Annotated in this window: 59 protein-coding genes, 1 tRNA gene and 2 pseudogenes; 34 read left to right on the top strand and 28 right to left on the bottom strand. The window is 60.1% G+C overall.

Annotated features, from left to right (window positions below):
• Positions 1-89: 89 nt before the first annotated feature.
• The 4 genes from ASD32_RS14015 (at position 90) to ASD32_RS14000 (ending at position 4546) form a co-directional block, all read left to right on the top strand.
• Positions 90-1424: an ABC transporter substrate-binding protein gene (locus tag ASD32_RS14015; protein WP_060638626.1), complete on the top strand. Its 1335-nt coding sequence runs from the start codon at positions 90-92 to the stop codon at positions 1422-1424.
• Positions 1425-1552: 128 nt separating this feature from the next.
• The gene (locus tag ASD32_RS14010) at positions 1553-2335 is read left to right on the top strand and encodes an ABC transporter ATP-binding protein (RefSeq protein ID WP_060638625.1); all 783 of its coding nucleotides are present in this window, start codon (positions 1553-1555) and stop codon (positions 2333-2335) included.
• 24 nt (positions 2336-2359) lie between these two features.
• Positions 2360-3607, top strand: coding sequence for an SfnB family sulfur acquisition oxidoreductase (locus tag ASD32_RS14005; RefSeq protein ID WP_060638624.1), 1248 nt, complete (start codon positions 2360-2362; stop codon positions 3605-3607).
• 192 nt (positions 3608-3799) lie between these two features.
• On the top strand, positions 3800-4546 hold the full coding sequence (locus ASD32_RS14000; RefSeq protein WP_060638623.1) for an SDR family NAD(P)-dependent oxidoreductase: 747 nt from the start codon (positions 3800-3802) through the stop codon (positions 4544-4546).
• A 28-nt stretch (positions 4547-4574) separates the two neighbouring features.
• Here ASD32_RS14000 and ASD32_RS13995 read toward each other — a convergent pair whose 3' ends face one another.
• Positions 4575-5399 (bottom strand): IclR family transcriptional regulator, encoded by an 825-nt coding sequence (locus ASD32_RS13995; RefSeq protein ID WP_082546771.1) that lies wholly within the window; start codon positions 5397-5399, stop codon positions 4575-4577.
• 253 nt (positions 5400-5652) lie between these two features.
• Between ASD32_RS13995 and ASD32_RS13990 the strand changes: the two genes are divergently transcribed.
• From ASD32_RS13990 to ASD32_RS13950, 9 genes are all read left to right on the top strand, one after another.
• On the top strand, positions 5653-6480 hold the full coding sequence (locus ASD32_RS13990) for a fumarylacetoacetate hydrolase family protein (RefSeq protein ID WP_060638621.1): 828 nt from the start codon (positions 5653-5655) through the stop codon (positions 6478-6480).
• On the top strand, positions 6477-7238 hold the full coding sequence (locus ASD32_RS13985) for a fumarylacetoacetate hydrolase family protein (RefSeq protein WP_060638620.1): 762 nt from the start codon (positions 6477-6479) through the stop codon (positions 7236-7238). Before ASD32_RS13990 ends, ASD32_RS13985 begins: the two co-directional genes overlap by 4 nt.
• A 4-nt stretch (positions 7239-7242) precedes the next feature.
• Positions 7243-7551, top strand: coding sequence for a YciI family protein (locus tag ASD32_RS13980; protein ID WP_060638619.1), 309 nt, complete (start codon positions 7243-7245; stop codon positions 7549-7551).
• Between the two features lie 37 nt (positions 7552-7588).
• Positions 7589-8263, top strand: coding sequence for a hypothetical protein (locus ASD32_RS30030; RefSeq protein WP_060638618.1), 675 nt, complete (start codon positions 7589-7591; stop codon positions 8261-8263).
• 64 nt (positions 8264-8327) lie between these two features.
• The gene (locus ASD32_RS13970) at positions 8328-9377 is read left to right on the top strand and encodes an ABC transporter substrate-binding protein (RefSeq protein ID WP_162252668.1); all 1050 of its coding nucleotides are present in this window, start codon (positions 8328-8330) and stop codon (positions 9375-9377) included.
• On the top strand, positions 9374-10189 hold the full coding sequence (locus ASD32_RS13965) for an ABC transporter ATP-binding protein (protein ID WP_244490166.1): 816 nt from the start codon (positions 9374-9376) through the stop codon (positions 10187-10189). The genes ASD32_RS13970 and ASD32_RS13965 overlap by 4 nt, the downstream gene beginning before the upstream one ends.
• A complete protein-coding gene (locus ASD32_RS13960) occupies positions 10186-11028 on the top strand; it encodes an ABC transporter permease (RefSeq protein ID WP_060638615.1) in 843 nt (280 codons plus the stop codon). Before ASD32_RS13965 ends, ASD32_RS13960 begins: the two co-directional genes overlap by 4 nt.
• Positions 11029-11051: 23 nt before the next feature.
• Complete coding sequence (locus ASD32_RS13955; protein WP_060638614.1) at positions 11052-11897, top strand: fumarylacetoacetate hydrolase family protein; 846 nt, start codon at positions 11052-11054, stop codon at positions 11895-11897.
• The gene (locus ASD32_RS13950; RefSeq protein ID WP_060638613.1) at positions 11894-13054 is read left to right on the top strand and encodes an iron-containing alcohol dehydrogenase; all 1161 of its coding nucleotides are present in this window, start codon (positions 11894-11896) and stop codon (positions 13052-13054) included. The genes ASD32_RS13955 and ASD32_RS13950 overlap by 4 nt, the downstream gene beginning before the upstream one ends.
• 219 nt (positions 13055-13273) lie before the next feature.
• Here the strand turns inward: ASD32_RS13950 and ASD32_RS13945 are convergent, their stop codons facing one another.
• The 4 genes from ASD32_RS13945 to ASD32_RS13930 form a co-directional block, all read right to left on the bottom strand.
• Complete coding sequence (locus tag ASD32_RS13945) at positions 13274-13714, bottom strand: DoxX family protein (protein WP_244490170.1); 441 nt, start codon at positions 13712-13714, stop codon at positions 13274-13276.
• Between the two features lie 153 nt (positions 13715-13867).
• Positions 13868-14254 (bottom strand): RidA family protein, encoded by a 387-nt coding sequence (locus tag ASD32_RS13940; protein ID WP_060638611.1) that lies wholly within the window; start codon positions 14252-14254, stop codon positions 13868-13870.
• Positions 14255-14260: 6 nt separating this feature from the next.
• Positions 14261-14866: a 3-isopropylmalate dehydratase small subunit gene (gene leuD, locus ASD32_RS13935; RefSeq protein WP_060638610.1), complete on the bottom strand. Its 606-nt coding sequence runs from the start codon at positions 14864-14866 to the stop codon at positions 14261-14263.
• A 117-nt stretch (positions 14867-14983) separates the two neighbouring features.
• A complete protein-coding gene (locus ASD32_RS13930; RefSeq protein WP_060638609.1) occupies positions 14984-15223 on the bottom strand; it encodes a hypothetical protein in 240 nt (79 codons plus the stop codon).
• A gap of 114 nt (positions 15224-15337) precedes the next feature.
• On the opposite strand from ASD32_RS13930, the gene ASD32_RS13925 reads away from it, so the two are divergent.
• A complete protein-coding gene (locus tag ASD32_RS13925; RefSeq protein ID WP_156383176.1) occupies positions 15338-16246 on the top strand; it encodes a CoA ester lyase in 909 nt (302 codons plus the stop codon).
• Positions 16243-16449 carry a DUF1737 domain-containing protein gene (locus ASD32_RS13920; protein WP_037163221.1) on the top strand — a complete coding sequence of 69 codons (207 nt, stop codon included), beginning with the start codon at positions 16243-16245 and terminating at the stop codon, positions 16447-16449. Before ASD32_RS13925 ends, ASD32_RS13920 begins: the two co-directional genes overlap by 4 nt.
• 31 nt (positions 16450-16480) lie before the next feature.
• Here ASD32_RS13920 and ASD32_RS13915 read toward each other — a convergent pair whose 3' ends face one another.
• Entirely contained in the window at positions 16481-16915 is a 435-nt protein-coding gene (locus ASD32_RS13915) for a metallopeptidase family protein (protein ID WP_060638607.1), read from the bottom strand.
• Between the two features lie 170 nt (positions 16916-17085).
• On the opposite strand from ASD32_RS13915, the gene ASD32_RS30270 reads away from it, so the two are divergent.
• The 5 genes from ASD32_RS30270 (at position 17086) to bfr (ending at position 23902) form a co-directional block, all read left to right on the top strand.
• Complete coding sequence (locus tag ASD32_RS30270; RefSeq protein ID WP_060638606.1) at positions 17086-18033, top strand: hypothetical protein; 948 nt, start codon at positions 17086-17088, stop codon at positions 18031-18033.
• Between the two features lie 40 nt (positions 18034-18073).
• The gene (locus ASD32_RS13905; RefSeq protein WP_060638605.1) at positions 18074-19501 is read left to right on the top strand and encodes a DNA polymerase Y family protein; all 1428 of its coding nucleotides are present in this window, start codon (positions 18074-18076) and stop codon (positions 19499-19501) included.
• Positions 19498-22854 (top strand): error-prone DNA polymerase, encoded by a 3357-nt coding sequence (locus ASD32_RS13900; protein ID WP_060638604.1) that lies wholly within the window; start codon positions 19498-19500, stop codon positions 22852-22854. Before ASD32_RS13905 ends, ASD32_RS13900 begins: the two co-directional genes overlap by 4 nt.
• Positions 22855-23139: 285 nt before the next feature.
• Positions 23140-23451 carry a (2Fe-2S)-binding protein gene (locus ASD32_RS29005; protein WP_082546767.1) on the top strand — a complete coding sequence of 104 codons (312 nt, stop codon included), beginning with the start codon at positions 23140-23142 and terminating at the stop codon, positions 23449-23451.
• Positions 23417-23902: a bacterioferritin gene (bfr, locus tag ASD32_RS13890; protein WP_060638670.1), complete on the top strand. Its 486-nt coding sequence runs from the start codon at positions 23417-23419 to the stop codon at positions 23900-23902. The genes ASD32_RS29005 and bfr overlap by 35 nt, the downstream gene beginning before the upstream one ends.
• A 113-nt stretch (positions 23903-24015) precedes the next feature.
• Here bfr and ASD32_RS13885 read toward each other — a convergent pair whose 3' ends face one another.
• The 4 genes from ASD32_RS13885 to ASD32_RS13870 form a co-directional block, all read right to left on the bottom strand.
• Complete coding sequence (locus tag ASD32_RS13885; RefSeq protein ID WP_060638602.1) at positions 24016-24561, bottom strand: RNA pyrophosphohydrolase; 546 nt, start codon at positions 24559-24561, stop codon at positions 24016-24018.
• Positions 24562-24621: 60 nt separating this feature from the next.
• Positions 24622-25827 (bottom strand): divergent polysaccharide deacetylase family protein, encoded by a 1206-nt coding sequence (locus tag ASD32_RS13880; protein WP_060638601.1) that lies wholly within the window; start codon positions 25825-25827, stop codon positions 24622-24624.
• A 128-nt stretch (positions 25828-25955) separates the two neighbouring features.
• Complete coding sequence (locus ASD32_RS13875; RefSeq protein ID WP_060638600.1) at positions 25956-27278, bottom strand: S41 family peptidase; 1323 nt, start codon at positions 27276-27278, stop codon at positions 25956-25958.
• Positions 27268-28629 (bottom strand): murein hydrolase activator EnvC, encoded by a 1362-nt coding sequence (locus tag ASD32_RS13870; protein ID WP_060638669.1) that lies wholly within the window; start codon positions 28627-28629, stop codon positions 27268-27270. The genes ASD32_RS13875 and ASD32_RS13870 overlap by 11 nt, the downstream gene beginning before the upstream one ends.
• On the opposite strand from ASD32_RS13870, the gene ASD32_RS30950 reads away from it, so the two are divergent.
• On the top strand, positions 28628-28756 hold the full coding sequence (locus ASD32_RS30950; RefSeq protein WP_280139441.1) for a hypothetical protein: 129 nt from the start codon (positions 28628-28630) through the stop codon (positions 28754-28756). The genes ASD32_RS13870 and ASD32_RS30950 overlap by 2 nt on opposite strands.
• A gap of 69 nt (positions 28757-28825) precedes the next feature.
• Here the strand turns inward: ASD32_RS30950 and rlmH are convergent, their stop codons facing one another.
• The 6 genes from rlmH to obgE all read right to left on the bottom strand — a co-directional run bounded on the left by rlmH (position 28826) and on the right by obgE (position 34158).
• Positions 28826-29308: a 23S rRNA (pseudouridine(1915)-N(3))-methyltransferase RlmH gene (gene rlmH / locus ASD32_RS13865; protein ID WP_060638599.1), complete on the bottom strand. Its 483-nt coding sequence runs from the start codon at positions 29306-29308 to the stop codon at positions 28826-28828.
• Between the two features lie 223 nt (positions 29309-29531).
• Complete coding sequence (gene rsfS, locus ASD32_RS13860; protein ID WP_060502841.1) at positions 29532-29978, bottom strand: ribosome silencing factor; 447 nt, start codon at positions 29976-29978, stop codon at positions 29532-29534.
• 106 nt (positions 29979-30084) lie between these two features.
• Positions 30085-30666, bottom strand: coding sequence for a nicotinate-nucleotide adenylyltransferase (locus ASD32_RS13855; RefSeq protein WP_060638668.1), 582 nt, complete (start codon positions 30664-30666; stop codon positions 30085-30087).
• 37 nt (positions 30667-30703) lie between these two features.
• Entirely contained in the window at positions 30704-31984 is a 1281-nt protein-coding gene (locus ASD32_RS13850; protein ID WP_060638598.1) for a glutamate-5-semialdehyde dehydrogenase, read from the bottom strand.
• Positions 31977-33146, bottom strand: coding sequence for a glutamate 5-kinase (gene proB / locus ASD32_RS13845; protein WP_060638597.1), 1170 nt, complete (start codon positions 33144-33146; stop codon positions 31977-31979). The genes ASD32_RS13850 and proB overlap by 8 nt, the downstream gene beginning before the upstream one ends.
• A gap of 1 nt (position 33147) precedes the next feature.
• On the bottom strand, positions 33148-34158 hold the full coding sequence (obgE, locus tag ASD32_RS13840) for a GTPase ObgE (protein ID WP_060638596.1): 1011 nt from the start codon (positions 34156-34158) through the stop codon (positions 33148-33150).
• Between the two features lie 82 nt (positions 34159-34240).
• On the opposite strand from obgE, the gene ASD32_RS13835 reads away from it, so the two are divergent.
• Positions 34241-35101, top strand: coding sequence for an endonuclease/exonuclease/phosphatase family protein (locus tag ASD32_RS13835; protein WP_060638595.1), 861 nt, complete (start codon positions 34241-34243; stop codon positions 35099-35101).
• 45 nt (positions 35102-35146) lie between these two features.
• Here ASD32_RS13835 and ASD32_RS13830 read toward each other — a convergent pair whose 3' ends face one another.
• The 4 genes and pseudogenes from ASD32_RS13830 to rplU form a co-directional block, all read right to left on the bottom strand.
• Positions 35147-35728 (bottom strand): GNAT family N-acetyltransferase, encoded by a 582-nt coding sequence (locus tag ASD32_RS13830; protein WP_060638594.1) that lies wholly within the window; start codon positions 35726-35728, stop codon positions 35147-35149.
• Positions 35725-36381: a GNAT family protein gene (locus ASD32_RS13825; protein WP_060638593.1), complete on the bottom strand. Its 657-nt coding sequence runs from the start codon at positions 36379-36381 to the stop codon at positions 35725-35727. Before ASD32_RS13825 ends, ASD32_RS13830 begins: the two co-directional genes overlap by 4 nt.
• Before the next feature lie 127 nt (positions 36382-36508).
• Complete coding sequence (gene rpmA / locus ASD32_RS13820; protein ID WP_037096930.1) at positions 36509-36778, bottom strand: 50S ribosomal protein L27; 270 nt, start codon at positions 36776-36778, stop codon at positions 36509-36511.
• 98 nt (positions 36779-36876) lie between these two features.
• Positions 36877-37188: pseudogene (gene rplU / locus ASD32_RS13815) on the bottom strand (50S ribosomal protein L21); the annotation flags it as partial.
• Positions 37189-37476: 288 nt separating this feature from the next.
• Here rplU and ASD32_RS13810 point away from each other — a divergent pair.
• A tRNA-Ser gene (locus ASD32_RS13810) sits at positions 37477-37566 on the top strand.
• A 53-nt stretch (positions 37567-37619) separates the two neighbouring features.
• Here ASD32_RS13810 and ASD32_RS13805 read toward each other — a convergent pair.
• Complete coding sequence (locus ASD32_RS13805; RefSeq protein ID WP_244490165.1) at positions 37620-38891, bottom strand: PAN domain-containing protein; 1272 nt, start codon at positions 38889-38891, stop codon at positions 37620-37622.
• 190 nt (positions 38892-39081) lie between these two features.
• Here ASD32_RS13805 and ASD32_RS13800 point away from each other — a divergent pair, with 190 nt between their 5' ends.
• The 5 genes from ASD32_RS13800 (at position 39082) to ASD32_RS13780 (ending at position 43891) form a co-directional block, all read left to right on the top strand.
• Positions 39082-39750 carry a hypothetical protein gene (locus ASD32_RS13800; RefSeq protein WP_082546766.1) on the top strand — a complete coding sequence of 223 codons (669 nt, stop codon included), beginning with the start codon at positions 39082-39084 and terminating at the stop codon, positions 39748-39750.
• A gap of 309 nt (positions 39751-40059) precedes the next feature.
• Entirely contained in the window at positions 40060-40965 is a 906-nt protein-coding gene (locus ASD32_RS13795; RefSeq protein ID WP_244490169.1) for an ABC transporter substrate-binding protein, read from the top strand.
• Between the two features lie 75 nt (positions 40966-41040).
• Positions 41041-42207: an ABC transporter permease gene (locus ASD32_RS13790; RefSeq protein WP_060638590.1), complete on the top strand. Its 1167-nt coding sequence runs from the start codon at positions 41041-41043 to the stop codon at positions 42205-42207.
• Positions 42204-43142 carry an ABC transporter ATP-binding protein gene (locus tag ASD32_RS13785; protein ID WP_060638589.1) on the top strand — a complete coding sequence of 313 codons (939 nt, stop codon included), beginning with the start codon at positions 42204-42206 and terminating at the stop codon, positions 43140-43142. The genes ASD32_RS13790 and ASD32_RS13785 overlap by 4 nt, the downstream gene beginning before the upstream one ends.
• A complete protein-coding gene (locus ASD32_RS13780) occupies positions 43139-43891 on the top strand; it encodes an ABC transporter permease (RefSeq protein WP_060638588.1) in 753 nt (250 codons plus the stop codon). The genes ASD32_RS13785 and ASD32_RS13780 overlap by 4 nt, the downstream gene beginning before the upstream one ends.
• A 19-nt stretch (positions 43892-43910) precedes the next feature.
• On the opposite strand, the gene uxuA is transcribed toward ASD32_RS13780, so the two are convergent.
• Positions 43911-45086 (bottom strand): mannonate dehydratase, encoded by a 1176-nt coding sequence (uxuA, locus tag ASD32_RS13775; protein WP_060638665.1) that lies wholly within the window; start codon positions 45084-45086, stop codon positions 43911-43913.
• Positions 45087-45211: 125 nt separating this feature from the next.
• Here uxuA and ASD32_RS13770 point away from each other — a divergent pair, with 125 nt between their 5' ends.
• The 3 genes from ASD32_RS13770 to ASD32_RS13760 are packed head-to-tail and all read left to right on the top strand — an operon-like array spanning position 45212 to position 47445.
• Positions 45212-45958, top strand: a complete 747-nt coding sequence (locus ASD32_RS13770) for an FCD domain-containing protein (protein ID WP_060638587.1) — start codon at positions 45212-45214, stop codon at positions 45956-45958.
• Positions 45951-46736 (top strand): SDR family oxidoreductase, encoded by a 786-nt coding sequence (locus ASD32_RS13765; protein WP_060638586.1) that lies wholly within the window; start codon positions 45951-45953, stop codon positions 46734-46736. Before ASD32_RS13770 ends, ASD32_RS13765 begins: the two co-directional genes overlap by 8 nt.
• Before the next feature lie 22 nt (positions 46737-46758).
• Positions 46759-47445, top strand: coding sequence for a D-lyxose/D-mannose family sugar isomerase (locus ASD32_RS13760; RefSeq protein WP_060638664.1), 687 nt, complete (start codon positions 46759-46761; stop codon positions 47443-47445).
• A gap of 222 nt (positions 47446-47667) precedes the next feature.
• Here ASD32_RS13760 and ASD32_RS13755 read toward each other — a convergent pair whose 3' ends face one another.
• The 3 genes from ASD32_RS13755 to ASD32_RS30265 all read right to left on the bottom strand — a co-directional run bounded on the left by ASD32_RS13755 (position 47668) and on the right by ASD32_RS30265 (position 48867).
• A complete protein-coding gene (locus ASD32_RS13755) occupies positions 47668-47949 on the bottom strand; it encodes a type II toxin-antitoxin system RelE/ParE family toxin (protein WP_060638585.1) in 282 nt (93 codons plus the stop codon).
• A gap of 4 nt (positions 47950-47953) precedes the next feature.
• A complete protein-coding gene (locus ASD32_RS13750) occupies positions 47954-48421 on the bottom strand; it encodes a hypothetical protein (RefSeq protein WP_060638584.1) in 468 nt (155 codons plus the stop codon).
• Between the two features lie 269 nt (positions 48422-48690).
• Complete coding sequence (locus tag ASD32_RS30265; RefSeq protein WP_200953599.1) at positions 48691-48867, bottom strand: hypothetical protein; 177 nt, start codon at positions 48865-48867, stop codon at positions 48691-48693.
• Between the two features lie 298 nt (positions 48868-49165).
• On the opposite strand from ASD32_RS30265, the gene ASD32_RS13745 reads away from it, so the two are divergent.
• Positions 49166-49714 (top strand): flavin reductase family protein, encoded by a 549-nt coding sequence (locus ASD32_RS13745; protein ID WP_060638583.1) that lies wholly within the window; start codon positions 49166-49168, stop codon positions 49712-49714.
• Positions 49715-49783: 69 nt separating this feature from the next.
• Here the strand turns inward: ASD32_RS13745 and ASD32_RS13740 are convergent, their stop codons facing one another.
• Positions 49784-50287 carry a pyridoxamine 5'-phosphate oxidase family protein gene (locus tag ASD32_RS13740; RefSeq protein ID WP_060638582.1) on the bottom strand — a complete coding sequence of 168 codons (504 nt, stop codon included), beginning with the start codon at positions 50285-50287 and terminating at the stop codon, positions 49784-49786.
• A 30-nt stretch (positions 50288-50317) separates the two neighbouring features.
• Positions 50318-50878 (bottom strand): type 1 glutamine amidotransferase domain-containing protein, encoded by a 561-nt coding sequence (locus ASD32_RS13735; protein ID WP_060638581.1) that lies wholly within the window; start codon positions 50876-50878, stop codon positions 50318-50320.
• A gap of 127 nt (positions 50879-51005) precedes the next feature.
• On the opposite strand from ASD32_RS13735, the gene ASD32_RS13730 reads away from it, so the two are divergent.
• Both ASD32_RS13730 and ASD32_RS13725 read left to right on the top strand, forming a co-directional pair.
• On the top strand, positions 51006-52238 hold the full coding sequence (locus ASD32_RS13730; RefSeq protein WP_060638580.1) for a putative DNA modification/repair radical SAM protein: 1233 nt from the start codon (positions 51006-51008) through the stop codon (positions 52236-52238).
• Positions 52238-53758 carry a UdgX family uracil-DNA binding protein gene (locus ASD32_RS13725; protein ID WP_060638579.1) on the top strand — a complete coding sequence of 507 codons (1521 nt, stop codon included), beginning with the start codon at positions 52238-52240 and terminating at the stop codon, positions 53756-53758. Before ASD32_RS13730 ends, ASD32_RS13725 begins: the two co-directional genes overlap by 1 nt.
• Here ASD32_RS13725 and ASD32_RS30685 read toward each other — a convergent pair.
• Positions 53748-54295: pseudogene (locus ASD32_RS30685) on the bottom strand (FAD-binding oxidoreductase); the annotation flags it as partial. The gene ASD32_RS13725 and the pseudogene ASD32_RS30685 sit on opposite strands and share 11 nt — an antisense overlap.

The raw sequence follows: 54295 nt of genomic DNA, 5'->3' as shown, positions 1-54295 counted from the left end.
GCCCGCAAGGCTCCAAAACGCAGTCAGCCTTATCAGATCAACCCGGACCGGCGCCTTTGCCCCGGTCGATACCCGGAGTGTGTCCAGACATGACGATCCTCAGCAAATTCAAGATCGCGGCGCTTGCCGCCGGCATCGCCTTCACGGTGGCATTGCCGATGGCGCATGCCGACGAACAATATTTCCCGCTCCAGAGCTACCGCGTCGGTCCCTATGCGGCCGGCGGCACCGGCTTCTTCGGCGGTTTCATTGATTATCTCAACCTGATCAATACCCGCGATGGCGGCGTCAACGGCGTCAAGCTGACATGGTTGGAGGCCGAGACCCAATATGAAGTCGAGCGCGGCGTCGAAGCCTATGAGCGGCTCAAGAGCAATCCGAACGTGGCTGCGTGGAACCCGCTTTCCGTCGGCATCGCCTATGCGATGATCGACCGGATTACCCAGGACAAGGTACCGCTGATCACCATCAACCACGGCCGCACCGATTCCACCGATGGCCGCGTCTTCCCTTACGTCTTTCCGCTGCTGCTCAATCCCTATAGCGAAACTTCCGGCATCGTGAACTATATCGCCTCCAAGGAAGGCGGGCTTGAAAGCCTGAAGGGCAAGAAGATCGCCGTGCTTTACCATGGCTCGCCCTATGGCAAGGAAACCATCCCGATCTACGAACTCTTGGCTGAGAAATACGGCTTCGAACTGCAGCAGATCGAAGTGCCGCATCCTGGCAACGAACAGCAGTCCCAATGGCTGGCAATCCGCCGCGCCAAGCCCGATTACGTCGTCCTGCGCGGCTGGGGCGTGATGAACCCGGTTGCGCTGAAGACTGCCGCCAAGACTGGCTTCCCGGTCGATCATATCATCGGCAATGTCTGGTCGAATTCGGAAGAGGATGCCATCCCCGCCGGCGACGCGGCCAAGGGTTATACGGCAATCACCACCCAGGCATCCGGGGCTGAATATCCGGTCGTTCAGGAGATCGTCAAGACGATCTACGATGCCGGCAAGGGCAATCTTGAAGACAAGAAGCGTATCGGCTCAGTGTACCACAATCTCGGCATCGTCAACGGCATTCTCAATGTCGAGGCGATCCGCATCGCGCAGGAGAAATTCGGCAAGCGGACGCTGACCGGAGACGAAGTCCGCTGGGGCTTTGAACATCTGCAACTCGATCCCGCCCGCGTCGAGGCGCTGGGCGCCAAGGGCCTGTTCCACTCGATCAACGTCACCTGGGATAATCACGAAGGCAATGGCTACGTGACCTTCCAGCAGTGGGATGGCGCGAAGTGGAATGTCGTCTCCGATTGGATCGCGCCGGACTGGGCGCTGCTGCGCCCGATCATCGAAAAGTCGTCGGAAGCCTATGCCGCTGAAAAGGGCATCAAGCTTCGCACGGCCGAAGATGCGGGAACGGCGACCAACTGACCCTTCGATGCTTGCGCCCGGCGGCGGGCGCAGCATCGAGGAACAGGCGCGGGGGCGGTTGTTTTCCCTCTCAACCCGCCCCGCGCCTCTTCGCAACCCCCGCCCTTCAAGGCAACAGGAACAGGATTATGGCTCTGGAAAATGCGCTGCTTGCCGTCGATGATCTCAAAGCGACGTACAATCACGCCATCACCGCGATCGACAACGTCAGCTTCAATCTGGCGCGCGGTGAAATCCTGGCGCTGCTTGGCGCCAATGGTGCGGGCAAAACGACGGTGCTGAAGGCACTGTCCAATCTGCTTGCGGCCGAACGTGGACAGATCGTGTCCGGCAGCATCCGGTTCGACGGGCTGGATGTGGTAAAAACAAGCCCCGCCGCTCTGGTGCGCGCCGGCCTCGTGCAGGTGCTTGAGGGCCGCCATTGCTTCCGCAGCCTGACGGTCGAGGAAAACCTCGTCTCGGGTGGCCTTGGCCGCAGCAGCACGCGTGCTGAGATCGCTGCAGATATCGAACGGGTCTATACGCATTTTCCAAGACTGAAGGAAAAGCGCCGTGCGCTCAGTGGCCTCACCTCCGGCGGCGAGCAGCAGATGACGGCGATCGGCCGGGCGCTGATGTCGCGGCCGCGCCTTCTGGTGCTCGACGAGCCATCCATGGGTTTGGCCCCGATCATCGTCCAGGACATTTTCCGGACGCTGCGTCAGCTCAATCGCGACGAGGGTCTTTCCATCCTGGTAGCGGAGCAGAATTCCGCTGTCGCACTAACCTATGCCCATCGCGCCATCATCCTGGAAAACGGCGTCAGCGTGCTTTCCGGCGATGCGCAGGCGCTGCGCGCGCGTGACGATATCAAGACTTTCTATCTCGGCCTGAGGGCCACGGCGCCATCCATCCCGGCCAATGCCGTTTAACCCAATCGAAAAGGAGACAGACCCATGACCCTTTCCCCCGTCAATACGGACAATGCAGCAGCGGCGGTGCCGCCGGTTCCGCGCCCGGCAGAACCAGCCCATATCATCAGGACCGATGCCGAGGCGATTGCCATTGCCAAGACGCTTGCGGCCGAATTTGTCCGGGAATCGGCATTGCGCGACCGCGACCGCATCTGGCCGGTCAAGGAGCTGGATGCCTTTTCGCAGAGCGGGCTCTGGTCGATCAATGTGCCGAAGGCATTCGGCGGCCCCGAAGTCTCCTATGCAACGCTGGCCAAGGTGATCGAGATCATCTCGGCGGCCGATTCCTCCATCGGGCAGATCGCGCAGAACCATCTGGGTGTCGTTGCCGCCATCCGCACTGTATCGGACGCAGAGCAACAGACGCTGCTCTTTGCCGAAGTTCTGAAAGGCACACGTTTCGGCAACGCCTTCTCCGAATTCGGCTCCAAGCGTGCGGTCGATTTCGAGACCGGGTTCGTCGATGCCGGCGATCATGTGGTGGTCAACGGCCAGAAGTTCTATTCGTCGGGTGCGCTGCTTGCGCATCTCGTGCCGATCGTTGCGCTCGATGGCGAGGGCCGGGCCTGGTATGCGATTGCGCAGCGTGATGCACCCGGCTTGACCGTCATCGATGACTGGTCCTCCTTCGGCCAGCGCACGACATTGTCGGGAACCGTGCTGCTCAACAATGTGAAAGTGCCAAAGACGCATCTGGTCCCGGGCTACAAGGGATACGAGGTGCCGACGGCGGATGGGGCGATCTTCCAGATCATCCAGGTTGCCGTCGATACCGGTATCGCACAGGCTGCGATCGACGAAACCGTCGATTTCGTGCGCACCAAGAGCCGCGCCTGGGTGGATTCCGGCGTTGATAACGCCTGGGACGATCCCTATACGATCCAGGCCATCGGCGACCTGACACTCCGGCTGCATGCGGCACAGGCGCTTCTGGAAAAGGCCGGCTACGCCATCGACCGGGCTATTCTCGACCCCAACGCCGAAACCGTCGCCGAAGCGCAGATCGTCACGGCGGAGGCAAAGATCCTCTCCACCGAGATCGCGATTGCCGCAACCAACAAGCTCTTCGAACTGGCGGGCACGCGCTCGACCCTTGCCGAACACGGGCTTGACCGTCATTGGCGCAACGCTCGCACCCATACCTTGCACGATCCGGTCCGCTGGAAATATTCAATCCTTGGAAAGTATTTCCTGAACGGCGAGAAACCGCCGCTGCACGCCTGGAGCTGACGATGCCAGCTTGCGGAGCGGCATAGCCGCCGCTTCGCAAGCCAGCCCATGCTGCCGTCACGCCGATCCGCCTCGCATTCCTGCCACGCGACCCCTCGCTGATATCCACCATGTGGTCAGAACATCCCGTTTCGTGTTGCCGTTCGCACCGTTCCGGGAGACCTCCAGGTGAGTTTTATCTGGGAGGACAACATGAACGCAATCGATCTTCACAATCGTGTCGCCGTGGTGACGGGGGGTGCAAAGGGGCTGGGGCAGGCGGTGGTCCAGCGTGTACTGGGCAGCGGTGCAAAGGTTGCGGTGTGGGACGTCGATCCGGCCAGTCTTGAAACCGCTATCGCTGCCTTCGGTTCCGAGGCGGCCGGCTTTGTCTGCGATGTTTCCGATCTGGGTTCGGTCAGCACTGCGGCGGCGCAGACGCTGGAGCGCTTCGGCAAGATCGATATCCTCGTCAACAATGCCGGTATTTCCGGGCCGAATGTTAATGGCTGGGAATACCCGGTGGAGGCGTGGCGCCAGGTGATCGAAGTCGATCTGTTCGGCGTCTATTATTGCTGCCGGACGGTGATCCCGCACATGATCCGCGCAGGTTATGGCCGGATCGTCAATGTCGCGTCAATTTCCGGCAAGGAAGGCAACCCGACGGCCACCCCTTACGCGTCGGCCAAGGCAGGCGTCATGGCGATGACGAAGGCTTTGGGCAAGGAGCTGGTGAAAACGGGCGTCATCGTCAATGCCGTGGCACCGGCCGCCTTCGAGACCGATATTTTCAAGCAGAATAGCCAGGAATTCATCGATTACATGCTCTCGAAAATCCCCATGGGCCGGTTCGGCAAGCCGGAGGAATTCGGCGCGTTGGTTGCCTGGCTTGCCAGTGAGGAATGCTCGTTTTCCACCGGCGCCGTCTACGATATTTCCGGCGGGCGGGCGACTTACTAGGTGTTTTTGCTCATGGGAATGGAGCTGGCTACGGCGTCATCAGGCCGTCCGCGGTCAGCTTCTGCCGCAGCTTGGTTGCCATTGCCTCGCATTCGCTGGACACGGCACCGATAATCTCGTTGACGCGGCTTTCGGTCATGCGCTTGGCCATGCCCGAAACCGTAACGGCCCCCATGACGGGATCGCCAGGCCTGCCGACGGTTACGGCAATTGCCTTGGTGCCGGGGATCACGCCCTTCTGGCGATAGGCAAAGCCGCGCGCACGAGTCTCGCGGACGAAATTCAGTACATCCGGCACCGTATATTGAAATTTCGCCAGCCGGGCCTCGTCATTGGCTACGATGCCCGCCGCCTCCGCGTCGGAAAGCCGGCTGAGCATGGCAACCCCCGCCGTGATCGCGCCCAGCGGCCGGCGGTCGCCAACATCGATCGACAGGACCTGGATCGGAAAATTGCCGATCATCCGCGCGATGGTCACCACGTCGCGGCCACTGCGGATGGAAAAGAACACGGTGTCGTCGACGATGCGGCTGATCTCCTGAAGATGGGTTTCCGCAAGCTGGAGAATGGGAAGCTTGCGTTCCCTCGACAAAGCCAGAAGGCTGATCTGTTCGCCGATCATGTAGCGCCCCGATTTCTCGACGCGCTGGGCAAAGCCGCGCTCGATCAGCGTGGTCAAAATCCGGTGCGTCGTCGGGCGCGTGATGCCGAGAAACTTCGATATGTCGCCGATCTTCAGGCCGCGATTGGGATTGGAGCCCATGGCCAGCAGGTCGAGCACATCCAGCGCTCTGGAAATGGCTTGGGTGCCACTCTTCCGGTTGTCGGCGCCGTTGTGAGCAATGTCTAACATCCGCTACCCGCGAAAAGCCCACATGGTGGACATATTTGACCGATTTGCCTGTTTCTTTTTGTTGGAGAGCCTAAACATATCGTCAACGGGAGGCAAGAAGATACTGGAATGAACAATCGCCAATCAGTGATTTGAATGACGTAATTATAATATACTACTTTAGAATTGCGTAATTTCTCTTAGAATTCCGGCTTCATGGCGAATTTTACATTTCATATTTTCTTCTCGACGTGGGATTTGGGAGCGTTGAGGCATGAAAAACCAGGATCTGGCCACAGTTGCCAGTAGCCGCCATGGTATTGAACAGGCGGCGCGCGATATATACGATGCTTATACTACAAAGCAGACCTGTGCATCGGTCCGCCGGCATTTGGCGCCGCGCGATCTGGCTGGAGCCTATAGTGTCCAGGAAGCCAATACGGTGCGCTGGCTGGCAGAAGGGCGGCGGCTGTCGGGCCGCAAGATCGGTCTGACGGCGAAAATCGTCCAGAAAAACGCCAATATCGACCAGCCGGATTATGGCATGCTGTTCTCCGATATGGAGATCGCCGATGGCGATACGATACCGGCAGGCACGCTCTTCCAGCCAAAGGCCGAAGGCGAGATCGCTTTCGTGCTGGAGCGCGATCTGACGCAGGAAAACCCGTCTCTGGCCGAAGTGGTGCGCGCCACGGCCTATGCCCTGCCGGCGCTGGAAATCATCGATACCCGCATTACCGACTGGGACCTCGATATCGTCGATACGATCGCCGACAATGCGTCGTCGGGGCTTTATGTGCTGGGTGCGAGCCCCCGCAAGATCGATCAGATCGATTTGCTTCTGTGCGGCATGGTCATCGAGAGGAATGGCGACCCCGTGTCGTTCGGGGCGGGCATTGCCTGCCTTGGTCATCCGCTTAACGCGCTGCGCTGGCTGGCGCGCACCATGGTGCGGCTTGGCCGCCCTTTGCATGCGGGCGATGTGGTGATGTCCGGTGCGCTCGGGCCGATGGTCCGCTCCCATGATGGCGAATATCTGGAGGCCCGTATCAACGGCCTTGGTTCCGTCGGGGTTCAGTTCGGGCCGAGGAAAGCGCAATGACTGATTTCAATGCCATTGCCGCAAGGCTTCATAATGCCGCCATGTCGGCCGAAGCGGTGGCCCAGCTCGATGTCGAACTCTCCACGGGTGAGGCCTACGAGGTGCAGCGGCTCTCCATAGAGCGCCGGATCGCAGGCGGCGACCGCCGGATCGGCATCAAGATGGGGCTGACCAGCAAGGCCAAGATTGCGCAAGTCGGCGTCGACCAGATGAGCTGGGGCCGCCTCACCGATGGCATGCTGATCGACGATGCCGGAACGTTGGCGCGCAGCCGTTACATTCATCCGCGCGCCGAGCCGGAGATCGCGTTCCGGCTGAAGCGGCCGCTTGAAGGCAGGGTCACGGCGCTTGAAGCCTATGCGGCGATTGAAAGTGTCGCCGGCGCCATCGAGATCATCGACAGCCGCTACAAGGATTTCAAATTCCGGTTTTCGGATTCCGTTGCCGACAATGCGTCGTCCGCAGCCTTGGTGATCGGCGCCTGGCACAGTGCGTCGGTCGATTTCGGCAATCTCGGCATCAGCCTGGAGGTGGATGGAGACCCGGTGGAAATCGGTTCCAGCGCGGCGATCATGGGTCATCCCATCCGCTCGCTGGTGGCGGCGGCCCGGCTGATGGCGGAGCGTGGCGACAGTCTAGAGGCCGGAGATATCGTTCTGTCGGGCAGCGCCACTGCCGCAAGGCCGCTTGTGGCAGGGACCTATGTCCGGGCGCGCTTCGAGGCGCTCGGTCAAGCAACATTCATGGTGGGGGAATAGGACAATGCCGCAATATATCGTCATCTGCCGCATGCAGGATCCGCTGGATCCGGAGCTGCAGCGCAAGCGTGCGGAACTCCGCCCGGCGCATATCGAGGGTGCCAGCAAGCTGCAGGCCGAGGGCAAGCTGCTTCTCGGCGGCATGGTTCAGGACGAGGCGGGCAATCCCGCCGGTTCGGGCTGCATCTGCAATTTCGACAACGAGGCCGCTCTTTGGGAATGGCTGGACAATGATCCCTGGATGCTCGGCGGCGTCTGGCATTCCGTCGAGGTCATCCCGTTCAAGGTCGCAGAACACTATCTGAAACACTAGGTCCCGGGGCGCTCGACGCTCAGGTTACGAGGTTTGCATGCGCTACATTTTTCGGCTTCTCGAAGACATTGTCCCGGTCAATGCCGACATCTCCTTTCTGCCCAATGCCGTCCGGGTCCTCTATGTCCGCAACGGCGGGCTGACCGTGGAGACCGCGTCATCCAACCAGTTTCATTCGGCAGGCTCCGCCTGGGTTGGCCAGGATGAGGTGAGCTATGTCGTGGGGCCGGAGGGCGCGGAGGTGCTGCGCTGGGAACTTGTACCGGAAACCGAGACGCATGACGGCCGGCTGCGCTCGTCGCCAAAATCGGAGTCGCGGGTTTTGAACAGCTTCGACATCGCGCTTGATCCGGCCAACAGCTGGCTGCTGCGGTGCGACCAGGTCACGTTTCCACCGGGTACGGTCGCACCATTGCATATGCATCAGGGGCCGGGAATTCGCTGGGTGGCGCGCGGCGAGATCGATGCCATTGGCCCGGGCGGCGTGCCCAAGCTGCATCTGCCGGGCGACAGCTTCATCGAAAACGGCATCGACGAGCCGGTCTCGGCGCGCATGCACAAGGAAGAAGACACGGCATTTTTGCGCGGGCTCATCCTGCCCCGCGCCGTCAAGAGCCGCTCATCGACGCGGTTCGTCAACAGGGAAGATTGGGATCGTCCCAAACGGCAGGTCTATCACGTCCATGCCGAACGCTTTTTTGATCTGCCGTAGGAAGGAGGCTGCCTTGCGGGCAGCCTGCGGCATATCGTTTTCATCGAGGTCCAGGGAGGAAATCATGTTTAGACTGGTGGGAATGCTGGCAGGCCTGTCGCTGATGGCGGCGGCCCTATCGCCGGCTCAGGCGCAGGAAAGTTTTGTCGTGCAGGGCGGCTCTCCGGTGCCGAACCCGGCCTATCTCAACACCTATGTGGCGCAAAAGGCCGGCTTCTTTGCCGAAGAAGGCCTGGAGGTCGAAATCCGCTATACCCAGGGTGCAGCGCTGGCTACGCAGCTTGCGGCCAGCAACAGCGCCGATATCGCCGACGTCACGTTCGAGCCTTATCTGCTCGGGTATTCCAAAGGCCTTCGCGGCAAATTCATCTATTCGCGTTACGACCAGCTGATCTATTGGCTTGCTGTTCCCGTGGATAGCGATATCAAGTCCGCAGGGGATCTGGCGGGCAAGAAGATCGGCGTCGCGAGCATGGCGTCATCGTCAATGACGGTTGCCAAGTCGCTGCTTCGCTCGGCCGGTATTGATCCCACCAACGATATGTTCCTGCCCGTCGGTACCGGTGACCAGGCGATGGCGGCGCTTGCCGGCGGCCAGGTGCAGGCGCTCTCGCTGTGGGATGCTGTTTATGGCAGCCTGGAGCGGGCCGGGCACAAATTCCGCTACATCTATCACCCTGAGGTCGGCGATGTCAGCAATGGCGGGTTTTTCGCCTCCGACCAGGAGCTGAGCGAGAAAGCCGACGCACTGCAGCGGTTTTTGCGCGCGCAGGTCAAGGCACGCATCTTCATCAAGGAAAACCCCGAGGCCGCGCTTCAAATTTACTGGGAGGTCAATCCCGCCGCCAAACCACAGGGTACGCAGGAGCAGGCCGTCGCCACGGGCCTGGCTGAAATCGCCTTCAAGTCCGCTCTGTTCAACGACGATCCGGTTGAGAAATTCGGTCAATACGATCTGTCCAAGGTGCAGTCCTACATGGATGTCCTCAAAGCCGAGGGCGTTTTCACGGAGGATCTGAAATCGAGCGATCTCGTCACCAATGATCTGATTGCGGCCGCAAGCCGGGTCGATCCGGTTCCGATCCGCGAAAAGGCAAGGAACTGGGGCAAATGAAGCCTGAACGAGTTCCGCAAATTCAAACCATGCTGGCAAGCGAACGGCTGATACAGTTGCAACAGGTGGCCAAGGTCTATAGCGCCGCCGACGGCCGTCCTGTCCGGGCCGTGGATTCGGTCACGGCCGATATTGCCCGCGGCGAATTCATCGCCATTCTCGGACCATCGGGCTGCGGCAAGAGCACGCTGATGATGATGCTGGCTGGCCTGCTGCGCCCCAGCGAAGGTACCATCCGTTTCAAGGACGTGGTCGTTACCGGCCCGCAGGAGGATTTCGGCATCGTCTTTCAGGATGCCGTCCTTTTTCCCTGGCGTACGGTGATCGAGAATGTCGAACTGCCTGGCGAGATTAATGGCCTTGCCAGATCCGAACGCCGCCGCCGTGCCCAGGATATGATCGACCTGGTGGGGCTGTCGGGGTTTGAAAACAAATATCCCAATGAACTGTCGGGCGGCATGCAGCAGCGTGTCGCCATCGCCCGGGCGTTGTCGCTCGATCCGTCGCTGCTCTTGATGGATGAACCTTTTGGCGCGCTCGATGCGATGACCCGCGAGCAGATGAACCTCGAACTGCAGCGCATCAGTCTCCAATCGGGCGCAACGGTCGTCTTTGTCACGCATTCGATCGCCGAAGCCGCATTCCTGGCCGATCGCGTCTTCGTCATGAGCGGCCGGCCCTCGACGGTGCGCGAAATCATCCCGATCGAAATCCCGCGTCCGCGTTCGATCGATTTGATGGCATCCGACCATTTCGGAACCTATGTGGCGCGCCTGCGCCATCTGCTGGACGTGCGGGGAGACGCATCATGAGCAACCAGGACCTCAGCATCGCCTCCACCGCGTCAGCTCCCACCTCCCCAAGGGCTGCAAAACCCTCCGGCGAAATGCCGCAATGGCTCGTCGTTTCGCTGACAACGGCGGTGCTGCTTTTCCTGTGGGAGGCAAGCGTGCGGCTTCTCGATGTGCCGCAATTCATCGTGCCGACTCCCAGTGATGTCATCCGGCGCATCTGGGACGATCTGGCGACAGGGGTCATTCTGCCGCATCTCTGGATCACCTTTGTCGAGGTCATCGTCGGTTTTGCCGCTGCGGCCGTGCTCGGGATTGCGCTTGGAACCGGCATCGCGCTGGTCCGGTTTCTCGACCGGACGGTCTATCCCTTCGCACTGGCGCTCCAGACCATTCCCAAGGTCGCGGTCGCGCCACTGCTGATCATCTGGTTCGGATATGGGATACAGTCGAAGATCGTCACGGCCGCGCTGCTCGCCTTTTTCCCGATCCTCGTCAATGTGGTGGCAGGCTTGAGGACCGGCGATCCCCGGCGGCTTCTGTTGATGCGCGCCCTTCGGGCAGGGCCGGTGAAGACCTATGTGAAGGTCCGCCTTCCGGCAATGCTGCCCTATCTGTTTGCAGGGCTCGAAGTCGGCGCGGTGCTTGCGGTCATCGGCGCTGTCGTCGGCGAGTTCATCGGCGCATCCCAGGGGCTCGGCAGCGTCATCATCCAACGTCAGGCGTCGGTCGATGTCACCGGCGTGTTTTCGGTGCTGTTCTATCTCTCGGCCATGGGCATCCTGATGAGCGTTGCACTGCGTATCGTCGCCCGCCGCTATGCCTTCTGGTCGGATACGTCGTCGCAGGCCGCCAACTAAGCTTCAACTCCAGGGACAAGATCATGAAATTGCTTCGTTTTGGGGACGCCGGTCATGAGCGTCCCGGCCTGCTGGACGCGACGGGAGTCATCCGCGATCTCTCCGGCGTGGTTGCGGATATTACCGGGCTGACGATCAACGATGCGAGCCTTGCCCGCGTCGCCTCGATCGATCCGCAAAGCCTGCCAACTGTCGATGCCGCCGTCCGCATCGGCCCTTGTGTCGGTGCGGTGTCCAAGTTCATCTGCGTCGGGCTGAACTATGCCGATCATGCCGCCGAGAGCAACTTGCCGATTCCGCAAGAGCCGATCCTGTTTCAAAAGGCCGTCTCGGCAATCTGCGGCCCGAATGACGACGTCATCCGGCCAAAGACCGCAACTAAGATGGACTGGGAGGTCGAGCTCGGCATCGTGATCGGCAAGCGTGCGCGCAATATCACGGAAGACCAGGCAGAGGCCCATATTGCCGGATATTGCGTCGTCAACGATGTCAGCGAGCGCGCCTATCAGGCCGAACGCGGCGGCCAATGGACCAAGGGCAAGAGCGCGGATACGTTCGGCCCGATAGGCCCGTGGCTGGTTACGAGAGACGAGATCGCCGATATCCAGTCGCTGGCGCTGTTCCTTGACGTCGATGGCATCCGGCGCCAGACGGGCAATACCGCGACGATGATCTTCTCCGTCTATCATCTCGTCGCCTATATCAGCGAATTCATGACGCTGGAGCCCGGCGATATCATCGCCACCGGCACGCCCCCCGGCGTTGGCATGGGCATGAAGCCGCCGGTCTATCTGGAGGCCGGCCAGACAATGCATCTGGGCATTGCCGGGCTTGGCGAACAGCGCCAGACTGTCGTGGCCTATCGATGACGGCGCCGTTCCTCTTCCATTTCCCCGGCCGCCTGATCGTCGCCGATGGAGCGTCTGCACGTCTTGGCGAAACGCTGCCGGCAGCGGTTGAAAACATTTTGTTCATCACCGATGCCGGGCTGACGCGACTTGGCCTTTACGATACGGCCCTGCTGTCGCTGCGGCAGGCAGGCAAGCGCGTCATCATCTTCGACGCCGTCGAGCCGGATCCGTCCTTGACGACGCTTGAGGCCGCCATCGATCTGGCGCGGCTTGAGAAGATCGATGCGGTCATCGGTTTTGGCGGTGGTTCCTCGCTGGATGTCGCCAAGCTCACGGCGCTGGTTGCCGGGTCCGGCGAGCTCCTGTCCGGCTGCTGGGGGGTCAATCAGGCAAAGGGGCGGCGCCTGCCGCTGATCCTGGTGCCGACCACGGCTGGCACCGGTTCGGAGGTCACGCCTGTCGCCATCATCACCGTGTCGGACGATGAAAAACGTGGCGTATCCTCGCCGCTCATCTTACCCGATAGCGCCGTCCTCGATGCGCAATTGACGCTCGGCCTGCCCGCGTCCATTACCGCGGCCACCGGCATCGACGCCATGGTGCATGCGATCGAAGCCTATGCCTCGGTCAATCCCAACAACAATCCCGTGTCGCGCCTTTTGGCGCGTGAAGCCTTGCGGCTGCTTGGCGCAAACATTGCCATCGCCGTCAAAACACCCGGCGACATCGCGGCAAGGCGCGCCATGCTCTATGGCTCGATGCTGGCCGGCATGGCCTTTGCCAATTCGCCGGTCGCCGCCGTCCATGCGCTCGCCTACCCCATCGGCAGCCTGTTCCACGTGCCGCACGGGCTTTCCAACGCGCTGGTCCTTGCGCATGTGCTCACCTTCAACAGCGCCTCCGCAGCCCATGTCTATTCCGAGATCGCCGCCGATGCGTTTCCTGAACTCGGCGCGATACCCGATCCAGACGAGCGCTGCGCACATTTCATCACACAGCTGGTGGCGCTGATGGTCACGCTCGGCATGCCGGTCCATTTGCGCGATGTCGGCGTGACAGAGGCCAATCTCCCCGCCATGGCCACCGCCGCCATGAAACAGACCCGCCTCCTGATCAACAATCCCCGCTCTGTCAGCGAAGAGGACGCGCTGGCGATTTATCGGGCCGCGTGGTGATTGCGTGGCGTAACGGCTAACGCTGCACGCTTCTCATCCGCCCTGTCGGGACCTTCTGCCTGTAAATGGGGAGAAGGACCGAGCGGCAAACTCTATCATTCCCTCTCCCCGCAAGCGGGGAGAGGGTTAGGGTGAGGGGCCTGGTTAAGGGTTGAGTGGTGAAGTAACTCCCTTTGCTCATCCCTACCCTTTCGAAGAAAGTCAGCGTATGGAGTTGGGTCAGCTCCAGTCATTCTCGCCCCGGCGCCATTTGTGCAGATCGTACCAGGCGACCAGAAGAAAAGCGCCCGCGAGCCCGAGATGCTCGAAGAAGATGTTCATTGCCATGAAGCGCTCAGGGCCCGGCGGCATGTCCCAGAAGCGCAGGGCAATCATTGTCGCGAGCACTGTAAACAGGGACAGAGACAGCGCGCCGATCCAGCGCAGGAAGCCGCTGATGACCATGACCGATGCGCTCAGCTGGAAAAGGATGACCACAGCGGCAATCGGCCTTGCCGGCAAAAGGCCATAGCGTTCCATTTCGGCGACGGCGGCGCTGAAATCGAGGAGCTTGGTCACGCCGCTCAGGATGAAGATCGAACACAATGCCATAAGCCCCAGCCAGCGGACCGGATGGCTGGTGAAAACCGGCGTGCAGACGCCGGCAAGTTTCGCTTCCATTCTCAAAAGCATGCTTTTCCCCTCGGCTGACATCAATGTTCAAACGGGATGCTACAGGCCTGGATATTGAAAACAAATCGTTTTGCGGAATTGGTAAAAGCGCGCTTGGCGGAGTTTCGCGGGGCCGGCCTCTTGGACGGCTGATGCATGCCGTCAGCCCTTGAAGGCGGTGACTTCGATCTCGATCAGCATTTCCGGCCGGATCAGGTCGCAGACTACCATGGTGGCCGAAGGGCGGATATCGCCGAAGGCCTCACCAAGGATCGGGAAGACGGCATCGGCAAAGGCGGCATCTGTCACGTAATAGTGATTTCGCACCGCGTCTTTCAGCGAGAAACCGGCGTCTGTAAGGGCCGCTTCGATCGTTTTCAGGCAATTGCGGGTCTGCGCTTCCACCGTCTTAGGCATGGTCATCGTCTGGTAGTCGTAGCCGGTCGTGCCGGAAACGAAGCACCACTCGCCCTGCACGATAGCCCGCGAATACCCCGCCGTCTTTTCAAACGGCGAGCCGGAAGAGATCAGTTTTCGCGGGCTTGGCATTGCGGGTCAGGCCCAGGGATGCGAAGCGGCATTGGCCTTTTCGAACGTGTCGATGGAGGCTGCCTTTTCCAGCGTCAGGCCGATATCATCAAGGCCGTTCAGCATGCAGTGGCGGCGGAAAGCGTCGAGTTCGAAGCTGATCTTGCCACCGTCCGGGCCGGTGATTTCCTGGTTTTCCAGATCGACGGTCAGGATGGCATTGGAGCCGCGCGAGGCGTCATCCATCAACTTTTCCAGGTCTTCCGGGGAGACCACGACCGGCAGGATGCCGTTCTTGAAACAGTTATTGTAGAAGATGTCGGCAAACGAGGTCGAGATGACGCATCGAATGCCGAAATCGAGCAGCGCCCATGGGGCATGCTCGCGCGACGAGCCGCAGCCGAAATTGTCGCCGGCAACCAGGATCTTGGCATTCTGGTAGGCGGGCTTGTTGAGCACGAAATCCTCGTTGACCGAGCCGTCCTCATGATAGCGGGCTTCGGCGAAAAGGCCGGTACCGAGACCGGTGCGCTTGATCGTCTTCAGGTAATCCTTCGGAATGATCATATCCGTGTCGATGTTGACGACGGGGAGCGGCGCGGCAACGCCGGTGAGCTTGACGAACTTGTCCATGGCAATGGCCTTCGATTTCAACGGGGCGGAAGAATGTCCGCCCAGCGTTTAGAGCAATTTCATGCCGAAATGAAGGAGAATCTTGCTCAGCGTTGCGGGAAAGCCCGCAACCCGGCCTTACATGTCGATGATCGTGCCGCGGCCATCGTTCCAGACACGCGGCTCGCGCTGCTGGCGGTTGCGGTTGACGGTGGCGCGAACCGGCTTGGGCGCAAGCCGCGCTGCAATCGTCATGCCGATCATCACGACCGAGGCGATACCGATCAGGGCAAGACCGAGCGATGCGGTAAAGACGAAGGCCATCAGCGTGAACGCGATGCCCGCGATAGTCAGGAAGAGAGAGCGTATGCTTTGCATTGTCGTCACCTTTCGTTGCCTGAAATGTGGGTTCGCCCGCTCCGCGTTGCAAGACCTACTTCCGTCTTCCATGTCTGCCTTGCGAAAATGGCGAAAGCCGGGCACAAAAGCCGCATGAGTTTGCCCCATGATCGTCACCCTGCCCGCCTGCGCCGCTCGGTTCTGTGCGTGCCCGCCGACAATGCCCGCGCCCTTGCCAAGGTCGCGACCCTTGCCTGCGACGCGGTGATCTACGATCTGGAAGATGCTGTTCCTGACGGAAACAAGGGCGGCGCCCGCCGGACGCTTGCCGCTCATCTTCAGCGGGAGCGCCGCAGCGATCTCGAGGTGATTGTCCGCATCAATCATTTGAACACGCCGTTCGGTGAGGAGGACCTCGCCTTCGCCCTGACGCTTTCGCCCGATGCCATCCTGTTGCCCAAGGTCGAAAGCCCGCAGGATATTCAGACGGTTGTTGATTTTCTTGGCGAAAACGATGCGCCAGACAGCGTTCGCCTCTGGGCGATGATCGAAACCCCGCGTGGCGTGCTCAATGCGGCGGCGATTGCTGAAACCGGCCGCACCCGTGGCGGCAGGCTCGATTGTTTCGTGCCGGGGCTGAACGACCTGCGCAAGGAAACCGGCGTGCCCGCTTTGCCTGGCCGTACCTATCTCATCGCCTGGCTGATGCAGATTCTGCTGGCGGCCCGTAGCTGCGGCCTCGATATCATCGATGCGGTCTTTAATGATGTCCGGGATGTTTCTGGTTTCGAGGCGGAATGTGCTCAAGGGCGCGACATGGGCTTTGACGGCAAGATGCTGATCCACCCGGCCCAGATCGATCCCGCCAACGGCGCCTTCGGCGTCGCCGATGCCGCCCTTGCGGATGCCCGCTCGATCATCGCCGCCTTTGCGCTGCCTGATAATGCGGATAAAGCCGTCATCAATCTCAACGGCCTGATGGTCGAGCGTCTTCACCTCGATCAGGCCCTGCGGCTTTCGGCCAAGGCCGATGCCATCGCCAACAAAGGAAAAACCCCTTGAAACTTTACCGCCTCTTGACCGCCATCGACGATGCCACCTTCTGCCACAAGGTCACGGCCGCTCTCAACAAAGGCTGGGAACTCTATGGATCGCCGACCTATGCCTGGAACCAGGAAACCCGGGCGATGATGTGCGGCCAGGCCGTGGTCAAGGATGTCGAAGGCAAGGAATATACCCCCGACACTAAGCTTTCCGAACATTGATGCCTTGGCTGGCTGGGTCGGTTAACCCGCCTCAGCCGCCAACATGCTCGACGCTTTCCTCAATCCGCTCCATGTCGTCATCCGACAGGCCGAAATGATGGCCGATTTCGTGGATCAGGACATGGGTGATGATGTCGCCCAGCGTCTCCTCGTTCTCGGCCCAATAGTCGAGGATCGGCCGGCGGTAGAGAATAATCCGGTTCGGCATCTCGCCGGTTTCCATGGTAAAGCGCTCGCCGATGCCGCGCCCCTCGAACAGTCCGAGCAGGTCGAACGGCGTTTCCAGCGCCATGTCCTCGAACACGTCCTCGTCTGGAAAATCGTTGATCTCGATGGTCAGATCGGTCGCCAGCGCCCGGAATTCCTCCGGCAGGTGGCTGTAAGCCTCCAGCGCCAGGGATTCAAATGTGCTGATTGTCGGCGCGTGGCGTTCCCGCCAATCGTCGCTCTGGTCTATGCGGGCCATGGGCACTCCTTGCTTGCCCCCTGATATAGCCATTTCCCCAGCGTTTTTCGAGGGTTGAATTTGGGCAGCTGCTTCCAAGGAATAAATTCTTAGAGAATCCCGTTGACTCTTCCGGGAAGCTCTGGAATCTATAGGAACATAACAGGAACAACTTGAATTGGAGTGACGTCATGGAGCAGACGCCCATGACGCGCGAGCGTCTTTTTGCGCTGCGCGAAACCATTGCGCGGCTGGAAAACGAAAACGTGCCAGGTCTTTTGAAGGCTGCCAGAAAGGGCGCTCCAGAAGGCTTTGAACCCGCAGGCAGCAGGGACGTTTCCAGGCATGTTCTCCCCCTCGGCATCGCCGCGCTCGACGATGTCCTGCATGGCGGCCTGCCGCTGGCCGGGCTCACTGAAATCCGCGCGGCAGAAACCCGCGACGCCGGGGCGGCCATGGGTTTTGTGCTGGCGCTGGCCGCCCTTTGCCAGAGGGTTCAAAGCGCTGACGCCGTGTCACCCATTCTGTGGATCGGCCAGGGAATGACGGGCGCGGAGGCGGGGGCTCCTTATGGCCGCGGGCTGCAGGCCTATGGGCTGGATATTGGCTGCTGCCTTTTCAGCAGTCCCCGCACTATCGCTGATGCGCTCTGGATTGCCGAAGCGGCGCTCTCGGTCCCGATCTTCAGGGCCATCATTCTGGAGGTCCGGGGAAACCCGGCCCAGTTCGGCCTCAACGAAAGCCGCCGCCTGCATATGCGGGCGCGGACCGGTCATGTGCCGATTTTCCTCCTGCGGCAGGCGGGCGGCGAAGAGGCGAGCAGTGCGCTCTTCCGGTTCCTTATTGCCCCCAGCCCCGCCACGGGGCGGCCGCTTCCGGACGGATCGGTGCTGGCCGGCAGCATCGGCAATCCGGTCTTCCGGGTCACTGTCGAGAAAAGCAGGGCCTTTGCACCTCTTGAACTTTTGATGGAATGGAGTTCCCATGCCCGCCGTTTCCGACATCCCGTCCCAGAGACAGCCGCGTCTCCTGCAAAATTCCAGCCAGCGTATTCTGTCGCTGAACTTTCCGCATCTGCCGGCGGACCGGGTGGCGCGGACGAAATGGGGCGTATCGTGGCTTTCCAGAAAGCGTCCTGACCATCCGCCGCTGGTCTTTGTCGATCGTATCCAGAATGCCATGCGCATTACAGCTCTCGATATCTGCGGGGAAAAGGCCGGCTTGAAACGCGGGCAAGGTCTGGCGGAGGCGCGTGCGATGCTGCCCGGCATCGAGATCATTGCGGCCGATCCTGCTGCCGACAAGGGCCTTTTGACCTCGCTTGCCGATTGGTGCGACCGCTATACGCCGCTTGTGGCGATGGACGGGACGAACGGGCTCTATCTGGATATTACCGGCTGTGTCCATCTGCATGGCAGCGAGCAATCGCTTCTGGCCGACATCCTCTTCAGGCTTTTCCGTCTGGGCATCGAGGTGCGGGGGGCCATCTCATCTTCGGCCGGGCTCTCCTGGGCCATGGCACGCTACCGGCCGGGGCACATCGCCGGCCCGCAGGATGGTGAAGAGGTTCTGTCTCCCCTGCCCCTTGCGGCACTGAGGCTTCCCCTGGACACGATCGAGACCCTGGCCCGCGTCGGCCTGAAAACCGCCGGTGATCTCATTCCCCTGCCCCGCGCACCGTTGGCCCGCCGGTTCGGCCCGTCGGTGCTCCTGCGCCTCGATCAGGCGCTGGGTTTCGAGGACGAGCCGCTTTCGCCGCGCCTTCCGGTGGCCAGCCTGTCGGCGGAGCGCCGCCTTGCCTCTCCGATTCAGGATGAGGACGATATTTTGCAGCTGACATTGCAGCTTGCCAAAAGCCTGCGCCAAAGCTTGGAGGAGCGCGAGGAAGGTGGCCGCCTGTTTGAACTCGTGCTGTTCCGGGTGGATGGTAAAGTCTTTCGTATCCGGGCCGCCATGTCGGCCGCCTCCAAGGATCCGGAGCGCATCGCCGCGCTGTACCGCGAGCGTCTTCAGGCCATTCATGATGATCTCGATGCAGGTTTCGGTTTTGAAATCCTGCGCCTCTGCGTGCTGAAGACGGAACGCTACCTTGCTACGCAGGAAGATTTTTCCGGGCGGTCGGACCAGACCCGCCCCCTGTCGGCCTTTGCCGATCGGGTCATGGCCCGCTTCGGGCCGGATAGCCTCTTCGCGCTGGTGCTGCAGGAAAGCCATGTGCCGGAAAGGGCGACTTCTTTTTCACCCGTTTTAGATATTGCCGGGCTTGCTGTGCAACAGGGGCTTGATCGGCCCAAAGCCGCTGATCTCCCCTCCGTTCGCCCCTTGCGGCTTTTCCGCCATCCGGAACGGGTGGATGCGATCGCGGCCGAATTGCCGGAAGGGGCGCCGGCAAGTTTCAAATGGCGCAAGATCATTTACCAGGTGACCAAGGCCGAAGGTCCCGAGCGGATCGCCGGCGAATGGTGGATCGACGGAGAAGATGCGCTGACGCGGGATTATTTCCGGATCGAGGATGTGGAGGGCCGGCGTTTCTGGCTGTTTCGCGATGGTCTCTACGGCCAGACGGTCGCGCCGCCGCAATGGTTCCTGCATGGAATTTTCGCATGAGTGCTGCACCGGTCTTTTATGAGCTTGGCGCCAGAACCAACTATTCCTTCCTGGAGGGATCGGCGCCGGCCGAGATCATGGTGGTCACCGCCCAGAAGATCGGGCTTGCGGGTCTCGGCATTGCCGATCGCAACACGGTCGCCGGCGTGGTCCGTGCTCATGCCAAGGCAAAGCTTGAGAATTATGCGTTTCAACCCGGCGCGCGGCTGATCTTTGCCGATGATACGCCGGATATTCTTGCCTATCCGCGCGACCGGCGGGGCTGGGCGCATCTGTGCCGCATGCTGAGTGCGGGAAACCTGCGCTCAAAGAAGGGGACCTGCACGTTGTTCCTTTCGGATTTGCTCGAATGGCAGGACGAGCTTCAACTGATTGTTCTGGAAGGTGCGGGGCGTCCAAATGCGCAGGCGCTATCAAGCCTTTTGTCCAAGCTCGGCGAGTATGCCGGGCACCGGCTCCATCTTGGGATGACACCGCATTATGACGGTTTCGATCGGCATGATTTCGCGTGCCTGGCCGCCATTGCCGTGAAGACGGGAACCCGTCTGATTGCCACCAATGATGCGCTTTATCATGCGCCGGAGCATCGGCCGGTGGCGGATGTCGTCACTGCCATCCGGGAACATGTCACGATCGCACAGGCCGGCCTTCGCCTTCAGGCCAATGCCGAGCGGCATTTGAAAAATCCGGCGGAGATGACCAGGATCTTCAAGGATTATCCAGAGGCCATTGCCAACACCGCCAAATTCTTTCGCCGGCTATCCTTCAATCTCGATGAATTGAAGCACAATTATCCAACGGAGAGCGCTGACGGAGAAACTCCGGCGGAAAGATTGCAGCGGTTTGTCCGTGAAGGTGCAATGGTTCGCTATCCCGGCGGCGTTTCCGAAAAGGTCGAACGTCAGCTGGCTTATGAACTCGAGCTCATTCAAGCCAAAGAATATGAGCCCTATTTCCTGACCGTCCACAAACTGGTGAATTTTGCCCGCAGCAAAGGCATTCTCTGCCAGGGGCGGGGATCGGCGGCCAATTCGTCGGTTTGTTTCTGCCTGGGCGTCACCGAAGTCGATCCGCAGGAATTCACTCTCTTGTTCGATCGCTTCCTGTCGCAGGATCGCGACGAGCCGCCGGATATCGATATCGATTTCGAGCATGCCCGCCGTGAAGAGGTGATCCAATATATCTACAGCGAATATGGCAAGGAGCATGCCGGCCTTGCCGCTGCTGTCATCAGCTACCGTGCCCGCTCGGCCGGGCGTGAGGTGGCCAAGGTCTTCGGTCTTTCCGAGGATGTGCAATCAGCACTTTCGAGCTCGATCTGGGGCTGGTGGACCACCTCTTTTTCGCAGGAACAGGCAAAGGCCGCCGGTCTCGATATGGCGGATCCGACCACGTTGCGCGTGTTGAATTATGCCGGGCTGCTGATGGAATATCCGCGTCATCTCTCGCAGCATGTCGGTGGTTTCGTCATCACCAAGGACCGCCTCGATGAGGTCGTGCCGATCATGAACACGGCCATGCCCGATCGTTACATGGTGGAATGGGACAAGGACGATCTGGACAACCTGAAAATTCTGAAGATCGACGTGCTGGCCCTCGGCATGCTCACCTGTCTCGCCAAGGCCTTCAAGCTGTTGGAAAATCATTACAATGAACCCAAAAGACTGTCGCAGATCTATGAAGACATTCAGCCGGCCGTCTACGATATGATCTGCCGCGCCGATACGATCGGCGTTTTCCAGATAGAGAGCCGGGCGCAGATGAGCATGCTGCCGCGCCTGCAGCCACGGGAGTTCTATGATCTCGTCATCGAAGTCGCGATCGTCCGGCCGGGCCCGATCCAGGGAAATATGGTGCACCCCTATCTGAAACGCAGGGAGGATCGGCGGCACGGCCGGCCGGTCGACTATCCCAGCGAAGAATTGAAAGAGGTTCTGGGGCGAACATTGGGTGTGCCGCTGTTTCAAGAGCAGGCGATGCAGATTGCCATTACGGCCGCCGGGTTTTCACCAACGGAAGCCGATAAATTGCGCCGGGCGATGGCAACGTTCAGGCGGACCGGACAGGTGTCCCACTTCAAGCATCGCATGATCGAAGGCATGGTCAATAATCCCCGGCACAAATATGAGCGCGAATTCGCCGAACGGTGTTTCAGCCAGATCGAAGGTTTCGGGGAATATGGTTTTCCGGAAAGCCACGCGGCTTCCTTTGCCTTGCTGGTCTATGCGTCCTGCTGGTTCAAGACCTATTATCCCGACATCTTTTGCGCTGCCCTGCTTAATTCCCAGCCCATGGGTTTTTATCCACCGGCCCAGCTGGTGCGGGATGCGCGCGAGCATGGGGTCAAGGTGCTTCCGGTCGATATCAATATATCCAGCTGGGATGCCGCTCTTGAGGGGGACGCGATGTTTGATCCGCGTGATATCGAGCCGCGGCACAGGGAGATGCGGGGTGTCATCAAGACCAGCAAGGCAATCCGGCTCGGTTTTTCCCTCGTCAAGGGCCTGCGGCAGCAGGATATGGAGGATAAACTCGTTGCCCATCGCGGTGCCGGTTATTCCTCGGTGCGGGATCTGTGGCTGCGGTCCGGCCTGACACGCGCGGCCATCGAGCGTCTTGCGGATGCGGATGCGTTCCGATCGATCGGGCTTGATCGTCGCGCGGCTCTCTGGGCGGTCAAATCGCTCGACGAAAAGTCCGCAGCCGAAAGATTACCGCTGTTCGAACAGGCGGGTCATGACGAGCTTCAGCATGAACCTGAGGTCCTCCTGCCGCAGATGCAGCAGGGCGAGCATGTGATCAATGACTACCGCTATCTCAGCCTGTCACTGAAAGCGCACCCGGTTTCCTTTCTGCGGGAGGATTTTTCAAGCCAGGGTATCGTTACCAATCGCAGCCTGGATGCGGTTCGAAACGGCGGCACGGTGACGATCGCGGGTCTCGTGCTGGTGCGCCAGCGGCCGGGAACGGCAAAGGGGGTGATTTTCATGACACTTGAAGACGAAACCGGCGTTGCCAATGCCATCATCTGGAAAAATGTGTTCGAGACCTATCGTTCGGTCGTCATGGGCGCGCGCCTGGTCAAGATCAGGGGACGCCTGCAAAGTGCCAGCGGCGTCATCCATGTCGTGGCAAGCCATCTGGAAGACATGACGCCGGCGCTCGGCATTCTCCAGAAAGAGGCGAAAGGTTTTGGCGCCAATGCCAGATCCGATGAAGTGCTAAGGCCGACCGGCGATCACCGGCAAAAACACCGGTCTCGAAAAGACGCCTCACCTCATGACGAGGCAGGGAATCGCCAAGACCTCCTCGAAACTGTGAACGTTATGCCGAAGGGGAGAAACTTCCATTGACGATGCAGATTTCCGGGACGCCGGGAAAAAACCGGACGTCTGTAACAAAAATTGTTTGCATTTTTGCCACTCAAGAAAACTTGAATTCTGTGGAAAATCCGGCAGCGCCTTGCATTCAACCTAATTAAGTTAATGAAAACACGATGTTTTCATCAAGTTTAGAATTGCTCTAATTTCGAGCGATGACGTCGCGGCTATATTCCGGTGCCCTTTTTTGTTGACAGTAAATATCCGCTTTTGCTTTATGAAGAGAATTCAGTGCGTTGCGTATCACGGGCAGACGAAATGCTGGTTTGTAGCTGCAATTTTATCACCGATAAGGACATTGAGAACACGATCATCGAGATGCTCGATGAGGACTGTTGGCAGCTCATCGTGCCTGCAAAAGTCTATCATGCGATGGAAAAGCGCGGCCGTTGCTGCGGCTGTTTTCCCAATGTCGTGGACATCATCATCCGCACCACCGAGCAATATCATGCCTGCCGCCCCTCGACGGGCGAGCAGATATTTGATTTCATGACCCGCCTCAAACAATTCCATGAAGAAAACAGGAGAGCGGATCTTGAAAGGCGACAAAAAAGTCATCGAGCAGCTTAACGAAGCGCTGTATCTCGAGCTCGGTGCCGTCAACCAGTATTGGGTCCATTATCGTCTTCTCGACGATTGGGGCTATACGCTTCTTGCCAAGAAGGAGCGGGCCGAATCCATCGAGGAAATGCACCATGCCGACAAACTGGTGTCGCGCATCATCTTCCTTGAAGGCCATCCCAACCTCCAGACGCTCGCGCCGCTTCGCATCGGCCAGTCGGTCAAGGAAGTGCTGGAAGCCGATCTCGCCGGCGAATATGATGCCCGCAAGGCCTATAAGAAGTCCCGCGACATCTGTCATGACGCGGGCGACTATGTGTCCATGAAGCTGTTCGAAGAGCTTTTGATGGATGAGGAAAGCCATATCGACTTCCTCGAAACCCAGCTCGATCTCTTCAACAAGATCGGTGCCGAGAAATACGGCCAGCTCAACGCGGCCCCGGCCAACGAAGCCGAATAAAGCTTCATCACTTAAAAAAATGCCCGCCTGGTTTTCCCGGCGGGCATTTTTGTATGGAGAACCGTTTGCTCCAATGGAGCACTGAGACGCCGCCCGAAGGCGGCACCATCTCTTTATGGGCGTGGCGCCGCGTTATCCGCCAGATGCGCGAACGCCCCCACGACAACTTCATAAACGCCGCGTTTGAACGTCACGATCAGATCGGGCAGCGCGTGCATCGGCTTCCAGGCCCATTCGTCGAATTCCGGCTCGTGGCCGCCGGGTGGCGGGTTGATAGCGATTTCGGATTCGTCGCCCTCGAAACGGAAGGCGAACCAGCGCTGGGTCTGACCGCGATATTTGCCTTTGAGGCCGATGCCCATCAGGTGGGGCGGCAGATCATAGTTGATCCAGTCCGGGGCTTCCGCAAGCAGCGACACGGTCGTCATGCCGGTTTCTTCATAAAGCTCGCGGTACGCCGCCTTTAGCGGGTCCTCGCCTTTGTCGATGCCGCCCTGTGGCATCTGCCAGAGCTGAGCCGAGCCATCATATTCGGAATTGCCAACCGGAATGCGCCGCCCGGCCCAGACAAGACCCTCCCGGTTCAGCACCATGATGCCGACGCAGGGACGGTATGGCAGATCCTCAGCCTTGACTGGTTTCGATTTGTCCTTGCTCATGCGCCTGCCCCTTGCCTGCCTGTATGACTGCGTGCTGGAAGAATTACGTTTGGTCTTAAACTATTGCTGTTGCGGATCCTTGACGAGCGCCGAGACGCCGACAAATTCGATGCCCCGCGTCCCCGCCTCGTCCATCCATTGGGAAATGGCGGCCACGCTTTCATCGAAGGCGGACGCGACGCCGATCGCGCCGCCATTGCGTCTGGCGATACGCTCGAGTTCATCGAGTTTTTTCAGGATGGCTGTCCGGTCAATCTGGTCATCGACGACCATATCGGCAAATCCATGTGGCACGCCGATCGTTCCGGCCAGCGTCCCCGTCAGCGTCTGCGCGGATGTCGCGTCGTCAAGAAACAGCAGCCCGCGCCTGCCGATATCGCGCATCACCGGCTCCAGCGCGCCGGCGTCGGAGAGAAAACGGCCGCCGAGGAAATTCATGATGCCGGTATAATTGGTGATCTGCGCCAGGGAATAATGCAGTTCCGACAGGTTCTTCTTCGCATCCAGCGCGACGCGCAGCGTATGGGGGCCGGGATTGTTGTCCGGATAGTCGAAGGGCTCAAACGGCACCTGCAACAGGATTTCATGGCCGCTGCGGCGCGCCTCCTGCATCCAGCGCTGCAGGCTGTTGCCGGTCGCGGCAAAGGCCATCGTCACATCGGGGGACAGTTGCCGCAGCGCATTCTGCGTGCCGGTCTGGCTGAGGCCAAGGCCGCCGACCACTAGCGCGATGCGGATACCGCGGGCGCCGGACCAGGGCCGCGCATATTGATCCATCGGCCGCAGTCCGTCCGGTCCTGTGACCGGCAGCCGCCCCTGCGGGCTGTCTTCCAGCAGTTCATCATTCGGGAAAGTCGCCAGACGCGGATCCTGACCCTTGGTGCGGCCGACTTCAATGAAGGCAGGCCCCTCCCCGTCGCGCTGCTTGGGCGAGAATTTGGTGACGATCGAACCGTCGTCGGTCAGCGTTTCCTCGACATGGGCGCCGGACAGCGCACCGCTTGTCTTCTGTTGCTTGAGCGTGCTGGGGGTAGTTACAGGGTCTGGCACTGCCTTTTCGCCTGGCTGGGCTGCATCCGCCACGATTTTCGTGTCCGGCGGGGCAATCAGGCCGGTCGGCTTCACCACGCTCCAGACGGAAATTCCGGCGAGTGCAAGGGCGCAGACGCCCAGCGACAGACGGCCGAAGGTCAGGCCTGATTTTTGCGATTTGGAGGAACGCGTCTTGCGGTTCTGACCAAGAGGAGCGTTGAGATCTGTTCCCAAAAGGGCCTCTACCGATCTGAGTTGCGACAGTGGAAGCCCTTGTTTCGGCCTTCCCTTAAGAATCGAAACCGCCGCCCGGCCGGAGCCAGGCGGCGAAAAGTATCAGCAATCCGCATCTGTTGCGAATGTTACGGCTTAAGTTCGGCTTTTTCCGGATTGGCGGGGAAGGCCGGGTCCGATTTCTTGCCGCGCAGGAGGTCAAGCGCGTAGTTCAGCTGCAGATCGTCCTTGGTTTCCGGCGGGACGTAGGCAACGGAGCCGGAGCCCTCGTCATTTTCGTTCTGGCCCTTGATATGGCCGCGCAGGCTGGATTCGCTCGTCGTTTCGACCTTGCCGAGCAGTTCCGCTGGCAGCGGCTGTTCGACCTTGATATCCGGCGAAATGCCGGTGCCCTGGATCGATTTGCCCGATGGCGTGTAATAGAGCGCGGTGGTCAGACGCAGCGCACCGGCTTCGCCGAGCGGGATGATGGTCTGCACCGAGCCCTTGCCGAACGAACGCGTGCCGAGAACCGTGGCGCGCTTCAGGTCCTGCAGGGCGCCGGCAACGATTTCCGATGCCGAAGCCGAACCGCCATTGACGAGCACGATCACCGGCTTACCGTCGGTCAGATCGCCGGGTGTCGCGTTGAAACGGCGGGTCTCGTCGGGATTGCGGCCACGGGTCGAAACCACTTCACCACGTTCCAGAAACGCGTCGGAGACGTTGATCGCCTGGTCGAGCAGACCGCCCGGGTTGAGGCGAAGGTCCAGCACATAGCCCTTCAGCTTGTCGGCCGGAACCTGCGCCTTGATCTTTTCGATCGCGTTTTTCAGGTCGTCATAGGTCTTTTCGGTAAACGAGATGACGCGGACATAACCGACATCGTCTTCCGTGCGGAACTTGACGGCGCGAACGGCGATGATGTCGCGAACGATCGTCAGTTCGATCGGCTTTTCAGCACCCTTCCGCAGGATGGTCAGCTTGATGGCCTGGCCGACTGCGCCGCGCATCTTGTCGACGGCTTCCTCAAGCTTCAGGCCGCGCACGTCGGCACCGTCGATCTTGGAAATGAAGTCACCGGCGAGAACGCCAGCCTTGGCGGCCGGTGTATCATCGATCGGGCTGGTCACTTTTACGAGATCGTCTTCCATGGTGACTTCGATGCCAAGACCGCCGAACTCACCCTTGGTCTGGGTGCGCATGTCTTCGGCATCGGTCGAGTTCATGTAGCTCGAATGGGGATCCAGCGACGACAGCATGCCGTTGATGGCATTTTCGATCAGCTTGTCGTCCTGCGGCGGCGTCACATATTGCGCCCGCACGCGCTCGAAAACATCGCCGAAAACCGACAGTTCGCGATAGGTCGACGGATTGGCCGCGACGGCCGGGACGATGGAGGAATATACAACGCCCGTGGCCGCTGCACCCATGAGTGCCCCGACCAGAACAAGTGACGTTCTATGAATCATTGCGTGCCTTTCCGGTGTCTGCTGCGGTCCACCATGGTCGGGAATCAACCGGTTTTCCGTCTTTCCTGAATTCAATGTAAAGCGTCGGACGTTCGGTTTCCAGCGCCAATGCAGTGGCGCTGGCCACTCTTTTGTTACCCATGGTCCCAAGCGGTTCACCGGCAACGACGAACTGGCCTTGCTGCACTGTCACGTCTTCCAAACCGGACAGAACGACGTGATAGCCGTCGCCGGGATTGAGAATGATCATCTGGCCGTAGCTGCGGAACGTGCCGGCAAAAACGATCCAGCCATCCGACGGCGCCGTCACCAAAGCCCCCGCATTGGTCTCAAGCATCATGCCCTGAAGGGAGTGCCCCGTGCCGTCGGCGTCGCCGAACGTGCGCAGGACAGATCCGGCAACCGGAAGTGCGAGTTTTTTCTGCAGGTCCGAAAACGCATATGCAGGCGCAATACGGTTTTTGTCGGGCGTCGTGCTGTTGGCCAGCGCGCGGGCCTCGTTGCGCTGGGCCTCCGACATCAGCCGGCGGTTTTCCTCTTCGGCCTTGGCGGCTGCGGCCGCATCGCGGGCAGATGTAATCTCGCTTTCGATCGAGCCGATCAGCCCTTCAAGGCTGGTTGCCTGCGCGGCAAGCTGCTCGGCCTTGCGGCGTTCTGAGGCAAGTTCGGTGGCGCTGCGCTGCTTCAGCTTCTGTTTTTCAACGATCAGCATGTTCATGCGCCGCTCTTCCTCGAGCCGCGCCGTCATATCGTCGCCGAGAGCCTGCTTCTGGGTGACGATTTCCTTGCGGACGCCTGCAAGAGCTTTCAGATCGGCCGCAAGGTTTTCCGTTTCGTGGCGGATGCCGGGAACGACCGCGCCAAGAAGGATGGCGCTTCGCACCGAGCCCAGCGCGTCTTCCGGGGTCACCAGAAGAGCCGGCGGCGGGTTGCGGCCCATGCGCTGCAGCGCTGCCAGCACTTCGGCCAGCACCCCGCGCCGGGCGCGCAGGGAAGCGTGAACGGCGTCTTCCTTTGTCCGCAACGTGTTCAGCTTATCTTCGCCGTCGATGATCTGCTGTTCCAATGCCTTGCGCTTATCAGCCGATGCGACCAGCGCCGTGCGCAGCGATTCACTGGTTTTCTCAAGCTCAGCGATCCCGGCCTGCAATTGCGCGGCGCGGTCATTGGAAAGCGTGATGGTCTTCGACAGGGCTTCCAGTTCGCTGCGGGTGCTGTCGCGTTTCAAGGCGAGGTTTGCAGCGGGATCGGCTTGCGCCGGAAACTGTCCAGCGGTTTCCGGTGGGGTTTGACCGGGGTTTTCCGGAGTTTGCGCTGGGGCACCAGTGGCGGCAAGCAGGAGAACGGTCATGAGCCCCACGCGAAAGCCAAGCCTTCCGGTCGATCCCGGCTGCTTTTCCCGTGCCTGCTTTGCCGCACCTGTCGTCATTCCGCCATTCGCTGTCAGCCGTGTCTTTCAGCTGAAAACCCTACGCTGATTTGGGGATTTCAGCCAACAGCCATTCGTGGCAATTGCGGCATCCGGATGGCGGTGTAACGGCGATCGCTCAAACGCGATGATAGGGATGGCCCGAGAGGATGGTGACGGCCCGGTAAAGCTGTTCTGCGATGAGAATTCGCACCAATTGATGCGGCCACGTCATTTTACCAAGGCAGATGACGGCATCGGCCCTGGCGTGAAGGGCGGGATCGAGGCCGTCGGCGCCGCCGATCGCGATCGTCAGCTCGCGTTTGCCGCTGTCGCGGAAGGTGCCAATCAGGGTGGCGAACCCTTCCGAATCGAGCGCCTTGCCGCGTTCGTCGAGAAGAATGAGAAGACTGGCGTCCGGCAGGGATTTTTCAAGCAGGGCCGCTTCTTCGCGCTTGCGCGTGTCCGAACTTGAGCTGCGGCTTTCGGGCACTTCGGCAATTCGCGAGAGTTCAAGGCCGATCGCTGGGCCAGCCTTGGCAAAACGGTCGAGATAACGGGCCGCTAGATCTTTTTCCGGGCCAGCCTTGAGACGCCCGACGGCAAAGAGGCCAACCCGCATGTCAATTCCTTCATGTGTAGAGAGCTGGTCGCGTTTCCTTCACGAGACCAGCCAAGGCGTCTGAGCGTAGACAGCAAGCAAGCACATTCTTTTCCTGCCCAGCGGAGCGCTGGTGGCAAAACTCAAACTGCGAATGGCCGCAATCAACCAACGTGACCTGCAGGCCATGCAGGATCCAAATGTATCACTCGCGCTCAAGCGCCCGGAAAGGGTGCTTAAAGGCTCAGTGCAAAGTGCCGTCTTCCATGTCCGGCGCGGCCCACATCTTTTCGATGTTGTAGAACTCGCGAATTTCCGGGCGGAAGACGTGAACGATAATGTCGCCGCCGTCGATCAGCACCCAGTCGCCGGTCTCCAGACCTTCAACGCGGGCATTGCCCTGGCCACCGTCCTTAAGATCAGTGATCAGGTGATCGGCAATCGCCATGACATGCCTGCTCGAGCGCCCTGAGACCACGACCATGTAGTCTCCCAGCGCGGATTTGCCGGCAATGTTGATGGTGACAATATCTTCTGCCTTCGAGTCCTCGAGACTGCCGAGAACCAGCTGAAGAGCACGGGCAGCGGCTTCGTCGCTACGCTCCGGGCTTTGCGGGAAAATGCGAGTGACATTTCCCTTCGCGTGTACTGTTGTCAGAGGTTTTCCTTTCCAGGTGAACAGAACAGGCATGTTGCGATTCGAATGTCGGTCGAGCCGCACTCTAAATGTAGGCACCAATACCCCAAGGTTTCAAGACACGAGAAATAAATGACGGTTAATCATTGCTTATATACACTCAAGATTTCGCCCGCAGCGCCGTGGAGCTGAGTGGTGAGCGTGGTCCGTGGATAAACGTCCAGGCGGGCGCCTTGCGCCAGGCAAGGCTTGCGGCATGGGCTTCGTCCACGCGGGCGTAATCAAAGGTTTTCGCCATCTTCGAGGACAGATAGGACAGCGTGTCGCCGGGGCGGTCGATGACGGCGATGGGAAAGGTGCAGGCGATCTTCTGCCAGTCCTGCCAGTGGTGAAAATTCTTCAGATTGTCGGCGCCCATGATCCAGACGAAATGGATGCCGCGATTTCGCTCCCGGATCTTTTCCAGCGTGCGGGCGGTGTAGCTCTGGCCGAGCGATTGCTCGAAGGCCGTCACCTTGATGCGCGGATCATGGGCGATCTTCTCGCTGAGTGCGATCCGTTCTGAAAGTGGCGCCAGATGATTGCGGCTCTTCAGCGGATTGCCTGGAGTGACCATCCACCAGAGCTGCTGAAGACCAAGCCGGCGCAGCGCGATATCGGCAACCAGCACATGGCCGTCATGCGGCGGATTGAACGAACCGCCGAACAATCCAACGGTCATGCCGGTCTCGACATGGGGCATTTTCAGGTAAAACGGATCGACATCGCCCGGCTTCACCTTACGGCCGGACCTGACCGGTGCCGCGCACCCTGTATTTGAACGAGGTCAATTGTTCGACGCCGACCGGTCCGCGCGCATGCATCTTGCCGGTGGCGATGCCAATCTCGCCGCCCATGCCGAATTCGCCGCCATCGGCAAACTGGGTCGAGGCATTGTGCAAGAGGATGGCCGAATCGACCTCTGCAAAGAAGCGTTCGACGACGGCTGGATCTTCGGCAATGACGGCTTCCGTATGGGCCGATGACCAGGACGAGATATGATCGATCGCGCCTTCGATACCATCGACCAGCGTCACCGAAATGATCGCATCGAGATATTCCGTTGCCCAGTCTTCCTCGGTCGCTGCAATCAGTCCCGGCACAATCTCGCGGATTTCTTCGCTGGCGCGCACCTCGCAGCCGGCATCGCGAAGGGCTGCAATCAGCGGGACGACGAATTTATCTTTGGCCTTACTGTCGATCAGCAGCGTTTCGGCCGAGCCGCAAATGCCGGTACGGCGCATCTTGGCGTTGACGACGATCTTTTTCGCCATCTCCAGATCAGCGGAAGCATCGACATAGACGTGGCAAAGGCCTTCCAGATGGGCAAAAACCGGGACGCGGGCTTCGTTCTGGACACGGGCGACAAGGCTTTTGCCGCCACGCGGAACGATGACGTCGATCGAGCCGCCAAGACCGGTCAGCATGGCGCCGACCGCCGAACGATCGGAAACCGGCACCATCTGGATCGCATGCACTGGAAGTCCGGCATCCTTCAAGCCCTGCACCATGCAGGCATGGATAGCCTGCGATGAATGCAAACTGTCGGAGCCGCCGCGCAGGATCACGGTATTACCGGCCTTGAGGCACAGAGCGCCGGCGTCAGCTGTAACGTTCGGGCGGCTTTCATAGATGACGCCGATAACGCCGAGCGGCGTGCGCACGCGCTCGATATGCAGGCCGTTCGGACGATCCCACTCGGCAAGGATATCGCCGACGGGATCGGGCAGTTCGGCGATTGCCCGGATGGCATTGGCCATATCGAGGACGCGGGTTTCCGACAGGGTCAGCCGGTCGAGAAAGGATGCGGCGACGCCGGTTTCGCGGGCGTTTTCCAGGTCAAGCGCATTGGCGGCGAGAATGTCGTCCTTATGGGCGACGATATGGCTGGCCATGCTGATAAGGGCTGCGTGTTTTCGCTCGGCCGACGCCGTGGCAAGCGGCCGGCTGGCGGCACGGGCCTGACGGCCGATCACGGCCATCAATTCCTGGACTTCTTTCTTTCGCGCATCGTCAAGCATGAGCGTCGCTCCTCACTGCATCCGTCTCCCGCTTCGCAGATACGGTCATCACCATATCGTCGCGATGGACCATCGCGGCGCGTCCCGCATACCCCAGGATAACGGCAATTTCCGCTGATTTCTTGCCCGCGATCTGGCGGGCTTCATCGGCATCGTAACCGGCCAGTCCCCTGGCAATCTCGCGGCCTTCCGCCCCGATAATCGCGATCGTATCGCCACGGCTGAACGAGCCCGTCACCTGGCGGACACCGGCCGGAAGCAGGCTTTTGCCGGAACGGAGCGCCGTTTCAGCGCCGGCGTCGATGGCAAGGCTGCCTGCCGGCAGCAACTGTCCGGCAATCCAGGTCTTGCGTGCCGTCACCGGCGAACCCGATGGTGCAAACCAGGATGAGCGGGCGCCCTCGCCGATCGCCGACAGCGGATGATCAACCTTGCCGGACGCAATGATCATGGCGCAGCCGGCACCCGTGGCGATCTTGCCGGCATCGATCTTGGTGCGCATGCCGCCGCGCGATAGCTCGGAGGCGGCCCCGCCTGCCATTGCTTCGATATCGGGCGTGATTTCCGCGATGGTCTCAAGAAACTGCGCATCGGGATCAAGATGCGGCGGGGCGGTGTAGAGCCCATCGATATCGGAGAGAAGCACCAGCAGATCGGCGCCGGCCATGGTGGCGACGCGGGCGGCCAGGCGATCATTGTCGCCGTAGCGGATTTCGGTCGTGGCGACCGTATCGTTCTCGTTGATGATCGGCACGGCCCGCATCTTCAAGAGCTGGCTGATCGTGGCGCGGGCGTTGAGATAACGCCGCCGCTCCTCGGTATCGCCCAGCGTCAAGAGAATCTGGCCGGCAACGATCTCGTCCGCCGACAGGCTTTCGGACCAGGCGCGGGCAAGCGCAATCTGGCCGACGGCCGCCGCCGCCTGGCTTTCCTCAAGTTTTAGCGCGCCGGGGGCGAGATCGAGCACCGAACGCCCCAGCGCAATGGCGCCGGAGGAGACGACGAGGACCTCGACGCCCTTGGACCTCAAGGCCGCAATATCGGCGCACATGGCATTCAGCCATTGCTTCTTCAGTCCCGTCTTGCGATCCACAAGCAGGGCCGAGCCGATCTTGATCACAATCCGGCGGTATTTTTCCAGCGGTTTGCGTTGCGGCGTCATGTCAGTCTTCGTCCACCTGGGTCTGCGCCGCGACAATGATATCGCGCAGCGCGCGCAATGTTTCGGTCATGCCGGTGCCGACCACGGCCGACAGCAGCAGCGGTGTCTGGCCGCTGGCCTTTGCCAGCGCCTTCTGCTTCTTCTTCAGTTCGGTTGGGTCCAGCACGTCGATCTGCGACAGAGCAACGATTTCCGGCTTGTCGAGCAGCTCGCCGCCATAGGCTTCGAGCTCGAATTTGACTGTCTTGTACGCCTTGGCAACATCTTCTTCCTGCGCGGACACCAGATGCAGCAGCACGCGGGTGCGCTCGACATGGCCGAGGAACCGGTCGCCGAGGCCAACGCCGTCATGGGCGCCTTCGATCAGGCCGGGAATATCGGCCAGAATGAATTCGCGGCCGTCGATCGTTGCCACGCCGAGGTTCGGATGCAGCGTCGTGAAGGGATAATTGGCAATCTTCGGGCGGGCACGCGTCGTCGTTGCCAGGAAGGTCGATTTACCGGCATTCGGCAATCCGACCAGACCGGCATCGGCAATCAGCTTCAGCCGCAGCCAGATGGTCTTTTCCTCGCCCTCAAGCCCCGGATTGGCCCAGTTCGGGGCCTGATTGGTGGAGGATTTGAAATGCGTGTTGCCAAAACCGCCATTGCCGCCGGCCGCCAGGCGAAAGCGCTGACCCTCGGCAATCATATCGACGATCATTGTCTCGGAATCTTCCTCGAAGATCTGCGTGCCGACCGGAACCTTCAGCGTCACATCGCCGCCGCCGGCGCCCGTGCGGTTGCGGCCCATGCCGTGAATGCCCGTGCCGGCCTTGAAATGCTGCTGAAAGCGGAAATCAATCAGCGTGTTCAAGCCATTGACGGCCTCCACCCAGACGTCGCCGCCACGGCCGCCATCGCCGCCATCCGGACCGCCGAACTCGATGAATTTCTCGCGCCGGAACGACACAGCGCCAGCTCCGCCGTCGCCGGACCGGATATAGACTTTTGTTTCGTCAAGAAATTTCATCGCACTGCCATCTGTTTGGTGTATTTGCCGCCACAATTGTCGCCATCGATATAGGCGCGTGCTCCGGAGGTCAAAGAATATCGTGAAGTTTTTGAGCTATAACATCCAGTACGGCGTCGGTCTGGACGGCCGTTTCGATCCCGAACGCATTGCTGCAAGTCTTGAAGGCGCCGACGTGATTGCGCTGCAGGAAGTGACGCGGAATTTTCATCGCAACGGCCAGGCGGATCTTCCCGCCATTTTCCGCGATCTGATGCCGCAATACTTTTCCACCTTCTGGCCGGCCTGCGAGATCGATGCCGGTTCGGCCATCGAAAATGGCAGGGCCATCGATCGCCGCTTCCAATTCGGCAACATGATCCTGTCGCGTTTCCCGATCGCCGCCACGCGCCTTATCCCGCTTCCGCGCACCCGCACGATCTCGCCGATGAACCTGCAGCGCGGCGCGACCGAAGCGCTTGTTATCACCCCTTCCGGCCCGCTGCGGGTCTATTCGGTGCATCTGGATCATGCCAATCCCGATGAGCGCATCGCGCAGATCGCCTATCTGAAGGAAAAGGCGCTGTCTTATCCGCGCGAGGGCGGCGCGATGACCGGCGGCGGCGATTTCGGCTTGACCGAGCTGCCGCATCCGGAAGATTTCGTGTTGATGGGCGATTTCAACATGGAGCCGGAAGGCGTCGAATATCGCACGATGACCGGCACGCGGGACGCCTATTACGGCCGCTCGCTGCGGCTTGAAAACCCGGTGGACACATTGGCGCATCTCGGCCGGCTGACGCCCGAAAGCTACAGCTGGATCAATCCCAGCGACCATCAAAAGCGCATGCATCTCGATTATTGTTTCCTCAGTGCCGGTCTGGTGCCGCGATTGCGGCATGCCTGGATCGATCTGGACGCCGCCGGCTCCGACCACCTGCCGGTCGGCTTCGAACTGGACTAATGCAACCAAAAAGGCCCGCAGCGATAAGCTGCGGGCCTTTGTTCGTTAAGGCGCGCGCAGGGCGCCTGCCGTGATCATGGTCTCGATATGGCTGACCATGCCGTTGCGGGCCAGTGCATAGATCTGGCTGCAGCCGGTAATCTCGAAGCCGAGCTTCTTCTGCAGCTTCAGCGATCCCGCATTGTCGGCGAAGACGCCGGAATGCAGGGTGGTTGACGGCATGCGGCGGAAGAACCGCTCTATCGCGGCATGCACCGCTTCGCTGGCATAACCACGGTTCCAGTAGTAGCGGTTCAGCCAGTAGCCGAGATGCCACTGGCCATGCCGCAACTCGATGCCGACGCTGCCGATATGGACGTCGTCGCCGGTGGTGATCGCCAGCGTCCAGCCGGCAATCAGCCCCGAACCCTGGCTGACCAGCCAATCGAGCGCATCCTGCCGGTGGTAGGGGACCGGAACCCGCGCCAGCATGCGCGAGACCTGGTAATCGGCAAGCGATTGTGCCACCGCATCGGCATCGGACAGTTTGTGCGGACGCAAAACCAGCCTGGCTGTTTCGATGATGGGGCACGCACCGGGATCGGGACGCATGGCGGTTTTTGGCCGTTCCTTCAGATGAGCGGTCATCGCAGACCTCCCCAGCTGCGCAACGACATCCAGGTCTTGCGGTCGAGCCTGTACCATTCGACCGACATCATGCCGCCGAGCGCCTGGCTGTCGACCATGCCGCTTCCCTGGAACTGGAAGCCGCATTTCTGGATGACCCGCCGCGAGGCGACGTTCATGACCCGGCAGCGCGCATCGATCTGGTCGATATCGCGGGTGCGGAAAGCCATGTCTGTCAGCGCCTGTGCCGCCTCCGTGGCATAGCCCTTGTTCCAGTGCGGTTCGCCCAGCCAATAGCCGAGCTCCGCCGTCTTGCCGTCGGGATGCGGCTCGATACCGCAGCAACCGAGAAATGCGCCATTATCCGCTTTGGTAATCGCATAGACGCACTTGCCAATCGTGCCCGTCTTCGTACGGCGTACGAAATCCGCAGCATCGGCCACCGTGTATGGGTGCGGCATGCGCGAAACCATGGTGGCGATATTGGCGTTGTTGGCAAGATGGGCAAGGGCGTCGATATCGTCTTCGTGGGGGGCGCGCAAAACGAGCCTGGGCGATAACAATATCGGGCAATCGGTCCTTGACCGTTGGGGCCGCAGCCGCTCCTGAGAAGATTCCAGGGAATCTTCCCGGGGAGACCGGGATTGGCTCTCCCTCAACAATTCGCTTTGCATGTTCAGTCCTCCAAGACGTGAAAAAGGGGAGATCGGGCATTGCCCCATCTCCCCTTTTGATCTTGGCCTGAACGGTAAGCGTCAGCCGGGTCGATGAGACGCCGGCTGTTTTAAGAGCGCTACCGGCTTATTCCGCTGCTTCGGCTTTCGGCATGACAGACACGTACACGCGGCCATTGGCCTTCGTACGGTAGTTTACGTTACCGGCCGTCAGTGCAAAAATGGTGTGGTCCTTGCCGAGGCCGACATTGGCGCCCGGATGCCACTGGGTTCCGCGCTGGCGCAGAATGATGTTGCCCGGAATGACGACTTCGCCACCGAACTTCTTCACGCCGAGGCGCTTGGACTGTGAATCGCGACCGTTGCGCGAGGAACCGCCAGCTTTTTTATGTGCCATGGGTGTTCTCCTTTAAACCTTGGATCCGTGTCTCAGTTTGCGGCTTCAGCGGCAGCGTCGTCGGACTTCTTGGAAGCCTTCTTCGCCTTCGCGCCGGCAGCACCAGCGATGTCCAGAATGCGGACAGTCGTGTTGTGCTGGCGGTGACCGCGGGTACGCTTCGAGTTCTGGCGGCGGCGCTTCTTGAAGGCGATGACCTTCTTGGCGCGGCCGTGTTCCACAACTTCGGCGCTGACAACGGCACCTTCAACAAACGGAGCACCGATGGTTGCATCGGCGCCGACGCCGACCATCAGGATCTCGGTGAATTCAATCTTGTCGCCTGCGGCGCCTTCCAATTTTTCAATCGTCAGAACGTCGTTGGCTGCCACGCGGTACTGTTTACCGCCGGTCTTGATGACTGCGAACATTTTATATCCTTTCATGTTCGTTCCGGCTCTCCGCCAAAGCGGGGCCGTCTTTTTCTTCAGTCGGACGATGACAAAGCCTTGTCGGCATTGCCGGTGAAACGGGCAAATAGAAACCCGGCGCGGTGAGGGCATGCCACACCACTTCGAGTTCGCGAATTACGTGAAGCCGGCAAAACTGTCAAGGTGAAAGACGCCGATAAGCTTGATTTTCCTTGATCCGCCCTCTTGTCATTGCCGAAAACTGCCGCTATGAACCGCCTCGCGCTGATGGCGCCGACCAGCATATCCGGAGAGGTGGCAGAGTGGTCGAACGCACCGCACTCGAAATGCGGCATACCTGCAAGGGTATCGTGGGTTCAAATCCCACCCTCTCCGCCATTCTGCCTGGGTTTATGCGTTAAGGCGCATTTGCAGCGAGACTGTGAAGCACTTTATTGCAGGCTGATAATTTTTGCAGCAGAGAATGACTTTACGTCCTTTATGCCAGTAACCAAGCCAGCTCGATATTTCGGCGATCCTACAACGCCCTTGAGCCAGCATTCCTTTTTCCGTTTGATATAAGTGAAAGCAACGCAGCGCCCCTGATCGATGCATGCAAGCCGACATTGTTGAGCATTGCCACCGATCTGTGCCGGTCGAGACGTAAGATCGCCTCCTGGTAGATCGACGTCCTTGAACAGCGATGCCGTGGGGTCGATCGTGCTGATTGTGAAATTTTGAGGATCCGGTTCTACACTGCTCAGAAACCTGCCGGAGATTGCAACCGAATTCCCATCGGCACGTCCCTCTTTTGATTTCAGAAAGCAGTTCGGGCCCTTGGTAATCTTCGAGCTCGTGTTGAAGGTGAACGCTTTGCATACACCATTCATCGACAGGCAAGTCTTAGCACATTCTGCTGCATCGATCGTGCGTTCTGCTTGGATGTCATCACCAAACAAATCCAGGCCGGTGTATAGCGCCATTCGAGTCGGACGTCGCGTATAGTCTTCAATCGCGGACAGATTGGCGAGCGCCTCATCGTTGGATACTGCATCGTGGCTCGTCTTGGTCGCTGTTGCCAGCGGCGTAACCGGGCTGGGCGTTACGGTCGTGGCGTTTGCGCTGCGTTCGGCTGTAGCCAATGTCTGCGACGGTGTCGGCGCAAGCCCCTGTCGTTTGCGATTGATCTTGTAGCTCTCGATTTCGTCTGCAGTGAATACGTGCATATCGTTCGGCGGAGTCTTAAACATCCAAGTCATAACTTCGATCGGCGTGCCGAAACGATTAAGAACATCGAGTATATCCGAAATTGAGAGCTGAGCGCTGACCAAATCCCCGGAGTCCGATGAAATTTGATGAACGCCAAGTGTTCCGTCGGTTTGGCGCTCAACGCCTGCTAGGAAAATAAGAGCACACGCAGAAAGGCAGCCGCTTTCCTTTGTGATGTATGTTGACATGCCACGCTCATGAACGTCGTCAGCGATGAGCAACGCCATTTGCACGGTGCCACCTGGGCTGTTCAATGTCAGAAGCTTCGCATTGGGCGCAGCTTGAAGGGCACGTCGAAAGTTAAGAGCTGAACCGATATCGATCTCGCCATTTAGTACAATGACGTTCGGAGCCGCATCTGCAACCGAGAAGGGCCCAAATACCTTTTCCGCCGACAAGCTAGGCGACGCACAGAGAAAAAGCAGTAGTATGGCGGTCAACAACAAACGCAGCACACATATCAATCTCACAGCGATGCCCCCACTCCGCCTCTGAAGGTATCATCAAGCAGCAAACAGGCAATGGTTGCAAGTTGACTCACGCCTCTCGCCCTGTGAAATGTCAATGCAGTTAATGAGCGAAGGTAATTGCCGTGCATTGACCGGCGTTTAACGGCTGCGCAACCTCCTGCTGGGAATATCAATCGTGAAAAGAACAAAAATCTACCTCCCAAGTTCAGGCCCAGCAGCTTGGCAGCAGTTTCTTGCAGAGCCGGAAAAACAATGGCGCACAGGCTACTCGGCAAAAACGCTCGCCTATAGCTGGGAGATGAGCGCCGGCCTGCCGCCGGAGGTTGCGGCGCTGTTTCCTGAAGGCTGCGAGCTCCTTCTCGCGATACCCGAGCACAAAGTTCCTCTTCCTGGAGGGATACGAGACAGCCAGAATGATGTCTTCGCGTTGCTGCGATACGGCGGCCTCACGTGTGCAGCGACGATCGAGGGGAAAGTAAACGAGCCGTTCGGACCAAGCGTGGGGGAGTGGATGCGCGAGCCGTCGCCCGGCAAGGTCATTCGCATGAACTACCTGTGCGCGCTTCTTGGCCTCGGCGAGCTGCCGCATCCCCAGATCAGATATCAACTTCTTCACCGTACGGCATCTGCAATCATTGAGGCCCGGCGTTTCAAAACCGACGAGGCGGCGATGATTGTCCACTCATTCTCGCCATCGAAAATGTGGTTTGACGACTTTTCAGCCTTTATGTCTTTGTTTGCTTGTTCTGCTGCCTCCGATCAGCCTGCTGAGGTGCGGCTCGCGGATGGTATGAAACTGCGCTTGGGCTGGGCAACTGGCGACCCTTCATTCTTGGCGGTCTGAGGCGCCGGAATAATCCCTGGGCCTCATCTCCAAAGCATTCCCAAGCGTTGATTGACGGCATCAACGTGAACATCCTGACGACCTGAAAGCTGCCGCAATGCCCATTCCACGGTGCATCCGACGGCAAAGGCATATTCCCCTGGGCTGCCGCCACCTTTGGAAGCGCCGCAACCCCACCCACTGCGCAAATTCCCCTTCCCACGCTCTATTTTTCTCTCAAGCTTGCCACATATGGCAGTTTATACCCCGACGAATGCGGGCGGGCGTGGGAGAAATCGGGAAGCGTTTCAAGGGAGAATTATCGTGCGTCTGAAAACAACATTGATCGGGACGGCCCTGGCCGTGCTCGTTTCCACGGCTTTTGCCAATGCGCAGGTCGTCGTATCCTCGAAGATCGATACCGAGGGCGGCGTGCTTGGCAATATCATCCTGGCGGTTTTGAAGGCCAACAATATCGAAACGACGGACCGGGTGCAGCTTGGGGCGACGCCCGTCGTGCGCAAGGCCATCACCGCAGGCGAGATCGATATCTATCCGGAATATACCGGCAATGCCGCCTTCTTCTTCGAAAAGGCTGATGATCCGCTCTGGAAAGACGCCGCAAAGGCCTATGCCGAGGCCAAGACGCTGGATTATGATGCCAACAAGATCGTCTGGCTGACGCCTTCGCCTGCCAACAACACCTGGGCTGTTGCGGTGCGCAAGGATCTGGCCGATGGCAGCAAGATCAAGACCTTCAGTGATTTCGGCAAATATGTAGCGGGCGGCGGTACGGTCGTTTTGGCGGCGTCTTCCGAGTTCGTCAATTCGGCAGCGGCACTTCCGGCATTTCAGACGACCTATGGGTTCACGCTGAAATCCGATCAGCTGATCACGCTGTCGGGTGGTGATACCGCCGCAACCATCGCGGCCGCAGCCAACCAGACCAACGGCGCCAATGCCGCCATGGTCTATGGCACCGATGGCGGCATTGCGCCGTCCGGCCTCGTTGTGCTCGAAGACGACAAGGGCGTGCAGCCCGTCTACCAGCCGGCGCCAATCATCCGTGAAGCTGTTTTGAAGGAGCATCCGGACATCGAAACCCTGTTGAAGCCTGTGTTCGAGAAGCTCGATCTGGTGACCCTTCAGGATCTCAACGGCCGTGTTCAGGTCGGTGGCGAGCCTGCCAAGGCGGTTGCCGAGGATTTCCTGAAGAAGAACGGCTTTGTGAAATAAGCTGGTCTTAAAAGGCTACCGTGAAACGGCCGGCTTGCAGGATGAAGCCGGCCTGGAGGGGATGGGGATGGCAGTGTGAGCATTCGCTTCGACAAGCTCGGTGTGGTCGTTGCGCTCCTGATCGCTTATGGAGCATTCGCCGCGCCGTTTGCGACGTTTCGCGCCAATCGCATCGTGCCGGGCGACGGGAAAGGCATTCTCGATGCCCTGCCGGCTGGTGCGGGAATTCTGCTTTTCGCGTTGATGGTCTGCGCGGCGCTGATTGTTCTCTTCAAGACGCAGACGCGCCTCCGGCTGTTGACTGCGGCTGCGGGTCTTGCTGCGATCGCCGTTTTCGTCGGGATGGCGGCAACGTTTCTGACGCCGGCAGGCAATAGCTATGCGCGGGTTTCGCCGGCGTCCGGCTTCTGGATCCTGCTGTTTTCCTTCGCCCTTCTGGCTGCCGATTCGATTACCAGGCTGCGGCCCTTGCCGCTGGTCAGGGTGCTGCTTCTGGCTGTCACGCTAGGCGGGGCAGCAGCAATCCTGATGTCGGGATTGTGGGATGGCCTGTCGATCCTCAAGGAATATTCGGGCCGGGCCGATGTGTTCTGGCTGGAGGCCGGGAAGCATGTGACGCTGGCTTTGGGGTCGCTGGTAGCGTCGGTCGTGGTCGGGCTGCCGCTTGGCATTCTCTGCCACCGGGTCGCGCCATTGCGGGCCGGCGTGCTCAACACGCTCAACCTGATCCAGACGATACCGTCGATCGCGCTCTTCGGCATTCTGATCGCGCCGCTTGGCTGGATCGCCGTCAACGTGCCGGGAGCCGCCGCCATCGGCATTCGCGGTATCGGCGCTGCGCCCGCGTTCGTCGCGCTGTTTCTCTATTCGCTGCTGCCGGTCGTCGCCAATACCGTGGTCGGTCTTGCCGGCGTGCCGCGCGAGGCAAACGAGGCCGCGCGCGGTATCGGCATGACGGATCGCCAGAGACTGTTCGGCATCGAGTTTCCGCTGGCAATGCCCGTCATTCTCACGGGCATTCGCATCGTGCTGGTGCAAAATATCGGCCTTGCCACCATCGCCGCGCTCATCGGCGGCGGCGGTTTCGGCGTGTTCGTCTTCCAGGGCATTGGCCAGACGGCGATGGATCTTGTGCTGCTGGGTGCCGTGCCGACCGTGGTTTTGGCCTTTGCCGCCGCGATCGTGCTCGATGCGCTGATTGAAATGAATGCTCCTCAGCAAGAACGAGGAAGGGCTGCATGATCGAAATCGACGGGATCACCAAAAGCTACGACGGTAATGTCGTCGTCAACGATGTGTCGATGACGATCGAGCCACGCACGGTAACGGTCATTGTCGGAACCTCCGGATCGGGCAAGACGACGCTTCTGCGAATGATCAACCGGCTGGTCGAGCCGACGGCCGGAACGATCCGCCTGGACGGCGAGGACAATCGCTCGATGCCGGGTTTCGAGCTGCGGCGCCGGATCGGCTATGCGATCCAGGGCCACGGGCTGTTTCCGCATCGTACTGTCGCGCAGAACATTGCGACGGTGCCGGTTCTGCTTGGCTGGGACAAGGCGCGGATCGATGCGAAGGTCGCGGAGTTGCTGACGCTGTTTCAGCTCGATCCGGCCGCCTTCGCATCCCGGTTTCCGCATGAGCTTTCCGGCGGCCAGCAGCAACGCGTCGGCGTGGCGCGGGCGCTCGCGGCAGAGCCGAACGTGCTGTTGATGGATGAGCCTTTCGGCGCCCTCGACCCGATCATCCGGGCAAAGGCGCAGGCCAATCTGCTCGCCATTCAGCGCGTGCTGGGCACGACGATCGTGCTGGTGACGCATGACATGGATGAGGCGTTTCACCTCGCCCACAAGATCGCCGTGATGGATAAGGGCGCGCTCGTTCAATATGGCAAGCCCGCCGAACTGGTGAAGGATCCTGCAACCGAATTCGTCCAGACGCTGATCGGCACCAGCGAGCGGCCATTCCGGCTGCTGTCGATCGACACCGCAGCCAATGCGGTCGAGCCGGGAGCGGCGGATGGGCAGCCGGTAATGGAAACGGTGAGCCAGCGCGATGCGCTTTCCGAACTGCTGTGGAGCGGACGGGCGGCCTTGCCGGTTGCCGCTGCCGATGGCAGGATTCTGGGCCGGGTAACCTTGGAAGGGCTGACCAGGCGTGCAGCAAAGCCGCAATGAAGGCCTTTATCCCGCATCTCCTGCGCGCCGCGCTATTGGCTGTGCTGATCGCCTTTCTCCTGGCGCCCGGCTGGTTTGATCCGCTGTTGAAGCCGTTGGTGCAGGAGAATGCGCCGGCGATCTACAATCAGGGCAGCCTGCTGACGCTGACGCTCCTGCATCTGCGCACCGTCGCCATTGCCACGACCGGTGCCATCATCGTCGCCGTCACGCTGGCCATTCTGGTCACGCGGTCTTTCGGGGCGGAATTCCTGCCTTTATCGCGCAGCCTGGTCAATGTCGGGCAGACATTTCCGCCGGTCGCCGTGCTGGCGCTTGCGGTGCCGATCCTCGGTTTCGGCGAAAAACCGACGCTGGTGGCGCTGTTTCTCTACGGGCTTTTGCCGATCTTTGAAAACACGCTGACGGGGTTGACGACCTTGCCGGCCTCGGTGATGGAGGCCGCCCGTGGTTCCGGCATGACGGACCGCCAGCGCCTCTTCAAGGTGGAACTGCCGCTGGCCATGCCGGTGATCCTGGCCGGCATCCGGCTGTCGGTGGTGATCAGCCTGGCAACGGCGACGATCGGCTCGACGGTGGCGGCAAAGACGCTGGGCGAGGTGATCATTGCCGGTTTGCAATCCAACAATATCGCCTTCGTTTTGCAGGGCGGACTGATCGTCGGGGCACTTGCCGTACTCATTTATGACGGCTTTTCGGCAATCGAGCGCGTCCTTGCGCGGCGCGCAGGCCTGTCGGCGCGGGCCTGACCCCGCGCCTTCGCTGTCTCTATGTCAGTTGATCGACGGCGGCGATGACGCCGCGCAATTCGGCAAGGCCCTTAAGGCGGCCGATGCAGGAATAGCCGGGATTGACCTTCTTTTTCTGGTCATCAATCAACAGATGTCCATGATCGGGGCGCATCGGGATGATGCTGTCGCTGCGGCCCTCCCGTTCGCGCCGCCGCTCTTCGGCGCGTAGAATCGAGATCAGCGAGACCATCTTGACATCGCCGGCCAGATGCTCGGATTCGATGAAGGATCCGTCCGGTTCCTTGCTGACATTGCGCAAATGGGCGAAATGGATGCGGGCGGCAAAGCGCTCCGCCATTCCGGTGACATCGTTGCCGGTGCGTGAGCCGTAGGAACCGGCGCAAAGGGTGATACCATTTGCCTGCTCATCGACCGCATCGAGGATGGTCTGGATGTCATCGGCAGTGGAGACGACGCGAGGCAGGCCGAACAGCGAGAACGGCGGATCGTCGGGGTGGATGGCAAGCCGGACGCCGTTTTCGGCGGCGACAGGCACCACTTCCTTCAGGAACTCGATGAGGTTGGCGCGCATGTCGGAGGAGGAGACATCGTCGAAACTGGCAATCTCGGCGCGGATTTTTTCGCGCGTGTGGCTGTCTTCGCCGCCGGGCAGACCGGCGATGATGTTTCGTTCGAGCGTCAGGATTTCATCGTCGCTTTTTTGCGCCAGCCTTTGCCGTGCGGCCTCGATGACATCGGGCGCGTAGCTGTCTTCAGCGGCACGGCGTTTCAGCACGAAAACATCATAGGCGACGAAATCGATCATGTCGAAGCGCAGCGCAAAGCCGCCGGCCTCGGTTGGGTACAACAGATTGGTGCGGGTCCAATCGACCACCGGCATGAAATTGTAGCAAACTACAGGCACGCCGCCCTTGCCCAGATTGGCAAGGCTCTGTTTCCAGGCATCCAGAGTGCGCCGCCAGTCGCCGTCACGCCGCTTGATCGCCGAGTTGACAGGAATGGATTCGCAGACGGCCCATGTCATCCCGGCCTTCCTGACCAGCGCCATGCGCTCAGCGATGTCGCCGGGCGTCCAGATGCGGCCGTCATAGATATGGTGGAGGGCCGTGACGACGCCGTGGGCACCAGCCTGGCGCGCGTCAGACAAGGTGACCGGATCGTCCGGTCCAAACCAGCGCCAGCTTTCCAGCATATTCATCTCCTCCGTTATAATGTTGGACAATTAATGCAGATATTTGGATAAAATCAATATCGACGAGTTGATTTCGCTATTATGTCGGACATAAACTGCCATGCAACAGGACAGGAGACTGGGATATGGAAGACGGTGCGCGCGCTTCCGCCGTTGATGGAATGGTGGATCACATTCGCGGCCTCATCCGCGAACGCGGCCTGACGGTCGGTGATGTTTTGCCCAGCGAAGCCGAGCTTGCCGTCATGTTCGATGCCAGCCGCAACACCGTGCGCGAAGCTTTCCGGACGTTGAAGGCCTATGGCGTCGCTGAATCCCGGCAAAAAGTCGGGGCTGTCCTGACCGGCCAGCATCAATCGGCAATGCGCGACCTGTTTTCCTTCGCCATGGATATTTCCGTCGATGCTTTCCGCGATATTCAGGGATACCGGCGGCTAACGGAGATGAGCCTGTTTGATCTGCTCTCGACGCGGATCACCGAGGAAACGCTGGCCGGGATGGAGGTGCTCAATGCGCGCATCCTGCAGGCGGGCACGCCGGAAGAGGCATCGGAGCTGGACTATCAGTTTCACAAGCTGATGGTGGATGCGGCGGGAAACCGGACGCTGTCGGAAACCTACGGCATGTTGAAGCCGGTGATCGGGCGGCTGATGCTGGCGGGAAAATCGCAGCGGCTGGTGCTGGAGAGCGTCGCCAGCGAACATGCCGATATCGTCAGGGCGCTGCGCGAACGCGACCGGATCGGATTTGCCTATCATATGGACCGGCATCTCGATGCGGGCCTGGAATTCATTCCGGCGGCGGATGGCCCGCGCGGCGGGCAGGGGGCGGCATTGAAAAGAGTGAAGGGACGGGAGAAGCGCGATGCGTGAATTCGAGGGGAAGGTCGCCGTCGTCACCGGAACGACCGGTATCGGCCGGGCTGTTGCGCTGCATCTCGCCCGCCAGGGCGCTTCCGTGGCGTCGCTGGGGATCGATCTCGAGGCCAATGCAGCACTGGAAACGATGGCTGCTGCCGAAAGCCTCCTGCTCACCGTTTTTCATGCGGATGTTTCCGTGCCTGCCGATGTGAGCCGCACCATAGCGTCGGCTATCGCGGCGTTCGGCGGGATCGACATCATCGTCAATTCGGCCGCAGTACATCCCTATGGCACGGCAGAGACCACGCCGTTCGAGGCCTTCATGCGCTGCATGGCCGTCAATGTCGGTTCGATCCATCTGACGGCAGAGTTCGGCGTGCCGGAGATGCGCAAGCGCGGCGGCGGCGTGATTGTCAATCTGTCGAGCGTGCAGGGGCATGCCTGCCAGAGCGGTGTCTCGGCCTATGTTGCCTCCAAGGGCGCGATCCATGCGCTGACGCGAGCGATGGCGCTCGATTTTGCCGCCGATCGCATTCGGGTCGTGTCGATCAGTCCGGGCTCTGTGCGCACGCCGATCCTGGAACTGGCGGCGCGGACATTCGAGGGCGAGGATGCCGATATCGATGCCGTGTTTCAGCGTTTTGGCGCGGCGCATCCGCTGGGGCGGATCGGTGAACCGGAGGAAGTGGCGGTGCTTGCCGCTTTCCTGGCCTCGGATAAAGCAGGCTTCATCACAGGGTCGGACCACCGGATCGATGGCGGTCTGACAGCCGGTATCGGCGTTCGCTGAAGGAGAGGCCATGAGCATTCCGATGAAACGCAGCGCCATCAACGCCATCATGCGCGAGAGCGAGGCCTTCATGCGCTCGTTCGGCTTCATCCTGCCGCCATTTTCGCGGTGGTCGCCGGACGAGATGCGGGCGCGCAAGGGGGAAATCGACGGCATTACCGGCGCATCGCTGGGCTGGGATATCACCGATTTCGGGCTTGGTGATTTTGACCGGACAGGGCTCTTCCTGTTCACCGTGCGCAACGGCCGCTTTGCCGATCTGCAGCGCGGACGCGGCATGCTCTATGCCGAAAAAGCGATGATCGCCCGCAAGGATCAGGTGACGCCGATGCACCGGCATCTTCTGAAGGCCGAAGACATCATCAATCGCGGTGGCGGCACGCTGGTGATCGAGCTGTTTGGCGATACAGGCGGCCAGTGCGACCGGTCCAGGGGCACACGGGTGGCGACCGACGGCATCTGGCGCGATCTGGCGCCGGGGCATAAGCTGAGATTGTCGCCCGGCGAAAGCGTGACCCTGATGCCGGGTGACTGGCACGCCTTCTGGGGCGAGGGCGCCGATGTCTTCGTCGCCGAAGTTTCCACCGTCAACGACGACAATACCGACAATATTTTCGAGGACCCGGCAGTAACGCGGTTTTCCGGCATCGAGGAGGACGAGGCGCCGCTGCATCTGCTGGTGCCGGATTATGCGCAGTGGTTGCGGTAGGCGAGGGGATTGAGCGGGCGATTGTTGAAAGTTACGCTTCCCGTTACGGCGGACTGTGGTGCGGGCTTCAACATCGACGGAGAGGGTGGCCTGATGACAAACGATCTCGGATTTGGGAAACCAACCAAGCGAGGTTTATCCAGCTTTTCTTCTCGCCAGGAGGACCTATACAATGAAAGAACAGGACCCAGTCGATCGGTCCGGCTTCCATGGTGCGAGGCTTTAACTTTCCGGTGGCCATTGCTGCGCGCCATGCAAGACACGAATCAACTCGACATCAGCGGAAACCACATAGACCACGATAAAGGGCGTTCCCGACACAATTAGTTCCCGTGTGTTCAGCAGCCGTCCGGCGCGGCCTGACTGCGGGAAATCGCGCAACCGTTCGACTTGCCGCTCAATTTCATCCCAGATGTCGAGCGCTGCCGCAGGATTGTCCAAGGCAATGTGGTCAACAATCCTGTCGAGATCGCTGGCATATGAGGCGCGTCTGACGATCCGCATGCATCTAGCGGCCTTGTGCACCGATACGGCGCTGTAGATCTGCCCGCTTCAACTGCGCCTTTTCCGTCCACTCGTCCTCAAAAATGACGCGGTTTGAGCCATCCGCAATGCCATCTATCGCTTTTTGCACCTGACCTCGAAACCACGCGTCCTGTTCGCCCGCCTCATGCAGTTTGCGCTGACGTTCTGCTGTGTCGGGCCGCTTCCGTTCCGCAGCGGCCGGGTCATGCTCGCTCATGTCGATTTCGAACCGTTCAAGTCCGAGCTCATTGCGAACATAAGCGGCCGCCGTATTCAAATTCCGCCAGATGCGCATCCGGCGGGAGCGCTGAGCGGCCACCGCTCTCTCATTCGCTCCATATTTCACGAGAACAGCAAACCCGCCGGGCTGACCAAGGACGACCGCGCCATTGAGTGCATGCGCGATAACCAAGTTTTTGACGGTTTTGCCATCGATTGTCTCGGGCTGCATGCGATCCCTGCTGATAAAGAAGATGCGTTTATCTAATATTCGCACACCATCGCAGGTCTGGCAACGCTTTCGCCGCCGTCAAAAGGAACACGGAACCTTGGTTAGAGGCGACTGTTTCGGAGAAAAGGGTGAGCAGGATTGAGACGCAGGTTCGGCAAGGAATTCCGCCATTTTGGCGTCAGCCCGGCGCAATTTCGCATGATGGAGAAGTTGTCGCGCGTTGCCACCCATGGCGGGGGCGAGAGCTCGCTCAGATCAGCCTATCGCGATCAATAAAAGAGATGCCAGGGGGTGAGAAAAGCGCGGCTCAGTTCCTGATCGCGCTCCTGTTCGAATTCCGTCTGTTCTTCGCGGCTCTGGCGCACGGGCATTTCGACGCGAACGGCTTTTTCCTTTTTTGCCGGAGGCGTGAGGTAACCGAGGGTCATTCCACCGTGATAAAACATGCAGTTCTCCGCTATTGGATGCGATCGGTTAACGGGCGTTAACACAATCCTGACACAATTGGCCATCCTGTCAATAGTCTATGAAATTGATATCTTATTGCGACTTTCAGCCTTTCGGCAGGATATCACTGTCGCAGAAAGAGTGGCCCTTCGGAAAATAATATAATCTATAAATTTTATGATCATTGAAAAATCGATCCAGCTTCGGCGGGCAGTGCGGGCGATATTTTCTTGAGGCGGGAGCGTCTTTCGTGCGTAAATCACGGACATGAACGAGACGGCTAAAGAGTGGACCAGCATGAACCTCGCTTTGAGAAATTCGCTCGACAGGATCGCTCCGCAGCAGGAGCAGCCTTTTCCGCATGTGGCGGATGAGGATGCGCTGAAATCGGCCATGCGGCGGATGTCGGGCGGCGTTTCCGTCATCACGGCTGGGGTCGCTGATGAGCGAACCGGTGCAACCGTGACGTCGGCCACGGCTTTATCGGTCGATCCGCCAACGATGATCGTCAATATCAATCGCAGTTCATCGAGCTGGCCGGTCATTCGCCGCTACGGGCATTTCTGCGTCAATATCCTAACCGCCGACCAGCAGGATGTCGCTGACCGGTTTGCCGGCAAGGGTGGCCTCAAAGGCATCGAGCGCTATGACGGGGCCGAATGGTTTACATTGGCGAGCGGCGCTTCGGTGTTGCGTGGCGCGCTGGCCGGGATCGATTGCGAAGTCGATGAAATTATCGAACGCCATAGCCATGCGATCATTCTTGGCCGCGTCGTCTCCATCGTCGCAGGCGATGGACATTCGCTGGTCTATAGCAACGGCCGCTATGGCCGGGTCTCCCTCTGAGACGACAAACGCCCGCCCGGGGCCGGGCAGGGCATCTGACTGCATAATTGCCGATCGGTGCTGACGATATCAGTGTGGCAGCGAAATCTTCGTGTGATAGCCGAGTTCCGGCTCCTTGCCGGTCAGATTGGCTTTGGCGATTTCCCAGCCGAATTTCAGCGTGCTGTTGGTTGAAGCCCAGATCGCAACATCGTCGAGCTTCAGTTGCAGCATGGTCAATGCCGGATCTTCCTTGCCGCCCTCGAACCAGGCCGCCACCGGCGCCGACCAGTATTTTTCAATATGTTCGCGGGATTTGACCTCGTCGATGGCACCGGCAAGGCACGCATGATAATCATGATCCTTGCTGATGACGCAGAAATGCGCCCTGTCGCGAGTTTGTACGGCCTTCACCAGATCGCTGTCTGTGCGGGTGTAAAACCAGATCGAGTTGCTTTCCTTTTCGACAAAGGGCGCCATCGGCTGCATATGCTGACCGGATTCTTCGACGCCCAACATACCGGCATGCACATCGTCCAGCACATCCCACAATTGCTGCAGCGGATCGGTTTTCGTCTTTGAAATATCAGCCATTCTTTTTCCTTTCGATCGCTCCAGGCGTCATTAGGCGGCGCGGCGCTCGTGGCGGCCTTCTTCGACTTCCTCGACGATCTTCTTGACGAAAGCGTCGAGATCGCCGGGATTGCGCGATGTGATGATGCCCTTGTCGGTGACGACAGGCTCATCCGACCAGATGGCGCCGGCATTCTTCATGTCGGTCTTGATCGAGGCATAGGACGTCATCTTGCGGCCGCGCACGGCATCGGCTTCGATCAGGAGCCACGGCGCATGGCAGATGGCAGCGACGACCTTGCCGGATGCGATGAATTCCTTGACGATGCGCATAGCATCTTCATCATGGCGCAGAATGTCCGGGTTCATTTGACCGCCGGGCAAGACCAGCGCGTCGAAATCATCGATCTTCACGTCCTTGGCCAGAAGATCAACATTGACGGTATCGCCCCAATCCTTCTTGTCCCAGCTTTTGATCGGGTCCTTCTCGACGGAAGCAACCTTGATATCGGCGCCGCGCTTTTTCAATTCATCCAGCGGCACGCGCAGTTCGGAGCGCTCGTAGCCATGGGTCGCGAGGATGAGTATTTTCGATGTGTTGATGGAAGGCATTGCGCCATCTCCTTATGCAAGCTTGGGGAGGGTTCGGGCTTACAACGAGTGCCTGCAGCAATCGTTCCGATATTTTGGGTTTTTCTCGCATTGACCAAAGAGCGATAAGAACGTATCATGAACAACCATGAAGAAATCGCTGAACGAACGATTGGCCATCCTGTCCGATGCTGCCAAATACGATGCTTCCTGCGCTTCGAGCGGCACGGTGAAGAGGGATTCCTCCAAATCGGGCGGTCTGGGATCGACGGAAGGGTCCGGCATCTGTCATGCCTATGCGCCGGATGGCCGCTGCATTTCGCTGTTGAAAATCCTGATGACGAATTTCTGCATTTATGACTGTGCCTATTGCATCAACCGGTCATCCAGCAATGTCGAGCGCGCGCGGTTCAGCGTCGAGGAGGTCGTCTGGCTGACGCTGGAATTCTACCGGCGCAATTATATCGAAGGCCTTTTTCTCTCTTCGGGGATCATTCGCTCGTCGGATTATACGATGGAGGAAATGGTGCGCATCGCCCGGGAATTGCGCGTTACCCATAATTTCGGCGGTTATATCCATTTGAAGTCCATTCCCGAAGCCTCGCCGCTGCTGATCGAGCAGGCGGGTCTTTATGCCGACCGCCTGTCGATCAATATCGAACTGCCGACCGACACGGGGCTGACGCGGCTGGCGCCGGAAAAGCGGCCGGCCAATATCCGCAAGTCGATGGGCGAGCTCAGGCTGAAGATCGAGGCCGCCAATGATCCGACGCTGCAAACCAAGCGGCGCAAACGCTTCGTGCCGGCAGGCCAGAGCACGCAGATGATCGTCGGCGCCGATCAAGCCAATGACAAGGTGATCCTCGGGACCAGCGCCCGGCTTTACGGCAGCTACGGGCTGCGCCGGGTCTATTATTCCGCCTTCAGCCCCATTCCCGATGCGTCAAAGAACCTGCCTTTGATCAAGCCACCGCTGATGCGCGAGCACCGGCTTTACCAGGCGGATTGGCTCTACCGGTTTTATGGCTTTGGCATTGAGGAGATTACCGAGAACCAGCCCGATGGCATGCTGGACCTGAAGCTCGACCCGAAACTTGCCTGGGCTTTGGTCAACCGGCATCGCTTTCCGGTGGATGTGAACACGGCGGAACGCGAGATGCTGCTGCGGGTGCCGGGATTGGGAACGAAGGCCGTCAACGGTATCCTGTCGGCGCGGCGCCATCGGCGTTTGCGGCTGGAGGACTTGGCGCGGCTCCATGTTTCGGTGAAGAAGGTGCAGTCCTTCGTTGTGACGGAGGGTTGGACACCGCACCGGCTGATCGATCGCTCCGATCTGCGGGCCATGTTCGAGCCCAAGCCCGAACAGCTGGCGCTCTTGTAATGGCGACGGTTCTTCTGGAGGGCCGGGGCGATCTGACCGAGTGGCGGGAGGCTGCGCGGCCGTTGCTGCTGGCCGGCACGCCACCGCGCGGGATCGACTGGCGGTGCAGGAGCGATGCGGCGGGCGACCTGTTCGGGGCGGATGCCGGCGTGGCTGATCTATCCTCGCCCGGCAGGGCAATCGTTACTTCAGGGGCCTCCTTGACCGTGCCAAAGGCCTTCCTGTCCTTGGCGCAGGCGGTGATCTGCCATAGCGATCCCTTGCGTTTCCAGCTTCTCTACCGGGTTCTCTTCCGGCTGCAGGGGGAGCGCGCGCTTCTGGAAGTGGTCTCCGATGCGGATGTGGCGCAGTTGCGGGCGATGGAAAAATCCGTGCGGCGCGATTGCCACAAGATGACGGCGTTCGTCCGGTTCAAGGAGTTCGACATCGGGGAAGGGCATGCGCGGCGGCGATTTCTGGCCTGGTTCGAACCGGATCATCATATCGTTTCGCGTGTGGCGCCGTTCTTTCAGCGCCGGTTTACCGATATGGACTGGATCATCGCCACGCCGAGGGGAACGGCGGCCTGGGATGGCGAGAGCCTGTCGGTTTCAACCGAACCTGCGGAAAATCCGATGCTGACGGATAGCACCGATATGCTCTGGCGCACCTATTTTTCCAGCATCTTCAATCCGGCCCGTCTCAAGGTGAAGATGATGATGACGGAGATGCCAAAGAAATACTGGAAGAACCTGCCGGAAGCCGGGCTCATTCCGGGGCTGATTGCCGGGGCAGAGGCGAGCGTCATTGCGATGGCCGAGCGCGCGGCCAGCGAGGCGCCATTGTTTCACCAGCGGCTGCAGGCGGTCGCGCAAGCCGAACCCGAAATTGCCCAGCCACCGGCCGGAACGTTGGAGGAGCTTCGCGAGGAAGCGCGTCACTGCACGCGCTGCGCCCTGCATTGCCGGGCAACGCAGACCGTATTCGGCGAGGGGCCGCAGGATGCCGCGGTCATGATCGTCGGCGAGCAGCCGGGCGATCAGGAGGATCTGGCCGGCCGGCCCTTCGTCGGCCCGGCAGGTGCGGTGTTCAACAAGGTTGCCCAGGATGTGGGGCTGGACCGCAAGGACACCTATGTCACCAATGCGGTCAAGCATTTCAAATACGAGCCACGCGGTAAGCGCCGAATCCATCAAAAGCCGAATGTCGGCGAGGTGCAGCATTGCAAATGGTGGCTGACGCGGGAACTGGCTTTGGTCAAGCCAAAGCTTGTCGTGGCGATGGGATCAACCGCGCTGATGGCGCTGACCGACAGCCGCCAGCGGCTGGCAGATCTGCGCGGCGAGATGCTGCAAATCGATGCCGGGCAGTCGTTGCTGGTGACCGTGCACCCGGCCTATCTGCTGCGCATCCCGGACGAGGGCCGCAGGATGGAGGAAATGGCGCGGTTTCGCTCGGATATTGCGCGTGCCGCCGAATTCGGGCGAAAGATAAGTCCGGCGGGCGGGCGGAGCAGCGCAATGGATGATATCAGGCCGTGAATCGGAGCGGGTTGAACCGTGCGGGGTCAAGCCCCATCGTGCCGAACCCTTCCGGATGCGGCTCGCTGGTCAAAAGGCTAGCCGCCAGGGCGCCAAGGGCGGGCGAGGTCAGGATACCGTAGCCGCCTTGTCCCGCCAGCCAGAAGAAGTCCGGCTGTCCGGCCGCAAAGCCGATGACGGGCAGCTTGTCGGGCGAAAAGCTGCGCATGCCAGCCCAGCTCTTGGCCACGCGGCGGACCGGGATCGTGGTCGCCTCCTCGACATAGTGCGCGGCCCAGGCGACATCGAGTTCCTCGGGCTGGACATCACCGGGCTCGCACGGGGTGGCATCGGCGGGGCTCGCGAACAGGCGGCCGGCGTCGGGCTTCATGTAGAACTCCTCGTCGATCTCATTGATCTCCGGCATGGCCGAAATATCGATCCCCTCGGGAAGGTCGATGGTGATGGCGGTGCGCCGGTGCGGGACGATGCCGAGCGGCTTGACGCCGAAGAGCTCTGCGGTCTGATCGGCCCAGCCGCCTGCGGCATTAACCACCG

Origin of the sequence: Rhizobium sp. Root483D2 (genome assembly GCF_001426685.1) — a bacterium.
Taxonomy (GTDB): domain Bacteria; phylum Pseudomonadota; class Alphaproteobacteria; order Rhizobiales; family Rhizobiaceae; genus Pararhizobium; species Pararhizobium qamdonense.
The sequence above is the reverse complement of the archived record's forward strand: the minus strand, read 5'-3'. Positions and strand labels throughout refer to the sequence as shown.

Excerpts from the sequence above, each read along its gene's own strand:
- ASD32_RS14015 (WP_060638626.1), top strand. The coding sequence starts at position 90 with ATGACGATCCTCAGCAAATTCAAGATCGCGGCGCTTGCCGCCGGCATC.
- ASD32_RS14010 (WP_060638625.1), top strand. The coding sequence starts at position 1,553 with ATGGCTCTGGAAAATGCGCTGCTTGCCGTCGATGATCTCAAAGCGACG.
- ASD32_RS14005 (WP_060638624.1), top strand. The coding sequence starts at position 2,360 with ATGACCCTTTCCCCCGTCAATACGGACAATGCAGCAGCGGCGGTGCCG.
- ASD32_RS14000 (WP_060638623.1), top strand. The coding sequence starts at position 3,800 with ATGAACGCAATCGATCTTCACAATCGTGTCGCCGTGGTGACGGGGGGT.
- ASD32_RS13995 (WP_082546771.1), bottom strand. The coding sequence starts at position 5,399 with ATGTTAGACATTGCTCACAACGGCGCCGACAACCGGAAGAGTGGCACC.
- ASD32_RS13990 (WP_060638621.1), top strand. The coding sequence starts at position 5,653 with ATGAAAAACCAGGATCTGGCCACAGTTGCCAGTAGCCGCCATGGTATT.
- ASD32_RS13985 (WP_060638620.1), top strand. The coding sequence starts at position 6,477 with ATGACTGATTTCAATGCCATTGCCGCAAGGCTTCATAATGCCGCCATG.
- ASD32_RS13980 (WP_060638619.1), top strand. The coding sequence starts at position 7,243 with ATGCCGCAATATATCGTCATCTGCCGCATGCAGGATCCGCTGGATCCG.
- ASD32_RS30030 (WP_060638618.1), top strand. The coding sequence starts at position 7,589 with ATGCGCTACATTTTTCGGCTTCTCGAAGACATTGTCCCGGTCAATGCC.
- ASD32_RS13970 (WP_162252668.1), top strand. The coding sequence starts at position 8,328 with ATGTTTAGACTGGTGGGAATGCTGGCAGGCCTGTCGCTGATGGCGGCG.
- ASD32_RS13965 (WP_244490166.1), top strand. The coding sequence starts at position 9,374 with ATGAAGCCTGAACGAGTTCCGCAAATTCAAACCATGCTGGCAAGCGAA.
- ASD32_RS13960 (WP_060638615.1), top strand. The coding sequence starts at position 10,186 with ATGAGCAACCAGGACCTCAGCATCGCCTCCACCGCGTCAGCTCCCACC.
- ASD32_RS13955 (WP_060638614.1), top strand. The coding sequence starts at position 11,052 with ATGAAATTGCTTCGTTTTGGGGACGCCGGTCATGAGCGTCCCGGCCTG.
- ASD32_RS13950 (WP_060638613.1), top strand. The coding sequence starts at position 11,894 with ATGACGGCGCCGTTCCTCTTCCATTTCCCCGGCCGCCTGATCGTCGCC.
- ASD32_RS13945 (WP_244490170.1), bottom strand. The coding sequence starts at position 13,714 with ATGGAAGCGAAACTTGCCGGCGTCTGCACGCCGGTTTTCACCAGCCAT.
- ASD32_RS13940 (WP_060638611.1), bottom strand. The coding sequence starts at position 14,254 with ATGCCAAGCCCGCGAAAACTGATCTCTTCCGGCTCGCCGTTTGAAAAG.
- leuD (WP_060638610.1), bottom strand. The coding sequence starts at position 14,866 with ATGGACAAGTTCGTCAAGCTCACCGGCGTTGCCGCGCCGCTCCCCGTC.
- ASD32_RS13930 (WP_060638609.1), bottom strand. The coding sequence starts at position 15,223 with ATGCAAAGCATACGCTCTCTCTTCCTGACTATCGCGGGCATCGCGTTC.
- ASD32_RS13925 (WP_156383176.1), top strand. The coding sequence starts at position 15,338 with ATGAGTTTGCCCCATGATCGTCACCCTGCCCGCCTGCGCCGCTCGGTT.
- ASD32_RS13915 (WP_060638607.1), bottom strand. The coding sequence starts at position 16,915 with ATGGCCCGCATAGACCAGAGCGACGATTGGCGGGAACGCCACGCGCCG.
- ASD32_RS30270 (WP_060638606.1), top strand. The coding sequence starts at position 17,086 with ATGGAGCAGACGCCCATGACGCGCGAGCGTCTTTTTGCGCTGCGCGAA.
- ASD32_RS13905 (WP_060638605.1), top strand. The coding sequence starts at position 18,074 with ATGCGCATTACAGCTCTCGATATCTGCGGGGAAAAGGCCGGCTTGAAA.
- ASD32_RS13900 (WP_060638604.1), top strand. The coding sequence starts at position 19,498 with ATGAGTGCTGCACCGGTCTTTTATGAGCTTGGCGCCAGAACCAACTAT.
- ASD32_RS29005 (WP_082546767.1), top strand. The coding sequence starts at position 23,140 with ATGCTGGTTTGTAGCTGCAATTTTATCACCGATAAGGACATTGAGAAC.
- ASD32_RS13885 (WP_060638602.1), bottom strand. The coding sequence starts at position 24,561 with ATGAGCAAGGACAAATCGAAACCAGTCAAGGCTGAGGATCTGCCATAC.
- ASD32_RS13875 (WP_060638600.1), bottom strand. The coding sequence starts at position 27,278 with ATGATTCATAGAACGTCACTTGTTCTGGTCGGGGCACTCATGGGTGCA.
- ASD32_RS30950 (WP_280139441.1), top strand. The coding sequence starts at position 28,628 with ATGAGCCCCACGCGAAAGCCAAGCCTTCCGGTCGATCCCGGCTGCTTT.
- ASD32_RS13870 (WP_060638669.1), bottom strand. The coding sequence starts at position 28,629 with ATGACCGTTCTCCTGCTTGCCGCCACTGGTGCCCCAGCGCAAACTCCG.
- rlmH (WP_060638599.1), bottom strand. The coding sequence starts at position 29,308 with ATGCGGGTTGGCCTCTTTGCCGTCGGGCGTCTCAAGGCTGGCCCGGAA.
- rsfS (WP_060502841.1), bottom strand. The coding sequence starts at position 29,978 with ATGCCTGTTCTGTTCACCTGGAAAGGAAAACCTCTGACAACAGTACAC.
- ASD32_RS13855 (WP_060638668.1), bottom strand. The coding sequence starts at position 30,666 with ATGCCCCATGTCGAGACCGGCATGACCGTTGGATTGTTCGGCGGTTCG.
- ASD32_RS13850 (WP_060638598.1), bottom strand. The coding sequence starts at position 31,984 with ATGCTTGACGATGCGCGAAAGAAAGAAGTCCAGGAATTGATGGCCGTG.
- proB (WP_060638597.1), bottom strand. The coding sequence starts at position 33,146 with ATGACGCCGCAACGCAAACCGCTGGAAAAATACCGCCGGATTGTGATC.
- obgE (WP_060638596.1), bottom strand. The coding sequence starts at position 34,158 with ATGAAATTTCTTGACGAAACAAAAGTCTATATCCGGTCCGGCGACGGC.
- ASD32_RS13830 (WP_060638594.1), bottom strand. The coding sequence starts at position 35,728 with ATGACCGCTCATCTGAAGGAACGGCCAAAAACCGCCATGCGTCCCGAT.
- ASD32_RS13825 (WP_060638593.1), bottom strand. The coding sequence starts at position 36,381 with ATGCAAAGCGAATTGTTGAGGGAGAGCCAATCCCGGTCTCCCCGGGAA.
- rpmA (WP_037096930.1), bottom strand. The coding sequence starts at position 36,778 with ATGGCACATAAAAAAGCTGGCGGTTCCTCGCGCAACGGTCGCGATTCA.
- ASD32_RS13785 (WP_060638589.1), top strand. The coding sequence starts at position 42,204 with ATGATCGAAATCGACGGGATCACCAAAAGCTACGACGGTAATGTCGTC.
- ASD32_RS13780 (WP_060638588.1), top strand. The coding sequence starts at position 43,139 with ATGAAGGCCTTTATCCCGCATCTCCTGCGCGCCGCGCTATTGGCTGTG.
- uxuA (WP_060638665.1), bottom strand. The coding sequence starts at position 45,086 with ATGCTGGAAAGCTGGCGCTGGTTTGGACCGGACGATCCGGTCACCTTG.
- ASD32_RS13770 (WP_060638587.1), top strand. The coding sequence starts at position 45,212 with ATGGAAGACGGTGCGCGCGCTTCCGCCGTTGATGGAATGGTGGATCAC.
- ASD32_RS13765 (WP_060638586.1), top strand. The coding sequence starts at position 45,951 with ATGCGTGAATTCGAGGGGAAGGTCGCCGTCGTCACCGGAACGACCGGT.
- ASD32_RS13760 (WP_060638664.1), top strand. The coding sequence starts at position 46,759 with ATGAAACGCAGCGCCATCAACGCCATCATGCGCGAGAGCGAGGCCTTC.
- ASD32_RS13755 (WP_060638585.1), bottom strand. The coding sequence starts at position 47,949 with ATGCGGATCGTCAGACGCGCCTCATATGCCAGCGATCTCGACAGGATT.
- ASD32_RS13750 (WP_060638584.1), bottom strand. The coding sequence starts at position 48,421 with ATGCAGCCCGAGACAATCGATGGCAAAACCGTCAAAAACTTGGTTATC.
- ASD32_RS30265 (WP_200953599.1), bottom strand. The coding sequence starts at position 48,867 with ATGTTTTATCACGGTGGAATGACCCTCGGTTACCTCACGCCTCCGGCA.
- ASD32_RS13745 (WP_060638583.1), top strand. The coding sequence starts at position 49,166 with ATGAACCTCGCTTTGAGAAATTCGCTCGACAGGATCGCTCCGCAGCAG.
- ASD32_RS13740 (WP_060638582.1), bottom strand. The coding sequence starts at position 50,287 with ATGGCTGATATTTCAAAGACGAAAACCGATCCGCTGCAGCAATTGTGG.
- ASD32_RS13735 (WP_060638581.1), bottom strand. The coding sequence starts at position 50,878 with ATGCCTTCCATCAACACATCGAAAATACTCATCCTCGCGACCCATGGC.
- ASD32_RS13730 (WP_060638580.1), top strand. The coding sequence starts at position 51,006 with ATGAAGAAATCGCTGAACGAACGATTGGCCATCCTGTCCGATGCTGCC.
- ASD32_RS13725 (WP_060638579.1), top strand. The coding sequence starts at position 52,238 with ATGGCGACGGTTCTTCTGGAGGGCCGGGGCGATCTGACCGAGTGGCGG.